The sequence below is a fragment of the Ruminococcus flavefaciens ND2009 genome (assembly GCF_000621785.1).
Lineage (GTDB): Bacteria > Bacillota > Clostridia > Oscillospirales > Ruminococcaceae > Ruminococcus > Ruminococcus flavefaciens_C.
Map to the genome: position 1 here is coordinate 7,494 of NZ_KK211348.1, position 57,671 is coordinate 65,164.

General features: G+C 49.4%; 50 protein-coding genes (1 of these 50 only partly in view). 39 read left to right on the forward strand and 11 right to left on the reverse strand.

The window, feature by feature from the left end:
- Nucleotides 1-801, forward strand: an 801-nt coding sequence (locus tag T488_RS20175; RefSeq protein ID WP_242838348.1) for a dockerin type I domain-containing protein, incomplete at its 5' end; no start/stop codon positions are given.
- A gap of 102 nt (nucleotides 802-903) precedes the next feature.
- Here T488_RS20175 and T488_RS0112930 read toward each other — a convergent pair.
- From T488_RS0112930 to T488_RS0112950, 5 genes are read right to left on the reverse strand one after another with little or no spacing between them, the layout of a single operon-like run.
- Nucleotides 904-1,536 (reverse strand): hypothetical protein, encoded by a 633-nt coding sequence (locus tag T488_RS0112930; protein ID WP_028521157.1) that lies wholly within the window; start codon nucleotides 1,534-1,536, stop codon nucleotides 904-906.
- Complete coding sequence (locus tag T488_RS0112935; RefSeq protein WP_028521158.1) at nucleotides 1,533-2,204, reverse strand: CDP-alcohol phosphatidyltransferase family protein; 672 nt, start codon at nucleotides 2,202-2,204, stop codon at nucleotides 1,533-1,535. Before T488_RS0112935 ends, T488_RS0112930 begins: the two co-directional genes overlap by 4 nt.
- A gap of 2 nt (nucleotides 2,205-2,206) precedes the next feature.
- The gene (locus T488_RS0112940) at nucleotides 2,207-3,544 is read right to left on the reverse strand and encodes a B12-binding domain-containing radical SAM protein (RefSeq protein ID WP_028521159.1); all 1,338 of its coding nucleotides are present in this window, start codon (nucleotides 3,542-3,544) and stop codon (nucleotides 2,207-2,209) included.
- A gap of 5 nt (nucleotides 3,545-3,549) precedes the next feature.
- Nucleotides 3,550-5,178, reverse strand: a complete 1,629-nt coding sequence (locus T488_RS0112945; RefSeq protein ID WP_028521160.1) for a class I adenylate-forming enzyme family protein — start codon at nucleotides 5,176-5,178, stop codon at nucleotides 3,550-3,552.
- Complete coding sequence (locus tag T488_RS0112950; protein WP_028521161.1) at nucleotides 5,175-5,807, reverse strand: lysophospholipid acyltransferase family protein; 633 nt, start codon at nucleotides 5,805-5,807, stop codon at nucleotides 5,175-5,177. Before T488_RS0112950 ends, T488_RS0112945 begins: the two co-directional genes overlap by 4 nt.
- A gap of 534 nt (nucleotides 5,808-6,341) precedes the next feature.
- Between T488_RS0112950 and T488_RS0112955 the strand changes: the two genes are divergently transcribed.
- The 15 genes from T488_RS0112955 (at nucleotide 6,342) to T488_RS18025 (ending at nucleotide 26,974) form a co-directional block, all read left to right on the forward strand.
- Entirely contained in the window at nucleotides 6,342-6,905 is a 564-nt protein-coding gene (locus T488_RS0112955) for a hypothetical protein (protein ID WP_028521162.1), read from the forward strand.
- A gap of 93 nt (nucleotides 6,906-6,998) precedes the next feature.
- Nucleotides 6,999-8,111: a hypothetical protein gene (locus tag T488_RS18975; RefSeq protein WP_028521163.1), complete on the forward strand. Its 1,113-nt coding sequence runs from the start codon at nucleotides 6,999-7,001 to the stop codon at nucleotides 8,109-8,111.
- 11 nt (nucleotides 8,112-8,122) lie between these two features.
- Nucleotides 8,123-8,611: a hypothetical protein gene (locus T488_RS0112965; protein WP_028521164.1), complete on the forward strand. Its 489-nt coding sequence runs from the start codon at nucleotides 8,123-8,125 to the stop codon at nucleotides 8,609-8,611.
- A gap of 107 nt (nucleotides 8,612-8,718) precedes the next feature.
- Nucleotides 8,719-10,233, forward strand: a complete 1,515-nt coding sequence (locus tag T488_RS0112970; protein ID WP_028521165.1) for a tetratricopeptide repeat protein — start codon at nucleotides 8,719-8,721, stop codon at nucleotides 10,231-10,233.
- Nucleotides 10,234-10,236: 3 nt separating this feature from the next.
- Nucleotides 10,237-10,557, forward strand: a complete 321-nt coding sequence (locus T488_RS0112975; protein ID WP_028521166.1) for a hypothetical protein — start codon at nucleotides 10,237-10,239, stop codon at nucleotides 10,555-10,557.
- 15 nt (nucleotides 10,558-10,572) lie between these two features.
- A complete protein-coding gene (locus tag T488_RS0112980) occupies nucleotides 10,573-10,908 on the forward strand; it encodes a WXG100 family type VII secretion target (RefSeq protein WP_028521167.1) in 336 nt (111 codons plus the stop codon).
- A gap of 18 nt (nucleotides 10,909-10,926) precedes the next feature.
- Nucleotides 10,927-11,223 carry a hypothetical protein gene (locus tag T488_RS0112985; RefSeq protein ID WP_028521168.1) on the forward strand — a complete coding sequence of 99 codons (297 nt, stop codon included), beginning with the start codon at nucleotides 10,927-10,929 and terminating at the stop codon, nucleotides 11,221-11,223.
- Between the two features lie 73 nt (nucleotides 11,224-11,296).
- Complete coding sequence (locus T488_RS0112990; protein ID WP_028521169.1) at nucleotides 11,297-12,682, forward strand: hypothetical protein; 1,386 nt, start codon at nucleotides 11,297-11,299, stop codon at nucleotides 12,680-12,682.
- Nucleotides 12,679-15,930 (forward strand): FtsK/SpoIIIE domain-containing protein, encoded by a 3,252-nt coding sequence (locus T488_RS0112995; protein WP_028521170.1) that lies wholly within the window; start codon nucleotides 12,679-12,681, stop codon nucleotides 15,928-15,930. The genes T488_RS0112990 and T488_RS0112995 overlap by 4 nt, the downstream gene beginning before the upstream one ends.
- Entirely contained in the window at nucleotides 15,927-17,669 is a 1,743-nt protein-coding gene (locus T488_RS0113000) for an FtsK/SpoIIIE domain-containing protein (protein WP_028521171.1), read from the forward strand. The genes T488_RS0112995 and T488_RS0113000 overlap by 4 nt, the downstream gene beginning before the upstream one ends.
- 1 nt (nucleotide 17,670) lies before the next feature.
- Nucleotides 17,671-17,985 carry a WXG100 family type VII secretion target gene (locus tag T488_RS0113005; RefSeq protein ID WP_242838349.1) on the forward strand — a complete coding sequence of 105 codons (315 nt, stop codon included), beginning with the start codon at nucleotides 17,671-17,673 and terminating at the stop codon, nucleotides 17,983-17,985.
- Nucleotides 17,986-17,988: 3 nt separating this feature from the next.
- Nucleotides 17,989-18,165: a hypothetical protein gene (locus T488_RS19685; RefSeq protein WP_155267222.1), complete on the forward strand. Its 177-nt coding sequence runs from the start codon at nucleotides 17,989-17,991 to the stop codon at nucleotides 18,163-18,165.
- Complete coding sequence (locus tag T488_RS0113015) at nucleotides 18,140-20,011, forward strand: serine/threonine protein kinase (RefSeq protein ID WP_028521173.1); 1,872 nt, start codon at nucleotides 18,140-18,142, stop codon at nucleotides 20,009-20,011. Before T488_RS19685 ends, T488_RS0113015 begins: the two co-directional genes overlap by 26 nt.
- Before the next feature lie 5 nt (nucleotides 20,012-20,016).
- Complete coding sequence (locus T488_RS0113020; protein WP_028521174.1) at nucleotides 20,017-20,364, forward strand: hypothetical protein; 348 nt, start codon at nucleotides 20,017-20,019, stop codon at nucleotides 20,362-20,364.
- A 46-nt stretch (nucleotides 20,365-20,410) separates the two neighbouring features.
- On the forward strand, nucleotides 20,411-26,974 hold the full coding sequence (locus tag T488_RS18025) for an Ig-like domain repeat protein (RefSeq protein ID WP_037298289.1): 6,564 nt from the start codon (nucleotides 20,411-20,413) through the stop codon (nucleotides 26,972-26,974).
- Between the two features lie 311 nt (nucleotides 26,975-27,285).
- Here T488_RS18025 and T488_RS0113030 read toward each other — a convergent pair whose 3' ends face one another.
- Nucleotides 27,286-28,512 carry a lipoprotein gene (locus tag T488_RS0113030; RefSeq protein ID WP_028521176.1) on the reverse strand — a complete coding sequence of 409 codons (1,227 nt, stop codon included), beginning with the start codon at nucleotides 28,510-28,512 and terminating at the stop codon, nucleotides 27,286-27,288.
- 306 nt (nucleotides 28,513-28,818) lie between these two features.
- Here T488_RS0113030 and T488_RS0113035 point away from each other — a divergent pair, with 306 nt between their 5' ends.
- The 9 genes from T488_RS0113035 (at nucleotide 28,819) to T488_RS0113075 (ending at nucleotide 41,363) form a co-directional block, all read left to right on the forward strand.
- Complete coding sequence (locus tag T488_RS0113035) at nucleotides 28,819-31,236, forward strand: ABC transporter permease (RefSeq protein WP_028521177.1); 2,418 nt, start codon at nucleotides 28,819-28,821, stop codon at nucleotides 31,234-31,236.
- Between the two features lie 13 nt (nucleotides 31,237-31,249).
- On the forward strand, nucleotides 31,250-32,008 hold the full coding sequence (locus T488_RS0113040; RefSeq protein WP_028521178.1) for an ABC transporter ATP-binding protein: 759 nt from the start codon (nucleotides 31,250-31,252) through the stop codon (nucleotides 32,006-32,008).
- Nucleotides 32,009-32,023: 15 nt separating this feature from the next.
- Entirely contained in the window at nucleotides 32,024-33,412 is a 1,389-nt protein-coding gene (locus T488_RS0113045) for a C45 family autoproteolytic acyltransferase/hydolase (protein WP_155267223.1), read from the forward strand.
- A gap of 27 nt (nucleotides 33,413-33,439) precedes the next feature.
- A complete protein-coding gene (locus T488_RS0113050; protein WP_028521180.1) occupies nucleotides 33,440-34,120 on the forward strand; it encodes a response regulator transcription factor in 681 nt (226 codons plus the stop codon).
- Complete coding sequence (locus T488_RS0113055; protein ID WP_028521181.1) at nucleotides 34,117-35,439, forward strand: sensor histidine kinase; 1,323 nt, start codon at nucleotides 34,117-34,119, stop codon at nucleotides 35,437-35,439. Before T488_RS0113050 ends, T488_RS0113055 begins: the two co-directional genes overlap by 4 nt.
- Before the next feature lie 158 nt (nucleotides 35,440-35,597).
- Entirely contained in the window at nucleotides 35,598-36,383 is a 786-nt protein-coding gene (locus T488_RS0113060) for an APH(3') family aminoglycoside O-phosphotransferase (protein ID WP_028521182.1), read from the forward strand.
- Between the two features lie 166 nt (nucleotides 36,384-36,549).
- Nucleotides 36,550-38,484 carry a serpin family protein gene (locus tag T488_RS18980; RefSeq protein WP_051536478.1) on the forward strand — a complete coding sequence of 645 codons (1,935 nt, stop codon included), beginning with the start codon at nucleotides 36,550-36,552 and terminating at the stop codon, nucleotides 38,482-38,484.
- A gap of 202 nt (nucleotides 38,485-38,686) precedes the next feature.
- Complete coding sequence (locus tag T488_RS0113070) at nucleotides 38,687-39,298, forward strand: RNA polymerase sigma factor (protein WP_242838350.1); 612 nt, start codon at nucleotides 38,687-38,689, stop codon at nucleotides 39,296-39,298.
- Between the two features lie 13 nt (nucleotides 39,299-39,311).
- Nucleotides 39,312-41,363, forward strand: coding sequence for a hypothetical protein (locus T488_RS0113075; RefSeq protein WP_028521184.1), 2,052 nt, complete (start codon nucleotides 39,312-39,314; stop codon nucleotides 41,361-41,363).
- 41 nt (nucleotides 41,364-41,404) lie between these two features.
- Here T488_RS0113075 and T488_RS18035 read toward each other — a convergent pair whose 3' ends face one another.
- Entirely contained in the window at nucleotides 41,405-42,226 is an 822-nt protein-coding gene (locus tag T488_RS18035) for a class I SAM-dependent methyltransferase (protein WP_051536479.1), read from the reverse strand.
- Between the two features lie 247 nt (nucleotides 42,227-42,473).
- Here T488_RS18035 and T488_RS0113085 point away from each other — a divergent pair, with 247 nt between their 5' ends.
- The 6 genes from T488_RS0113085 to T488_RS0113110 all read left to right on the forward strand — a co-directional run bounded on the left by T488_RS0113085 (nucleotide 42,474) and on the right by T488_RS0113110 (nucleotide 47,383).
- On the forward strand, nucleotides 42,474-42,932 hold the full coding sequence (locus tag T488_RS0113085; protein WP_028521185.1) for an RNA polymerase sigma factor: 459 nt from the start codon (nucleotides 42,474-42,476) through the stop codon (nucleotides 42,930-42,932).
- Nucleotides 42,933-42,935: 3 nt separating this feature from the next.
- On the forward strand, nucleotides 42,936-45,056 hold the full coding sequence (locus T488_RS0113090; RefSeq protein ID WP_028521186.1) for a hypothetical protein: 2,121 nt from the start codon (nucleotides 42,936-42,938) through the stop codon (nucleotides 45,054-45,056).
- Between the two features lie 272 nt (nucleotides 45,057-45,328).
- Nucleotides 45,329-45,661, forward strand: coding sequence for a PadR family transcriptional regulator (locus T488_RS0113095; protein ID WP_028521187.1), 333 nt, complete (start codon nucleotides 45,329-45,331; stop codon nucleotides 45,659-45,661).
- Nucleotides 45,648-46,307 (forward strand): DUF1700 domain-containing protein, encoded by a 660-nt coding sequence (locus T488_RS0113100; RefSeq protein ID WP_028521188.1) that lies wholly within the window; start codon nucleotides 45,648-45,650, stop codon nucleotides 46,305-46,307. Before T488_RS0113095 ends, T488_RS0113100 begins: the two co-directional genes overlap by 14 nt.
- Nucleotides 46,300-47,178 carry a DUF4097 family beta strand repeat-containing protein gene (locus tag T488_RS0113105; RefSeq protein ID WP_028521189.1) on the forward strand — a complete coding sequence of 293 codons (879 nt, stop codon included), beginning with the start codon at nucleotides 46,300-46,302 and terminating at the stop codon, nucleotides 47,176-47,178. The genes T488_RS0113100 and T488_RS0113105 overlap by 8 nt, the downstream gene beginning before the upstream one ends.
- A 4-nt stretch (nucleotides 47,179-47,182) precedes the next feature.
- Nucleotides 47,183-47,383 carry a hypothetical protein gene (locus T488_RS0113110; protein ID WP_028521190.1) on the forward strand — a complete coding sequence of 67 codons (201 nt, stop codon included), beginning with the start codon at nucleotides 47,183-47,185 and terminating at the stop codon, nucleotides 47,381-47,383.
- A gap of 61 nt (nucleotides 47,384-47,444) precedes the next feature.
- Here the strand turns inward: T488_RS0113110 and T488_RS18985 are convergent, their stop codons facing one another.
- Both T488_RS18985 and T488_RS0113120 read right to left on the reverse strand, forming a co-directional pair.
- Nucleotides 47,445-48,404, reverse strand: coding sequence for a M15 family metallopeptidase (locus tag T488_RS18985; RefSeq protein WP_051536480.1), 960 nt, complete (start codon nucleotides 48,402-48,404; stop codon nucleotides 47,445-47,447).
- A 201-nt stretch (nucleotides 48,405-48,605) separates the two neighbouring features.
- Nucleotides 48,606-48,854: a hypothetical protein gene (locus T488_RS0113120; RefSeq protein WP_028521191.1), complete on the reverse strand. Its 249-nt coding sequence runs from the start codon at nucleotides 48,852-48,854 to the stop codon at nucleotides 48,606-48,608.
- 178 nt (nucleotides 48,855-49,032) lie between these two features.
- On the opposite strand from T488_RS0113120, the gene T488_RS0113125 reads away from it, so the two are divergent.
- From T488_RS0113125 to T488_RS0113135, 3 genes are read left to right on the forward strand one after another with little or no spacing between them, the layout of a single operon-like run.
- Complete coding sequence (locus T488_RS0113125; RefSeq protein ID WP_028521192.1) at nucleotides 49,033-49,455, forward strand: GNAT family N-acetyltransferase; 423 nt, start codon at nucleotides 49,033-49,035, stop codon at nucleotides 49,453-49,455.
- 9 nt (nucleotides 49,456-49,464) lie between these two features.
- On the forward strand, nucleotides 49,465-49,938 hold the full coding sequence (locus tag T488_RS0113130; RefSeq protein WP_028521193.1) for a hypothetical protein: 474 nt from the start codon (nucleotides 49,465-49,467) through the stop codon (nucleotides 49,936-49,938).
- The gene (locus T488_RS0113135; protein ID WP_028521194.1) at nucleotides 49,931-50,404 is read left to right on the forward strand and encodes an AAA family ATPase; all 474 of its coding nucleotides are present in this window, start codon (nucleotides 49,931-49,933) and stop codon (nucleotides 50,402-50,404) included. The genes T488_RS0113130 and T488_RS0113135 overlap by 8 nt, the downstream gene beginning before the upstream one ends.
- 62 nt (nucleotides 50,405-50,466) lie before the next feature.
- Here T488_RS0113135 and T488_RS0113140 read toward each other — a convergent pair whose 3' ends face one another.
- Complete coding sequence (locus T488_RS0113140) at nucleotides 50,467-51,015, reverse strand: GNAT family N-acetyltransferase (RefSeq protein WP_028521195.1); 549 nt, start codon at nucleotides 51,013-51,015, stop codon at nucleotides 50,467-50,469.
- A 13-nt stretch (nucleotides 51,016-51,028) separates the two neighbouring features.
- Nucleotides 51,029-51,661, reverse strand: coding sequence for a GNAT family N-acetyltransferase (locus T488_RS0113145; RefSeq protein ID WP_242838351.1), 633 nt, complete (start codon nucleotides 51,659-51,661; stop codon nucleotides 51,029-51,031).
- Between the two features lie 155 nt (nucleotides 51,662-51,816).
- Here T488_RS0113145 and T488_RS0113150 point away from each other — a divergent pair, with 155 nt between their 5' ends.
- The 5 genes from T488_RS0113150 to T488_RS0113170 form a co-directional block, all read left to right on the forward strand.
- Nucleotides 51,817-52,371 (forward strand): RNA polymerase sigma factor, encoded by a 555-nt coding sequence (locus T488_RS0113150; protein WP_028521197.1) that lies wholly within the window; start codon nucleotides 51,817-51,819, stop codon nucleotides 52,369-52,371.
- Nucleotides 52,358-54,637 (forward strand): YlbF family regulator, encoded by a 2,280-nt coding sequence (locus T488_RS19905; protein ID WP_028521198.1) that lies wholly within the window; start codon nucleotides 52,358-52,360, stop codon nucleotides 54,635-54,637. Before T488_RS0113150 ends, T488_RS19905 begins: the two co-directional genes overlap by 14 nt.
- A gap of 271 nt (nucleotides 54,638-54,908) precedes the next feature.
- The gene (locus tag T488_RS18990) at nucleotides 54,909-56,264 is read left to right on the forward strand and encodes an FHA domain-containing protein (protein ID WP_051536481.1); all 1,356 of its coding nucleotides are present in this window, start codon (nucleotides 54,909-54,911) and stop codon (nucleotides 56,262-56,264) included.
- Nucleotides 56,265-56,276: 12 nt separating this feature from the next.
- On the forward strand, nucleotides 56,277-57,056 hold the full coding sequence (locus T488_RS18050) for a PP2C family protein-serine/threonine phosphatase (RefSeq protein WP_051536482.1): 780 nt from the start codon (nucleotides 56,277-56,279) through the stop codon (nucleotides 57,054-57,056).
- A 16-nt stretch (nucleotides 57,057-57,072) separates the two neighbouring features.
- A protein-coding gene (locus tag T488_RS0113170; protein ID WP_028521199.1) for a serine/threonine-protein kinase crosses the window boundary here: on the forward strand, nucleotides 57,073-57,671 show its beginning. 1,102 nt of this gene lie beyond the right edge of the window; 599 of the gene's 1,701 nt are visible here — the first part of the coding sequence; the start codon lies at nucleotides 57,073-57,075; the stop codon falls past the right edge of the window.

The following is a 57,671-nucleotide window of genomic DNA, read 5'->3' on the forward strand; positions in this document are numbered from 1 at the left end:
ACCTCGACTACGACGACAACTACAAATAAAACTACTACAACATCGACAACCTCCACTACGACGACAACTACAAATAAGCCTACAACAACATCAACAACCTCGACTACAACTACAACAACCACTACTACCACAAATAAAACTACCACAACATCAACAACTTCGACTACGACGACAACTACAAATAAGCCAACAACAACCTCGACTACAACAACCACTACTACAACAAATAAAACTACCACAACATCAACAACCTCGACTACGACGAAAACTACAAATAAAACTACTACAACATCAACAACCTCGACTACGACGACAACTACAAATAAAACTACCACAACATCAACAACCTCGACTACAACAACTACTACAAATAAAACTACTACAACATCAACCACCTCGACTACGACGACCACTACAAACAAGCCTGCCACAACATTGACCACTACTACCACTACAACGACCAAGGATAAAACTACAACAACTGTTACAGACATAAATGAAACCACTACGACTACTACATCACCGGCAACTCAAATTGATTACAACCTCGGAGATGTGGATGGTGATGGCAGGATCAACGCTGTTGACGCTTCAAGTGTTCTTGCATACTATGCCCGCATATCTACCAATAAGGAAGGCGGATACACCGAGGAGCAGAAGCTTGCTGCCGATGTAGACTCTGACGGCAGGATAAATGCAGTCGATGCATCAAATATACTTGCGTACTATGCCTATGTTTCGACTACAAGGGAAAATATCATGTCAATGAAGGAATATATGGATCAGAGAAAGAGGTCATAATCCTGCTGATACATAAACAGAGTATAAAACTGATACAGACAAATAAAAAAGCTGTGAGTTATTCTCACAGCTTTTTTCTGATATGTGGTTTTATTTGTTCGCTCATTTTGCACCGTGACCTGTAAAAAGCCTTTTTGTAAGCTCTGCGAAAAGCTTTATCATTCCCCTCAGGAATCTTATGGGAGTGAAGGGCGTCATATAGCCGTCATCAGGTGCATTACGCCTTCGTATCCTGCCCTCGAACAGCAGGTGCTCCGACAGCAGTTCGTCCATGTCCTTTATGGAATACTTCCAGAAGGGGCGCCTGAGTTCCGCGCAGCCGCTCAGCTCTATACATCTTGCGGTGAATGACATACAGTTTTCGGTGTGCGGTATGCGGAAGCCTCCGATAATCGGCATAGTCGCCATGGAGAAAAGGTTGAAGCGCATATCTCTGTCATTCATGCACTCCGCAATATAGGACAATACAGCTTCATAATGCTCCTTATCCACCGACAGGCGGAATATCTTTGCTCTGAAATCCTTATGCTTCCCGAAGGCGTAGTAATGGCGGTATTCATGTGTTATGCCCGATTCAAAGGGGAAGAAATGATACCTGCGCGAGAAGCTGATGAAATCGGTCATGGAGCGGTCAAGGCTTAATGCAATATGAGTGTAAGGGTAATGAGTTAGCCTGCGGGCGGCTGCTCCCAGTCCAGTGTGTGCCTTTATCAGCACGATATATATATCTTTCACTTGTCGAATTCCTTCAGTCTGCGGAAGAGTGTGAATGCCATTCTGAACATCTCATAGTACATAGGCACAAGACCTATGACCAGTAGTATATCTCCGCCCATAACACCGATACCGAAAATGCTGAACAGTGCCCTACGACCAAAGATCATGGCGATAATACAGAATACAGAGTAGGCGATATGAGCCTCTATGGGTCCGAGACGGGGAAACTGGAATTCGTTGTAGTATATGATGTAGTTCATCATGGTGACGTTCATAACGCCGTAGAGAGGTGCGGCAAATGCCGCAGGAGCAAGGTGGGCATAGGGCGAGAGACCGAATGCCAGCAGCAGAAAGGTGGAGATCATAACATCTGAGATGAGGTCGAAATAGGCTCCTGCTCTTGAGGACATTCCCCGTGATCTTGCCACATAGCCGTCAAGCACATCAGCGGTCATGTGTACGAACAGACCGAAGATAGTGCCTATCAGGAACCAGGGGGAGATATTTGAAAGGGCAGCGCATATAATGGCGAAGATACCGCCGAGAACACCTACCCCTGTCATCTGATTGGGAGTCATGTTTTTCGGGATATGCTTGCCCAGCAGCTTGTACATGAGCTGCTGATAGCCCGTCTCCAGCTTGCTGGGGATCAGCTTTTTTACGGGATTTTTATAGATCTCTGACATTTTTATCCTCCGAATCTGAACAGGTTCTTCACCATTGAGCTGATAAAGAATCTGTAGTCGATAAAATCGTAGATACCCTGTCTCCATGCACGCAGGAACAGGCGTATCAGCAGTATGTGATAGTGGAAATAGTATCTTCTCACGGACATTTTTGAAGGCTTTGCCACAACATGGAGATAGTCCCAGTGAGACGGGTCACGGGTAATGAGCCTTGCCCTGTATTCCCTGATAAGCTCCGTATCCATCTCGGGAGTGAATATGGATACAGCCGCGTGTTTAAGTTTGTTTCTGACCGTCCATTTCCATATGCTGCGGAAATCAGCGGCAGTGAAGTCAAGATCCACTATGAACATACCCATCATGTTCACACCCAGTGAGTTGAGGAGCTTAACGGCTTTCTCGTTTATCTCATTATTGCAGCGCTTGCTGTAGGAGGCAAGGTGTCTGTCGTCTGCGGCTTCAATGCCGGTGAGCACATAGTAAAGCCCTATATCAGCCAGCTTTTTCATAAGCCCGGGGTGAGCCGCAACAAAATCGGCTCTGCCGTAGCATACATAGCGCTTGCGGATATTCCTATCCTTTACCAGTGAAACGAACTTCTCAAGGCGCTTTTCGTCAAAGAGAAAATCATCGTCTATGATGTAGATGTTTTCGCAGCGTATCTCTGCTATCTCATCGACAACGTCGGCTATATCACGCTGAGCGTACACTCCGCAGTTCAGCCTGTTCCTGATACAGAAGCTGCATCTGTAGGGACAGCTGTAGGCGGTGCGCACATGAGCCGCAGGCAGCAGTTCAAGGTAGCGGTAGCGGTCCTGATGCTCATAGAAGTATGTACGGTCGGGACGCGGAAGAGTGCGTATATCGTGGGGAACAGCATTGTTCACGTTCCATCTGCCCTCCTTTTTATAGCAAAGGGAGCTGACAGAAGCAGGCTCCTTCCCGCCCAGCACATCAGCGATTAGCTGCGGACCGTAGCCGATGAATATGAAGTCTGTGTAGTCTTTGAAGAAGCGCTTATAGCAGCGCTGAGCGTGCTGACCGCCTATCATGGTAATTGCGCCGCTTTTCTTTGATGCACGGGCGTACTCCTTCATAAAGCTTTCCTGTCTTGTCCTGCCACAGATATATACCGCAGCGGGCTGAAGCTCATGCAGTTTACTGATAAAAGGCACCTTCTCCACCTGACCGTCCCAGATATGCGGCTCAAATCCTGCATTTTCAAGAGCAGTACAGATGTACTCCAGTTCAAGGGGCTCATTGTCGATTATGCCTGCAAAATTATACTTGGTGCGTGAGATCTCGGGGTGGACCAGCAGTACGGTATTGTTCTTCATCATACCACTCACCCCGCATTTTTCAGCTCATTATATGCGATCTTTCCCACAAGTGTTTTTGGAAGGGAATCGTAGAACAGTATCTCACGGGGGAGGGCATAGGCTGCAACTTCCTTTTTGAGCATAGTCATGAGCTCTGCCCTGAGCTTCTCCTCGTCGGCGCCTTCTGTGTGGACCACGCAGGCTCTGACCTTTTCGCCCCTCAGCTTATCGGGTACGCCTACCACAGCGCACATGACCACTTCACTGTGTGAGCTGATGACCTCCTCAAGGTTCTGGGGGTAGATGTTGTAGCCGCTTGATACTATCATTCTTTTCAGGCGCTGGCGGAAGTAAACATATCCGTTTTCTCCGATACAGCCGATGTCTCCCGTATGGAGCCATGTATATCCGTCGCTGTGCTTCCTGAGAGTCGCGGCTGTCTCTTCGGGTTCCTTGTAATATCCCTTCATTACCGTGGGACCGCGGAGTATTATCTCGCCTTCCTCGCCGTAAGGCAGCTCATTGCCGTCCTTGTCCATTACCTTGTAGAAGGTATCGGGGTAGGGAAGTCCCACGCTGTTAAGGTCGCTGTACCCATCGGGCATAAGGCAGCTTCCCGTAACACATTCCGTGAGACCGTAGCCCTCTCTCACCCTGACCTTGCAGCCGTGTTCTGCGAGCATGGCGTTGAGCTTCTTCTTGGTCGAGGGCGCAAGTGAATCTCCGCCCGAGACTATACACCTGAGGAAATCCAGCTTCTTGCCGTCAAAGCTTTTGTTGACAATCATAGCTTCGTATATGGCGGGAACTCCCGCGATAATATCGGGCTTGTAGCGGAAAAGCAGCTTATGGAACTCTGCTGCCGAGAACTTGGGCTGAAGGACTGCCGTGCCTCCCAGCACCATCATGGTGTGTATGCAGACGCCGAGACCGAAGCCGTGAAAAACAGGCATAACGGACAGCATCTTCATACCCGCCTTTAGTCCGCCGCAAGCCTCTATGCTCTGGAGAGCAAGAGCGTTGAAGTTCAGATTTGTGAGCATTATGCCCTTGGGACGGCCTGTGGTGCCGCCGCTGTAGAGGATAGCTGCCGTATCGTCGGGAGCGCTGTGGTGTACCTCTGCGGTAACGCCTTTGCCACCGCCGATGAAGCTGTTCCAGTCGCGGATACTGCTCTTCGGCGGCTTTTTCTTGCTGGTGAGCGCATAGCCTGCCTTTATATGGAGAGGCATACTTTCGCTGACGCTGACTTTAACGGCGCTGAGCCCTTCACACTGCTCCATGACCCTTTCGATCTTGTCGCTGATAAGGTCAACTGCGAATATGATACGGCTCTCGGTCAGCTTTACAAAGCGGACTATCTCATTCTCGGCGGACATGGGGTGTATCATATTTGCAACGGCGCCTGTCATGCTGACAGCATAGAACAGGTAGACAGCCTCGGGAGTATTGGGCATACATACAGATACCGAATCTCCGCTCTTTACGCCTGCCGCTTTCAGTGCAGCAGCACATTTCCGTATCTCTGCCATAAATCTCTGATAGGAGATCTTCTTTCCGAAGTAGTTGATAGCGCAGTACCCGGGGTACTTCTCCGCCGTTTTTTCCACAAGCTCATATATAGTGCATTCAGGATACTCAAGATGTCTTTTCATATTTTTTCCCAGCTTTCATAAGAGGTAAAGTGTTTATGCTTCAGCTCGTCCTCAGACATAGCCTTTCTGAGAAGACCGGCTATCTCATCATACAGTCTTCTGTTGGTATCCCCGGGACTTCCGCCTGCTTCCAGCGGTCTGCCGAATATCACGGTAAGTCTGTGCTTCGGGAAAAGCGAGTAATCACCTGCGATGGCATAGGGGACTATTGGAGCTCCTGTGCGCGCCGACATGACTGCCGCCCCGAATTTGAAGGGCAGGAGCAGCTCTTTGGTGTAGTTGCGCTTTGCCTCGGGGGATACATTCACAAGCTCTCCCTTTTCCAGAGCAGCCACCGCAGCCTCAAGGGCGGCAGGATTGTGCTTCGCATGGAGGTCCACGGGAATGGTCCCTGCACTTCTGAAAAGGAAGCCGAACCTTGAATCATGAAGGTCTTTTTTGGCAAGGGCCCTGACGACGCGTTTGGTTGAAATATCTATAAGGATCGGATCAAAAGCGTGTTTATGGTTCCCTGCGATGACGGCGGGACCGTCGGAGGGGATATTCTCCCTGCCTATGATAACAGGTCTGTACATGAGCCTGAACACAGGTCCGAGGATAAAACGTGCTGTCTTGTAAAAAGTATACATTCTCTTACTCCTTGCATCTTCTGAATTGCCATTAACAATTATATTACGGTTTCACGGCGTTGTCAATGATCCGTCCGCAGAAGCCCGGGCTGAAGCTGTCGTAACTATATATTACCGCAAAATGCGGCTGATTTACAGATGATAGCTGTAACATTTCCGGTGACAAATGTAACGATCTCAGTGACATTTGTAACTTTATTTTACTTTGAGCAGCCGTGCCCGAAGAGCAGGATCGACGGTATGAAGGCGATCATCTCTTTTAAGTCACTCAGCCTCCGAGTTAAATACCGCAAGAAATGGCAGGCGAAATATATTTATTGACTTGACTATTGAGGTGAAATATGGTAAAATGACACATATATAATTTATTGATATGCTCAAAAATCACTGATAATTATCGTCATTTTTGGGAATGATTTGTCGGATTGACCTGATATAGGTATAAAACGGCATTATGATCAGACGGATATTTCCGAAGCTCCCTTTCGCAGGGGGACAGGATATGCAATACAAGCTTTATCGGGAGGTAAGCGCATGGACAACGAATATTACTACAATCAGGCACGTAATCGCTATTACGACGCCTGTTCGGGAATAAACAGCTGCGAGAACCGTGTCAATGACCTTGCACGGGAAAAAAATCAGGTGCTTGCGGACCTCAACGACCTTAACGCTCAGCTTCGCAGGCATCAAAGGGCTTCATTCGAGCTGGAGGGACTTGTCCTGTGTGAGGACGATCTGACAGACAGCCTCAGTACCGTGGCAAACGATATGGAGGATGCTACCGATAATTTCCGCGGTATGGCAGCGGCGTCAGATACGCCCTCGGTAAACCTTAACATCGTTTTCAGCGACGAGATGACCAGGACAAGGAGCACTCTCACTGCCTCAATGAATGAGTTCAGGTCACAGAAGACCAATGTGGACAACAGGATAACCCAGCTTGAGGGGGCTATCAGGGACGCAGAGCGCAGGATAGTCGATCTGGAGCAGGCGATCCGCATAACCAACTCTGAGGCTGACTCATGGCGCAGCACAAAGTACAATGCCTCTCTTGATATGGAGTATTACAGGCGCAGAATGGACGAGGAAGACTGAGCCTGAAAGAATACGGGAATTATTTTTCAACATGATATAAAGTCCTGCGGCAATGACCGCAGATGATCAAAAAGTAAAAAAGGGGTGAGCGATATGGCAACGATAGCTTTATATTCGGGCAAGGCGAACATGATGCCGTGGATCCTGAGAGACCTGAAATCATCGGTCAGGGATTACAGAGACGACGTCGAAGACCTTGGACGCCGTGCAGCTGCCATAGACAGCGGTATATGTGACCTTTCTCAGGTCATTGATTCACTGAGATCCTCCTCGGATACTCAGGAGGCAAAGGCGGATCTTCTCAGCGAGGCTGCTGACATGACGGAGCAGTTCCTCGATGATGTCGAGGAAATAGACGAGGACGCCGCCGAAGCCATAACCGACAGCAAGAATGATTTTTACGATACATACGAATACCTCAGACCGGAGTGTGAAAAGGAAAAGACATTCTGGGACAAGGTGGGCGACGGACTCAAGAAGGTGGGCGAATGGTGCAAGGATCACTGGAAAGCCATCGCCACGGTAATTCTGGTCGCAGTTGCCATCGTTGTGATCGTTGTCAGCGGCGGAACGGCTCTGGGACCTCTGGCAGCTCTGGCTGTAACTCTTGCGAAGGGAGTGCTGATAGGCACCGTCGTGGGAGGATTAATGGGAGGCATAGTCGGCGCCGTGTCGCCTAACAGTACCTTCTGGGAGGGACTTGAGAACGGCGCCTTCGGCGGAGCTCTCGGCGGTCTCATCACAGGCGGTCTCGGAAGCGCAGTATCTGCGATCTCCGGCGTAGCTGAGCTGTCACTGGTACAGACCATGCTGGTAAGCGGCGCAGGCGACACCATCACCTCGATACTTACAAATCTGGGTGACCAATTCATCAAGGGAGACAATATCTCCATCGGACAATATATTTCCGACGCACTGTTCTCCTTCGGAACAGGTGTGCTCTTCGCAGGTCTTGGCGATTATCTCGGCAAGCACATACCGCCTCTCAAGATCAACGGTCTCAACAAGGGCAGAGGCAGCTGGAAGTTTGATTGGATGTACGGAAAGGCAAATGTTGGAAGGAGCGGAAATCCCATTACCATAAGGACGATACTGAAGGGCATGGGAGCCGACTTCATAGACGGCGTGATCGACCACGGAATAGAGCTGCTGAAGGGCGCAACAGGCGAGGGCTATGACGCCTACAAGGACGCAGTCTCAGCATAAAATGAACAGATATGAATGATAAGATCACGGTAAGATACGGCGCAGGGGACCTTGCAGTGCCACTGCTCATACTTGCCTTCTTTGCGGCACTGAACGTGTTCACGCTCATATTCACCAATATGAAGGCGCTTTCAATACTCGTGCTGGTACTGCTGGCGGCTTATGCAGCCGCAGTCATCTGCCCCACGGTACTGTTCTTTCTCAGGGCAGAGGGCGACAGGTTTTATTCGTCATCAAGAACAGGCAGGAAATACGATTTCAGACTAAGCGATATAAAGAGCATTACCTGCACCGAGCGCAGGAACTATAAGTACGGAGTCAAATACTTTGTGGAGATAAGAACGGCTGACGGCAGCGTGATCCTCCACCACAGCATGAAGGGCTTCGGCGAACTTGCTGCTTTTCTCCTGGAAAAGCACAGCTCAGGGGAGCTCAGCTCCTCGGTGCTCTCAAAAAAGTGCAGAGAATATCTTGAACAGTATGCCTCTCAGTCAAAGTGAGAGGATCCGCTGAACTTCACAGCAGACCGGTGTCATATACGGAAAACTGATATAAAACAGCTTATAATGACATAAATGGATATTTTAAACCGAAAGGAGTCGAATAAATGACATCAAATCAGGAAAGAGCCCGGCAGCTCATGGCGGATTCACGCTTTGCATTCATGAACGGCCAGTACCGCGAGGCTCTCAATTTAGCAAAGGAAGCAATACAGCTGGCTTCAAAGGAGGCTGACGCCTACCAGTGCGCAGGAAACGCCTGTATGTCGCTGGAGGACTATGATAATGCCATCGACTACTATAAAAAAGCACTGAAGCTTGAGCCAAATAACGGCAACAGATACTTCAATCTGGGCTATGCCTATGCCTCCGCAGAGAAGGCGGGAGAGTCCGTCAAGAACCTTGCCAAGGCTGAGGAACTGGGATGCACTCCCGAAAATACGGTACAGCTCTATAACCTTCTCGGTATCATCTGCTTCGATATAGGCAGATACAACGACGCTCTGGTGAACCTGAGCAAGGCTGAGGCGATAATCGGCATTGATATGGACATAATGCGCCGCAAGGCTATTATCTACGGCATGAAGAATGACGTCAGAAAGGGACTTGAGGTCTGCAATCAGATGAAGCTCATAGCTCCCTCGGAATACACAGGTTATCAGTACGCCTTCAGACTGCTCTGTCAGGCGGGAAGGCTTGAGGCAGCAAAGCGTGAGCTTAGCATAGCCGCAAGATACGCTGCTCCCTCCATGGATTACTATATGGACTGCGTTTCCTTAGAGCTTAGGACCTACGAGCAGGACAAGGACAATGAGCACATGAAGAAGTCTCTGGCACTTCTCGTGAAGGCTCTTGATACTCTCAGACCTTCCGTGAAGGAGGTCGCTGAGACATACATAAGCGCCGCGGAGCTCTGGCTCCAGCTGGAGGACGCTGACAGGACGATTGAGTGCCTGAATGCGGCGCTGAACCCCGTATCCTCATTCAACCATGGATTTGAGATAGTCCCCAAGGACTACAGCGAGATCAGACTCACGGAATACGACGTTGAGGAAATGATCGAGAACGACAGGATACGCATCGAAAACGAGCTGGGTGAATACGGCCTTGAGGAGCTGGCTGACAGCATCGACCCCGATGAGGAGGGCAGCAGAGACTTCCTTACCGTCATCGGCAGCGAAGAGGAGGCTCCCGAGGAGGAGTACAAGCTGGACGGAAACAGCAGCTATGAGCTCACTCCCGACAACACAGACCAGGTCAACAGGCTCTATGTGGGAGCATATACCCTTAAAAGTGACTTTGCGAAGGTCATTGACTATGCACGGAAATTACAGAGCAGCGAAAGCGCTCATAACAGATATATCGGAATCTACAGCGAGGCAAATGCCTGCATGAAGCTTGGCACCGAGGACTATAAGCAGAAGTATGAGGAGACTATAAAGTTCTTCAGAAATGCTATGATCAAGGATCCAAGCGATATTACCGCTGTGACGTTCCGTATACAGTGCTGTACCGATATAGGGGAGTACGGGGAGGCAGAGCAGCTTTGTAATTTGCTTACACCTGAAATAAGAAAGAGCTTCCTTGAAAAGGTAAAGGAAGCGAAAGGCGGAGGTGAGTAATTATTGGGCCTGGATCAGGATATAAAACTGGACAGTGCGGCTTTTGAAAAGGCGGCTTCAGATATGGCTGCACTTAAAAAAAGGGCGGAAGATCTCAGAGACAAGCTGAAACAGATGTATAAGGACATCACGGAAGCTCTTGATACTCCCGCAGGACACGCTATCGAGATCACGGCAGAAGATATGCTCCTGAAGCCCGTCGAAGACCTTATCCTCGTTATCGGACAGATGTCCGCTACCCTTGATGAGATAGTCAAGACGCCGTATTATCAGAGTGTATTCGACAAGTATGATGAGCTTGTACAAAGCATCAAATTTAATTAACAGGAGGAAACAATTATGCCAATGGGAAGTACGGGTACAGTTAATATCACACCCGAAATGATCAGTGCTGCACTGAGTGCAGTAGAGGAGTATGAGTCGACCACAAACTCTCTTTACACAAGACTGGACGGAGTGGTAAGCAGTCTTATCCCCGGAAGCTTCAGCGGAAGCGCTGCACAGGGATTCCAGACATTCTACACAAACAAGATAGAGCCTGCAACAGGTCAGGCTGTAAAGGATATTATCGAACTGCTCAGAAATATCCTTAACGGTATTAACGACGCTATCCCGAAGGACGGCGACGGCCTTGATGACCAGCTCGGTTCACAGAACAGCAGCGATGGTAACTAAAAAGGGAGGTAATTGAAAATGGCAGGTTGCAGAATCGTAAATGAATCAGTTGTAAGTGCAGTTCAGGAGATGAACAATATCTCACAGGCTTATCAGCAGGCAGGTGAAACTCTTATCAGTGCGCTCACAAGTGCTATCGCTGATATGGAGGGCGAGGCTAAGGACGCTTTCCAGGCACTTATCGACGGCGACATCAGGACCTTTGTGGAAGAGAGCCTTCCCGAGGCTGTCAAGGGTATGTCCGACCTTCTCGAGCAGAACAGACAGCAGTTCGAGAGCATGGACGCTCAGTTAGGAGCAAGCATCAGCGGCTAAGTTTTCCGTATGTGCAGTCCCGTACCATATACGGATAACGGGGCTGCACTTATTACGTTTTCGGAGGTATAACATGGCTTTCAGGATACTGAGTGAAGAAGAAAAGCTTTTCATGACACAGGAGCAGCTTGATATATACGAAAGGGAACTTAAGCTCTATAAGGAGCGTCTTGCCTTTGTTGAAAAGGTGGAACAGATAGAAAAAGCGGACATAAAGAAGTTCACTCCCTCTCTCCGTCCCATCAGCGTCATAAGCTCTCCCAGACTTGTACCCTTTGAAAATAAGGGAACAGGCAGGATAGAACTTAAAAAGGCCCCGGTAAAGACGCCCGATATGTCAGTTTATGCAGCAAAAAGGATCTCGGAGAATGACATCTCTGCTTTCATAAACTCATCAGCCTCTGTGAGAGCCCGCACAGGCATCAGCAGAGAGCTCATGGACAGTATATCAGGCAAAGCAGCTTCCGCCGCAGTACCACTCAAAAAAAATATCAGTATTTCAAAGACAGCAGCCCCCTCATTCAGGCAGAGAGGCTTTGAGAGCCCTGCCGCTGACATGAGAGTACAGCTGGCAAAAAAGCCTTTGGCAGACTTCGACATCAGGAGCTTCAGTGCCCCTGAAAGGAAGTCTCCCGAGCTGAGAAAGACAGGCCTGGCTGCCATGACGGCAAGAGAATTCGCAAAGCCGGAGTTCTCGGCAGTGAAGCTGGATATGCCGCCAAAGGCAGGAGTATTGTCCGCAGCCTTTACAGCTCCCGAAAGGCAGCAGGTAAGGCTGAACGTGCCCGCAAAGGCAGCAGTTCCCTCAGCGGAATTCAGGCTGGCAGCCCTCAGTGCTCCCAGGGTGGAGCGCCGCCCGGTCAAGAAGTTCGAGGCAAAGCACTTTGCAATGCCCTCACTGAGCCGTCCGCAGCTCAAGGCAGTATCTGCGGCAGTACCTAAGCTCCATAGCTTTGAGGCTCAGCAGGTAAAGGCGGAGGTGAAGCGCCCCGAGACTATGCCCGCGCTAAAGCTTGCAGACTTCCGCAAGCCCGAGGTAAGCGCAAAGGTGAACGTAAAGGCTGTCCCGAAGATAAAGCACACAGAGTTCGGTATGCCCGAGATAAAGGCTCCGAAGCTCAGTAAACCCGATCGTCCCGAGGTAAAGGCGGGAAGCTTTAATGCTCCCGAAATGCCCGAGATAAGGCTCAGCGTGAACGTAAGCCCTGTGAAGCCTAAGTTCAGCGTAAAGTCAATGCCCGAGGCAAAGGCTGAGATAAGAAAGCCTCAGGTCATAGACAGCAGCAAGCTGGATCTCAGCAGGCTCAACTTCATGGCAGGACGTGAAAAAAAGGACCTTTCTGCCCTGGAGAAGGATATAATCTCAAAGACGGAGAAGATAAGGTCGCTGGACACAGACAGTATCCGTGACAATATCCTTTCCGCATTCAAAAATGATGTCAAAGGAACAGAAGTATGAAAAACAATGAGATAATGATCTCCGCAAGGTTTGAATTCGGTGACGGCAACAGCAGAGAGCTCTCTTTCCTCGTGCTGAAGGACATAACCCTCAAGGCCTTTCTGGAATCATTATACTACGGACTGAAAAAGACTCAGGGGCTGGAGAAGTGCTTTCAGCTCTTCGAGAGTTACATAAAGACCCGCAAGGAGATACAGGTGCTCTATACCGCAAAGGGAAAGCACAGTGTCATCGACCTCAACGACAGGGTGGGGAAGGGCGATGAGCAGAAGAGGATATACGATTTGGGTATAGACTCTCTGGGCTTCGTCACCTCAAGCTGTATCCTCATAACCATGGACAGGACTGTCAGGGCTGACGGTCTTTTCGGCGATGAGGAAAGCAGCTATATCCTCAGGGAGAACGACTCTCTTGAATACAATATCAGTACCCGAAGGCTCAATGTTATAGAATCCTCTGTCATAGATATAATCCCCCCTAACGAGATGCCCACAAAGGACAAGTCGTCCATACTTGACGTCATTATCCCTACGGTGCTCTCTACGGGAGGTATGGTGGGTGCACGCTTCCTCATTATGAAGTTCGCAAAGGGCTCGGCAGCCATGGGAAATACCATGCTCCTTATGTCGGCAGCAATGGGTATCGTCTCACTGGTGACCACCCTCTACAACTACCTGAAGAAGCGCAGCGAATACAAGAAGAGCATTGCGGAGTGGAAGGAGAACTACGAGAACTACATCTCCCGTATAATCCACACCATCAAAGAGTGGCAGGAGAGCGACATCGTATATCTCAACAGCGTATACCCCTCAATGGACAAGCTCTTCCACAACACTGCCGAGATAAACGGCATGATATTCGCACGCTCACAGAACGATAACGACTTCATGAAAATATCTCTCGGAACCTCCGACGAGGTAAAGCCCCTGTTCGAGATAAAGTCCGAGAAGACGGACAATATCTACTATGACATCTACTACAAGATGAAGAAGGACAGCGACGGCATCGACATTTTCCTGCCCTCTGCTAAGAAGAACAGAAAGCTGAAGAAGATGTCTCCCGAGGAGATAGTGGAGCAGGACAGGAACAAGTTCCTTCTCACCGACCTTGCCTACAACTTCGCCAACAAGGGCGTTGACAACAAGAACGGCGGCGAGGTCATAGGCTTCAACTACCTCAGGAGCGATACGGGCAGAAAGCCACCCCTCCTCATAGACCTGAAGGACTGCGGCGCTCTGGGCGTTATTTCCGACAATGCCGAGACCTCTCACAGCTTCATTCAGCATGTGGTATTTGAGCTGGCTTACTACCATTCTCCCGAGGACCTTCAGTTCGTGTTCTTCTTCGACAAGGAGAGCGACCCGGAGAAGCAGAACGAGGTGCTCAGGAACTACAAGTACCTGCCTCACACCAATGAGCTTTTCGATGGTATTTCCCAGTTCGTCTTTGACAAGGAGAGCTCGGGCGTGGTTTTCGGACAGCTCCTCAGCCTCATGAACGAGCGCAGCCGCAGCAACGCTGACAGCGACGAGTCGGCTCCCGAGCCTTCCAAGCTTACACAGGTGGTATGTGTGGTTTTCTATGACTATGACATCAAGGAGACAGGCTTCTCAAAGTTCCTCCCCGAAGTTCCTAAGGAGGGCGAGCCCTATGTGAACTCACTGGGACTTACCTTCATATTCATACAGTCCGTAAAGGACAAGCTGCCCAAATACTGCGGCAACATCATCAATATCGACCATGACAACGAGGGCGAGAGAAAGGTCAGCCTGCGCTACAACGTGCTGAGCCGTGAGACCCTCAACGTCCTCAGCGAGGACAAGAACGACCGCAACAAGGTCAAGGATACCGATAACCTTATCGAGTACAAATACTTCAGCAACAAGTTCATTTTCGGTCCCGACAGCTACGATGACAGGTTCGCCCTGGCATACAAGCAGCTCAGCGCTATCTACTACACCCGTATCGCCGAAAACGGCAAGGTGCCTTCAATGGTAACACTGTTCGAGCTCTATGGCTTCAACTCCGAGAAGGTGGAGAACGGCGATGTGAAGGACAGCATCAGAGAGAGCTGGCAGAACGTGGACAGAAATGACGTCACCAGGAACCTGAGAGTGCCCATCGGCAAGAACGAGCACGGCGCAATGTGCCTTGATCTCTACGAAAAGGCAGACGGTCCCCATATGCTGGTTGCGGGAACTACAGGCTCCGGTAAGTCAGAGACTATCATCACCTACCTCATAGGTCTGTGCATGAAGTATTCACCTATGGATCTGAATCTCATGCTTGTGGACATGAAGGGCGGCGGCTTCTCCGACCGTCTGGGCGGGCTCCCTCACTGTGTGGGCGTAGTCACCGATACCGCAGGCGAGGACGAGGGTACATCGGCAGCATATATGCTCAAGCGCTTCCTTGAGACCCTCAACGCGGAGATAAAGAAGCGTAAGCTCCTGCTCTCAAGCTTCGGCGTCGATACTGCCGATGCTTATATAAGAGCCCTCCGTATCATGAGAAAGATAAAGGCTCTGGAGAATGACCCCGAGCACAGCGGAGAGGCTGAGAGCCTCATGAAGAAGCTCAACGACAAGCAGAAGGAAATGCTGAAAAAGGACGTTTCCGAGCTGCCCTCACTGTCACACCTTGTGCTGGTAGTAGACGAGTTCACAGAGCTGAAGCGTTTCTCCAGCGAGAGCGACGACGTTGACTTTATTGCCGAGATAACAACTATCGCCCGTGTAGGACGTACACTGGGCTTCCATATCATACTTGTATCACAGAATATCGAGGGCGCTATCACAGACGATATACGTGTAAACTCCAAGGCGAGGATATGTCTGAAGGTAGCCACAAAGCAGGCTTCAAAGGAAATGCTGGGAAGCCCTGCTGCTGCGGCTCCCACCATGCCCCTGAACGGCCGTGCTTACCTGCTGGTAGGTACGGGAAGCAGGTTCGAGTACTTCCAGTCCGCCTATACGGGCGCCAACAAGAACCTGAACATCGAGCCTGCGGTAAACGTTACCCAGGTGCCCAATTCGGGACGCTTCAACAAGGATTTCTACTCGTCCAAGAAGGACAATATCATCGAGAAGAAAAAGAGCGCCAACGTCAGCGAGCATGATACCCAGCTGGCATTCATCGTAAATACTATCATCGACATCGGAAAGAATATGGAGAAGCCCAGGCAGATCTTCCTGCCGCCGCTTCCCAGCGTCATCATGGACAGCTCTGAATGGGAGGGAACTGAGTGAGCAGGAAGAAAATAGTTTGCACTCTTGGCAAATTCGATATACCCATAATACAGCTCCAGCCCGACTTCAATGTAGACCTTCTGGACTCAAACATCATGGTCTTCGGAGCCTCCATGAGCGGCAAGACCACCTTCCTCAAGACCCTTGTGAACATACTCCACAAGCGTATGAACGAGAAGGAGGAAAGGATATTCATTCTGGACTTCGGCGGCGCTCTCTCGGACTACCGCGATATGCCGCTTGTGTCGGCGTACTTCGACAACTCCAACGAGGAGTACGTCAAGAGAGTGTTCAAGATAATGGACAATATCCTCAAGGAGAACATAAAGCTTCTGGGCGGCATGAACTACCGCGAGGTTGCAGAGGGACAGCCCGTCCATACCACATTCATCATCGACAATCTCAACGCCTTTACCGAGGAGTCCCGCTATACAGCCTATCAGGAGAAGCTGGCAAAGTTGTGCAGAGACGGTCTCTCAAAGGGCATAACCGTAGTTGTCACCGCAGGCGATACAAAGGGGCTTAACTCCTACATGGCAAGCTTCCGCCAGAAGATAGCCTTTGAGATGCCTGCCGACAAGTACCTTGACATATTCAATGACAAGGCAGGCTCCGTGGGCAACAACCCCGGACACGGCTTTGCCAATGTTACCGTCAAGCCCGAGGGCATCACAGGTACATTCAAGATGAACCTGCCCTATGAGGTGCAGTGCTTCAAGGCACAGACCTCCGCAGACCCCGACGGCAAAAATGTCACATTCGCTCAGGGAATGGCAAAGAAATATGACTTCGACAGTGAGGCGGGAGAGTACAGAAAACACGTAAGACGCTATCTGACCTTCCCCAAGGAGCTTACCCGTGAGGAGTACGAAAAGCTGGCACAGAAGCCATCTTCCGAAACAGAGCGTATCTGTCCCGTCAGCGTTGGACTTGACTATGTTGACTTCTGCCCCGTGACCATTGACCTTGCAAGGACAGGCACCGTGGCGATATACGGCAAGAAGGAGTTCGGCAAGACCAATCTCCTCAGTCTTCTCCTTGAGGGACTTGCGCAGCAGAAAAAGGACCTGAGAATGGTTTTCTTCGACGACGGACGAAATCAGCTCAAGCCCCTTTACGATAAATACAGCAGTCAGTGCGGCTGTGTGCTCATAAACGGCTTTGAAAAGCGGGACCTTCCCATGAAGGACGGAAGCGTCGTTCAGGACAAGAAGCTCTCGCCCATACAGCAGTTCTATCTCTATCTCAACGAGAATTACATCGAGCTGGACAAGAGGTTCCTGGCAGGCATTTACGGAGTCAGCGACGCTCTCAGGAAGGAATATGAGAATATCCCCGACTGCGCCGCCGAGGAGACGCCCTTCACTGTATTCATCATACAGAGCAAGCTGGTCTATCTTAATACCCCCGAGGGAAAGAGGTTCATCAACTCCATTCTTCCTCAGCTTACGGCTGTGGCAGAGGAGAGAGGCTTCCTGTTCATATTCTCCGACGTTCAGAAGATAAGCGACGGCGAGCAGAATTCCTTCTTCAACAACAATATCTCCTATGCCTTCCTCCTGGACAATATTGCAGAGTTCGCAGGGGAGAGAGGTCAGAAGACCGTCTTCGGAAACATGGACGTGAAGACGCTCAAGGAGGACTATGCAAGATGTGAGCTGGGCGACGGCTACAGCTATGATATAGAGGCTGACAGACTGGTCAAGCTCAAATTCATAAAGTACGGAAAGGATGATTGATATGTCAGGATTCATATCAGCGAATATAGATAAATTTGTGCAGTTCGAGACCCAGGCTCAGGAAGCGATAACCGAGTTCCAGTCCATAAAGGACGATTTTGACGATATAAATTCCACCCTCCTCGGCAAGTGGGAGGGGGCTGGAAAGGACGCATATAAGCAGGAGTCCGACCACATAATGGAGAATGTACAGGGTATAGAGACCATACTCAATACCATATGCGACACTGTCATCAAGAGCGTCAAGGACTCATATCTCAATCTCGATGAAGAGCTTGGAGAGCTCAACAAGAATCCTTCGGGAGGGGAACAGTAAGCAATGGGAAAACCGAGTGTCGGTGAGATAAATACCGACAGCATAGAGAAAAAGACGGAGAAGATAAGCAAGCTCACGGAGCTTCCCGAGGAAGCCCCCGGAACTATATTCGACCTTCTCTTCTCAGAGGGCAGAAACAAGGAAATGGTGAAGAATGAGCCGAGAGATAAGAGGAACTGATTTCAAATTCACAGTTGATACCTCCCACGGCCTCAACAAGGACGGCTTCATCGCCATAGGTACGGAGAGTATAGTTTACAAAGGACTGAAGACCGCCAGCGAGGGAGGTCTCCAGTTTTCCTGCGTACTGAAGTTCAAGCCCAAATTCGTAAGGTCGGGCGACGAGATAGTGGACAGGCTTAAGAAATTCAAGGATGAGGAGCTCACCATCTTTGACGACCTTCAGGAGTGCCGTTCCATCGTCCGCATATTTGATGTTATCGAGGACCTGGGGGACTTCAGTATGCCCTGCGAGCACGTTGCGGGCAAGGTCATCAACAGCGACGGCTACTTCTGCGTTGTCGAGGAGTACATCGACGGCTGGTCCCTTGAGGAGTACTGCCGCGAGGAGAGCTGGAAGCTCCGCAAGGCAGAGCAGCTGGAAAACGGGCTTTCAAGAGTCATCAACTATCACGACTATCCCGAGGATGAGCGTCAGCGTATCGACCTGAGCTACAGGAACTATGAGAACATCATAAAATATCAGGGCGAGATAATACAGTTCATGATAAACCTCTGCGAGATACTTGAGTTCGTGACGGAGAAGAAGAATATCCTTCATCTGGACATAAAGCCCGAAAACGTCATGGTGACCAAGTACGGCAGGGAGCTGGTGCTCATCGACTTCGGACGGGCAAAGCGCATTACAAAGGCGGACAGGTTCGCAAGGGCTGAAATGGCTCCTGCGGATTACAAGGGCAGGGAGACCATAGACAGGATGTTCCAGTACGGCACCCTGGGCTATGCAGCCCCCGAGTGCTATGCGGAAGCCGCCGAGGGCTCCGAGTTTCCCTTCAAACAGCCCCTTGAAAAGGGAAAGATGTCCATAGAGAGCGATATATTCTCCTTCGGCGCCACATTCTGGGAGTGCCTTAACATCTTCGAGCTGGTAACGGGGAACAAGTGGTTCTCTGAGGACAGCCATGACTTCTACAAGGAGCATTTCCTCCGCGACGAAGCCTACTGCGGCAGAGACCTGAGCCTTACCTCCATACACTACCACAAGAAGCTGGAGAATATTATCCGCACCTGCACCAAGGCAAGGACAGCCCACTATCTTGAGGAGGACAACAGAGAGTTCTACCACTCCTACTCAGAGCTGAAAAAGGACATAGAGGACGCAAGAAATTCCGCCCCGACTATCGTCCGCGCAGAGAATATCAAGGTAAGGAACGCCTTCGGAATGTTCGGCGTAACGATGGCTGTTGCCACAGCCTTTCTGCTGATGATATCCCTGTACCGTCTGGTGGGCTACAGAGTAGCTATGGACAAGTGGAACAGCCTTGTTTCGGGATATAACGTTACCCGCTTCTACAAGCTGGACACCCTGTCCATGGATCTGATAAAGACCTCATCGGGAAGCAGACAGGAAAACACATACAGAATGATCTCGGAGTTCACCTATCAGGACGGTGACATCGACGATAAGGAAGCCGCTATGCTGGTGAAGCTGCTGAAGAAAATGAGCAGCACCGAGCATCTGGGCGAGCATATCGACGAGCTGATGATGCACGGCAACCAGAAGAACTTCAGGGAGATAAGCTCCGAGATAATGACCATAGAGACAGAGACGGACAGCGACGGCTATCGCATAGCCAGAGCCATATACAACGCCGAGGTGGGCAGGACAGGCTACACCGAGGCATTCGAGGTGCTGGACAGCTACAAGGACGACGGCAGGTTCAGGAACGCAGTCATAAAGCTGAGGAACGTTCTTGACAATGACGAGACCATTCGTCTCCTTGCTGAGTATAAGGGCACCGAAAGAGCCGAGATACAGCAGTATCTGGCAGAGATAGGAGGCTGATGACAATGAGCAGAAGAAACTCGGGCGGATTCAGCCGCTTTATGGAAAAACACCTGCTGCTCCAGTATATACTCAACTCCTTCGGGAAGGTGCTCCTGGGGATAGTTCTGGGTACAGCCCTTATCTTCGGCATACTCAATGCAACGGGAAAGTATTCCGTTCTGGAGAGCAGACTTGATCTGAAATACGACTCGCCATGGTTGACAGTACCCATGGCAGCAGCTCTCGCACTCGCCCTCATAGCCCTTGTAATAGGGCTTATCCTGTACTTCTACAAGTACAAGCGCAGCAGGGTGAAGAGCAGCTTTTACAGCGCCCTTGCGGACGTTGTCAATGAAAAGAAAAAAGGCTGACAGCCTTAAGGGGAAAGATCCAAAATAAGAGATTGGAGTGTTATCAGTGAAAAAGAAGCTACTTTCAATAATACTGGTGGCGATGCTGTCGACCAACGCCATACCCTATGCCGCAGTTGCGGCTGAGGAGGGCACCACGGCAGCTTCCGAGGAGGCGGCTGAGGACGGAAAGACCTCGGTACCTCAGATCACCGACATCAATATGGAACACAGGAAGTATGAGCTCGAAGCTGAGGTCGTTGAGGAAAACGGTGATTACAGCGTCAGAGAGCTTGTATGCAATATATCGGATTTCAGGGGTAAGGACGTACAGTTTGAAGCCGAAGCCAGTGCCGAAAAGGTGAGCGAAGGTCATTACAAAGTATACCTTCGGAACTGCCGCCTTACAGGCAGTGATGCAGGGCTTTTCACTCTCAGCAACACCGAGCAGGAGAGGACCGACGCTGTCGTTCTTGACGTTTACAGTGTTACCCATATCGTTCATGTCAAGCCCGAAATAACAGATCTGTACGTGGACGATGATATTCCCGACAAAATACCCTGTACCTGCGTTGACGAAAATGCCGACATCGGCAATGTTTCGTTTTACTGCAAGGTCTCGGGAGCTTCGGGAAAGGCGCGAGTGGGAACATATGCCTTCACTGATCCTGCCGCCGACAGCAGCGGCTATGAGGTCAGCTTTGACGGCGAATACAGCCTGAAGGTGACCAATCCTCCTCTTGATGAAGATACGGCAAATATGCTGCCGTGGGACGTGCAGCATCTGAGAGGCGTCACCAAGAGCACCATAAAGTGCCCTCAGGGGTTTGAGCTTACCTCGGATTTCAGAAGCTTCAACAGCACCCTGACACTGTCCCTGGATACTTCTTCATACGGCAAGGAGAAGAGTATCCGCTACTTTATGCGCAATAAGCATGACGGAAGTGTCTATCAGCTTGAATACAGATATATACTGGAGGAGAGCACGGGTATCCGCACTGCATGGGCATCCGCAGGTACTGTGGGTGCTGTCCGCAGCGGCGAGCTGGACGTAAAGGAAAACGCCGTTATAAAGGTGCTTCTCAGGCGAAATGACGCAGCTGAACTGGAGAGCCTGAAGCTCACCTCCAATGCAGACAAAAAGGGCAGGGAATATACGGCAAGTACGCCCGAAATAACCACAGAGGAGCTTGACGCGCTGATAAAGAAGGCGGCAGGTGTAAGCGGCGATGAGGCTGCGGATATACCAGCTCCCAAGGCAGAGGGCGGAGCTCTCAGGGTGAATTACAACGGCGTGAACTATTTCTATGCGGAGTTCCCTCTTGATGAGGTTAGCAGCGGAAACTCATGCAGATTTACCGACTTCAAGCTTGTCATAAAGAACAAGGGTGAGTCACGCAATGAGAACCCGGCGCTGACCCTTGCAGCCGGTATGGGCGGAAATGCTTCTGTTTCTCAGCTGCTTGTGGATAAAAAGCTGCCTGTTATCGCAAACAGTGAAGCTAAGAAGGCTGTTGATGTTGATTTCAGCAACCTGAACAAGTCTGTCAATGGAACTATAAATGTCTCTGACGGTGAGAGCGGTATAAAGGAAGTAAAGTACAAATGGGACTTTGAAGATGACTATACAACTATAAAGAATGTTGATTCCGCAGCAGGCAGACAGCAGAAGCTGGAGTTCAGCGCTCCCTATTCGGAAATGGACGAAGCCGAAGCCTCACAGGACAGCTTTGTTATCAATATCTCTGTTACGGATAATGCAGGCAATGTCACCGAATATGAGCAGGAATGCAAGTCCGAATGGGATCAGCAGCCTCCTGCGGTAAAATTTGCCGGATTTGTCAATGAGAGCTACGATCTTACAAAGCTCCATCACTATGACTACGGAAACTATACCAATACCCGCAAGAAGCTCTTCATGATCGTTGAGGACGAGACCGACAGAAAGTTCATATCGGGCTTCGGCGGAGTTACCGTGAACGGAAAAGACGGAGTAAAGCCTCAGATCTATTCGCTGGCAGGCGTTCAGGGAATTGAGGATATACTTACGGCTGCTCAGCCCGAAAGCGGCTCGAAATACAGCAACGCCAATATTTCCGCTTCGGACTGGAATAAGATAAAGCAGGCTGTCACCGAGCAGAAAAACAAGGGACAGTCCTACAAGAGCGGTGATGTGGGCAGCGGTCCGTACATATGTATATTTGAGATCAGCGAGCTGTCGGGACTTACTCCCATTACCCTGAGCTTTGCCGATAACGGCGGCATAGTGAACCAGGTCATCGCAAGCTCTGTTATCGGAGATATGAAGACAGGCGGCTGTGTTTATGATGACAAGGCACCCGAATGCAGCTTCACCTTCAGCGATACCGACGGTACCGCACACAGGGAGGGCAGCGGCCTTACGGACTATAAGCCCGATAAGGACGGAAGGATCTGGCTCAACGAGTTTGATACCTCCCTCAATATAAACCTTTCCGACCATACAAGCGGAATCAGAAAGGTAGTTGTGGAGAAGCTTGACGAGAAGGGTGAACTCATAGAGACCGGCGAGGTACAGGTCAGCGATGACTCTGCCAAGAATACACATACTATCGCTATCCCTCTTCATAATGATACCGAAGAAGAGACCGCAGGGTATGCAAAGGCACTTACCGACGGAAAGTACGGCTTCAACATCGTCGTATATGACAACGCAGGCAATGTAAGCGGACATCTTATGGCTGACAGCGAAAGCAAAGCCGAGCCCATAAGGGTTGACGTAGGCGTCTACACGGGAAGCGTTACCGCCGAGTCGCAAAGCGTTCCGGGTACATCAAAGTACGTAGGAAAGCAGCTCTGGATGACGGATACCGAAAAGCCGAAGCTGAGCATAAAGCTTGACAATAATTATGCAGGCATAGGAACGCTGACCATGACTGTAAATAACAAGCAGGTCAAGTGGGACTATAATGAGAAGACAGGAATGCTCACCTCCGATCTCAGGTCTGAAAATGACAACTCGGTGGTAAGCTGCGGAAGCAGACAGCAGTATGAGGTCTCGGTCAGCGGAAGCGACAATGCAAGACACATGATAAAGCTCTCCCAGACTGTCAACGCGGATACAAAGGCTCCTGAGGTATACAAGGTCGAGGCGGTGAAGAAGAGTGACAATATCGCTCTCCAGACACTGAATTTCTTCACCTTCGGTGCCTTCTCAAATGACGCTGTTGAGGTAAAGGCTTATATAAGAGAGCCGGAGTTCGACAGCGGACTGTCAACGGTGATCCTTGATTACTATAAAGCCGACGGCACTCCTGCCGAGGGCGTTGTTATGAGCGAGTCGGTCAGCAGCGGCGGTGAACACATCTATTCCGCACTGCTCCCCGTTGAGGATCAGGTATTCTACAACGACATCAGTATTTATGCTGAGGATAACGTAGGCAAGAAGAACGGCAGGTCAGTATTCGACATCAGCGGCGGTGAGACCGAGAGCAGGAACTTCCTCGTTATCGAGAAGAACGAGCCTGTTATCGGCATTGACTTCCCGGGCAGTGATATAACAGCTTCCGCCATTGAGGCTGACGGGGAGAATGCTGAGAACGAGAGCGGATATGCTCATCACATCAGCAACTACAGCGAGGAAAAGGTGCCTGATGACCTCTGGTACTCCGAGCACAAGAAGTTCGCAGTTACTGTTCAGGACGCTCAGGCAGGCATAAACAGCATAAAGATGACTCTCAACGGCGTTGAGATAGAGAACCCCGACAGGTTCAGGGCAGATGCTTCGGAGAAGGCGGAGGGCACAGAGCCTGAGTCGGAGACCGAAAAGTCCGGGAAGGCAGAAACAGGGGAGTTCAGGTATGAATTCGATACCGAGGAGCTCCACAAAATACTTGAAAAGCAGCCCAGACACGGCGATTACATATTCACGGTGGAGGCTGTTGACAACGCAGGCAACGCCACGAAGCCCCTGGAGTTCGCATATAATCTGGACGACATAGATCCCGAGATAGAGAAGTTCATCTTCTCGCCCGCATCATCAGACAACGTGGGCGATACCGAGGACTGGGTGATCTCCGAGGACGTTCCCGCCTACACATATTTCTTCGGCGGAAAGTTCTGGGCAGTATTCCGCGTCTCCGACGCATATCCCACTTCGGGACTTGACAGGGTGGACTACAGGATACTTCCCTTCGAGAACGGCAATGCCAACTATGACAAGGTACAGAACGGCAGCCTTGCAATCCGCTCGGATACGAGTGGCATGGACGAGGGCTCAGAGGAGTACGGTCTTCTCGGATCCCTGCTGAAGGCAGATGAGGAAAGCGGAAGAAATGACGATGAAAGCGGTATATACGGCTATTCGTGGCTTGAGATACCCGTTGACTTCAAGGGACAGATCTTTGCGGGAGTCTTCGATAACGTAGGACGCCATTCCGAAAACAAGACAACTCACGGATATGTCACCGATAATGCCGCTCCCACAGTTGAGATAACAGGCATAAACGATACAAGGCATTCCGACGGTGAGGGCAATAAGCTCTATTCCTCCGAGAAGGAAGTGACCGTAGTCATCAGGGATACTCAGTCGGGAATAAGAGACGTGAGGTATTCCGTTGACTCAGAAAAGCGTCACGGCGACGGCGGAAGCTTCGACATCAGAGACTTCGACCTGAACGGCACAGACGAGATCACTGACGGCTGGGTAGTCTCAGCAAGGGACAGCAATCTCATCACCGAGATCAGGAAGACCTTCAGGTTTGACAGCGACGACAACGGAATTACCGTAACCGCTTCTGCGGGTGACAACTCGGGTAATCATTCAGATGATTCAGTCAGCGAGAAGTTCACCGTTGACCTTACAGATCCCGTTATCGACGTGGATATAAACGGAGGTATCGACGGCACCAACTACTACAGTGCTCAGCATAAGCCTGAGATCACCATTAAGGTCACCGAGCGCAACTTTGACCCCGAGCTCATAAACACCACCTTACAGAACAGCTTCGGCAGCAAGGTCCCCACAGTCAGCTTCACAGATGTATCGGATACAGAGCACACCGCTCACCTGGTATTCGATGAGGGTGACTTCACCTTCGACATCAGGGGCACAGACAGGGCAGGTCACAGCGCAAAGGTGAATATGGACCGTTCAAAGATAGGCAAGTTCTACATGGACAATACCGCACCTGTGGTATCGAACAACTTCACGGACTTTGCCGACAGCAAGAACGGAAACTATCTCAGCAGCGCAAAGAATATCGAAATAACCGTTGTGGAGCACAACTTTGATCCCGAGAGGTCGGGACTGAAGATCTGGCACAAGGATCCCGGCTCCGAGCACGACAGCACAGGCTTTACAGATGTAACGAACAGCGTTATATCCCGTGCGGACTGGAAGACCGAGAACGATACCCACACTCTTTCGGCACAGCTCAAGCAGGACGGCGTCTACAGGATAGAGGTAGCTCCGTCTGATCCTTCGGGCAACAACGGCGGTTCATCAAGCTCAGGCATATTCGAGCTGGATACCACAAAGCCTGTGGTAACGGAGAAGAACGGCAAGCGTGTTGACAAGAGCAATGCGGACAAGTTCCTGGACATCTACAACGCATCGAGAAAGGACGAGGCGGTACCCACAGTTGAGTTCTCCGACGCCAACTTCGACCACCTGAAATACGTGCTGACGGTATATGCTCCCCAGTACAAGAACGGCAAGGAGCTTGCAGTCATCAGACCCAAGAATATGTTCCTTCCCGAGGACAAGAATGAGACAGGAACACTAAGGAACACCAGGTTCGCGCTTCCCGAGTTCGACAAGGACGGCGTTTATGCCCTTGAGCTCATAGCTGTGGACAAGGCAGGCAACGAGAGCTATCTCAACTCCAACACATATATGAGGTTGGTAGACAACGATGTTCTGGCTTATATCCCCAACAGCAACTCTGTGAAGAAGACGGGCTGGTACTCATTCCAGTACGATAACGGCGAGCCCATAAGCAAGCGCCCCGATAACTTCAGCGACATTGAGATAGTGGTATTCTCAGAGAAAAACTCCGATGTAGACGTAGTTCTGAGAGACTATAACGGCGATGAGAAGAAGACAAATCTGACATCCGATACAGACCCGAGTCTCTACGGAGTAAATATCTCAAGATTTACACTGGGTTCGGACTACTTCAAGGATAATTTCCGTGATGATACTGATACAGAGCTCTATCTGTCGGTAAAGAACAACGACGCGAGAATAGATCTCGGAAGGCTCCATATCGACAATATCGAGCCAAAGTGTGATCTTCCCAAGTCTTTGAAGTCCTGGAAGTGGTTTGCAGGAAACAAGTCCCGCACCATTACAGTGAGCAATATCGATGAGCAGCTGGACATGAACAACTGCAAGGTCTATGACAACGGCAAGGAGATAGACTTTGAGTATTCTCCCGACAGCAAGAGCCTTTCGTTCAAGCTTGACAAGGGCTGGCACAGAGTCGGCGTAAAGCTTGAGGACGAAGCAGGAAACGTCTACAGCATACAGGAGATAGACAACCTCTATATCGGTTACTTCTGGCTGTGGGTGATACTTGGTTCCGTAGCAGCTATCGGCGGACTTGCAGCATTCATCATAGCAAAGATAAGAAAGAAGAGACTCTACTGATAAAAAACAAAGCCCCGAAGCGAACATCATCGCTTCGGGGCAGTTTTTATATATTTTCTGATAATATAAATCATAATTTACATTTGTAGGGGACGCCGCCCTCGGCGTCCCGCGAGATATATTACACGCCCAACGGGACGTCGAGGACGCCGTCCCCTACATTATGCTAACGGCTAAAGGCTCAAATCATAATTTAGCTCCGCTAAATTATGATTTAAATTAGAAAAAATTACTGCGTTGATGAAATTTCAACAGAAAAGCCACAGCATTCTGACTGTGCATCAGAAATGCTATGGCTCAATGCTTCTGTATCAGCTTGCCTTCAGTGAAGGTGCTGTGAACTTTCCTTCCTTGAAAAGCTTGATGCTCTCCTCAGAGACTTCGTTGTCCTCACCAAGCGAGTAAGAATCACCTGATGTGTGCTCGTCCATGATCTTGTGATACTCATCAGGGTCTTTAGGCTCAGCGTTGATGTTGTAGATCTTCTCTGCGTTGTCGCTTACCTCTGTATCGCCGAAGCTGAAAAGCTCCTCAAACCTGAACTTCTCGTTGAACTTATAGAAGCAGCCTGCGGTATAGCTGGGAGCGTGATACTCGCCCTGGAGCTCACCGCTTTCGGGGTAGTAATACATAGCTCCGTCTGTTCCGAAGGTGCCGACGGGAACTACACAGCCGTTCCATGAGAAGACGTCAACGCTGGGAGAAAAGGCGATTCCCTCTGAAACGAAGAGCTCGGGGACATCATCGCCGTTTACGTCCATGATAGAGAAGGAACTCTTCATGTTTTCGTTTCCGTTCATTTTTGTCAGGTAATCGTTGAGGACAGCTGCATAGCCCTCCTCCATTGTGGATTTATTGCCGAGAGCTGCGTCGATAGAGTCGTCGTCAAAGGCAAAGTCAGTTCCCATATCCTTGATGACGCCGCTGAGGAGCAGGTTGTACTCGTCCATGTATTCCTTCTCGGTACATTCTTCGCCGTTCATCTTGTAGCTCTCGCCGGACATCTCAAATGTGTAAACATTGGCAAGCTTGGAGTTCTTGAGACGATAGAGCTGAGCGGTCTGCGTCTGAGACTCAAAGTTATAGAAGAAGATGACAAGCAGGCTGCGGTTCATGCTGAAATACATCTCGCCGCCGTCGCTGATGGGGTCATATTCCGTATAGATATTCTCGTTGCTGAGACTTCTCACAAGGTAGGTCTTGTCATCTTCATTGCCGTAGGAGATAAAGAGCTCGGGGATCATATCATCGTTTATGTCATAGATGGTGAAGCGTGCAGTCTCATCGCAGTTCTCGGTCTTCCTGAATTCGCTGATAGCATCGCGGTAGATAAGGCTCCAGTCCACATTTGCAACATCGGACATATCTGTATCGGTTCCCGTAACGGGGTATTCATAGTCGAAATTGATAGAAGGAGCAGCGGTAGTGGCAGGGATCTCGGGTGTTCCGCCGGAAACCGCTCCTGTTGAGCTTTTGTTATTGCTTGAGCAGCCGCTGAGAAGTGCAGCCGCACAGAGTACAGCCAGATATTTTTTCACGGGTAGTACCTCCATAAAATATTATTTATCAATACTATTATAGCACATTTATTTTTGATTGTCATCACACTTTTTGCGATTTTCGTAATTTTTTCACTTTTCTTACGCCTTGATAACATATAGGAACTATGGTAAAATTAAAAAAAGTGATATTTTTTAAAGACTTTTTAAACTTCAGTGTGTTATCATATTGATGTGGTAATTAAATCCTGAAGTTCAGACGAAGGCAATTTTGTCAAGTATAAGATCCGGGATTTAGTTGGTGCATCAATAATATCAGCGAAATGAACATCGGAGGTAAAAGATATGTTCTTCAAGATGCTGAAAAACGACCTTAAATACAAAAAGGGACTAAACATCATCATATTCATCTTTATAGTCATAGCCTCTGTGCTTGTATTTGTGGGCTCTGTGCAGATATACTCCACCCTGTCAAAGGACAGGACCACCGAGGAGGTGTGCAGACCTTCCAATGTAATAATGGGGGTTGTCAAGCAATACTCCACAGAGAGTGACGGATACAAGAAGATAGAGCCTGTGCTTGATAAGAGCTCCTGGGTAGCCAGCTGGCACAAAACAAGGATGAACCGTGTGGGATACACCAGTATGGACTTCCCGGGCTATGACGAGAATGAGGGCAATCTTCAGAACCGCATCCAGTTCCTCACCACTATCCCGCTGGAGGGCGACTATGTCTACGGACTTGACGATCAGCCCTTCTATGTTGAAAACGGCCATGTGGCAGTATCGGTAACTGTAAGGGACAAGACAGGCGTTAAGGTAGGCGACAAGGTGAAGCTTACCACCGTTACGGGCAATGTCTATGAGCTGGAGATAAGCAACTTCTTCAAGGACAACAGCATGAGCTACATTGAAAGGTACATAGTTTCCGATGCGGATTATGAGGTCCTTTCAGCGGACGCAGTAAGATGTGATACTGTTTACTGCATAAAGCTGAAGGAAAACACCTTTACCGCACAGGACGCCCTTTACAGGGAGCTTGACAACAGTGAGCTGGACGCAGGATATTATACCATATCCCACAATATAGGCCCCACAAATGAAGATTCCATGATGGAGGTCATCTCCATATTTGCAATGGTGGCTTGTGTATTTCTTATACTTATAATTTTCATGACCATACGCTTTACCATGGTAGCGGAGATGAAAACCGAGGAGAAGGAAATAGGCATGATGAAGGCTCTGGGAGTCGACTCTCTCAGCTTCCGCTGGCTGTTTGCTGCGAAGTATATCGCCTTTGCCATTGTGGGCGGAGTCATAGGTATCATCGCAGGTCTGCCGTTATCTGGCATATTCATCAATATGTTCGGACCCGACTGCATACTGCCGCCGAGGTGGCAGATGATACTCATCGGAGTAATAGCGGTAATCGCTACAATAGCGGTCATGATACTGTTCTCGCTGCTGGTAATGCGGAGGATAAACAAAATATCGGTAATAGATGCAATTCACGGCGAGAACCGCGGAGAGCGCTTCACCAAGGGCTTCCCCATGTTCCTTCACAGGAGAAAGCACATGAAGATACCCTTCTTCCTGGGACTTACCGACGTCCTGGGCAGACTCAAGAGGTACCTTTTCCTCATAATCGCCTATGCTCTCGGAGCAGCCATAATCCTTGTAGTATTCAATGTCCGCAACAGCTGTATCTCTGCGGAGTATATGAAGAACTGGATGTATCATACACTTGATTTCAATACCGATTTCAACAGTGACACAAGAAACGAGATAAACAAGGAAGCGCAGAGGACAGGTGTCTACTTCTACGATGTCGTGAATAAAAGGATCGGGGAAGCAGGTATACCTGCCCGTATCGAGTATATGCATGTAGGTTCTGCTGATGTTGAGCGCAACGGCATCATCAAGAACTATGATCTGTTCTGGGGCAATGATCAGGCTGAGAAATTTGAATACCATGAGGGCGGAAAGGCTCCCGTGCTGGCAAATGAAGCGGCAATGAGTGCATATACCGCAAAAAGTATGGGTATCAGCGAGGGCGACGTTCTGAAGGTGACCCTTTACGAGAACAACGAGGATAAAACAGGCAGCGTCGAAAACGAGAAAGAGATAGTCATAACAGGACTGTTCGATACCATGGAGGACGGTGTGCCCGCTCTTATCATGGGTAAGGAGTATGACAGCGGCTATAAGATGGGATATAGCATTACAGGCTTTGTGATAGACGCTCCCGAGGAGGATAAGCCTGCTGTAATAGAACAGCTCCGCGGAGTATTCGGCAAGGACGCCATACTGACTCCAAAGGAGGCAGCAAGGAGCGCCATGGAGGAATTTGACAGGCTGTTCGCACTTCTTGAAAAGGTCATGACCGTAGTTGTCATACTTGTACTGGTGCTGATAACCTATCTCTATGTGAACATATTCATAACCGAGGAGTCCTCCGAGACAGCCCTTATGAAGAGCATGGGCTTCCGCGGCTCCACTGTAAAGCTGGGCTATATTTTCAGGATTGCCATGCTTCTGGTCATAGGCATAGCCATCGGCGAGATCATCAACTGGACAGGCGGCTCGGCACTTTACGGAGGCTACTTCAAACAGTGGGACGCAACGGGCATGAAGTTCCTTCCCGAGTTTCCCGTAAGCTTTATAGCAGTACCGCTGCTGGTGGCAGGTTCGACCCTGCTGACCACATGGCTCACCGCAGGGGGAGTACGCCACATCGATATATGGAAAATATCCGAAGAATAAGGGAGAGCATAAAATGAGTACAGTTTTATCCGTAAAGGAGCTTTGCAAGACATATATTATCAAAAAGCTCAGCAACAACGTGCTGAGAAACATAAGCTTTCAGCTGGAGGACGGCGAGTTCGTATCCGTCATGGGACCCAGCGGAAGCGGCAAATCCACACTTCTCTACACCGTCAGCGGCATGGACAGAATGACCTCGGGCAAGGTGGAGTTCGCAGGAAAGGACATCAGCTCCCTCGGCAAAAAGGAGCTTTCAAAGCTGAGACTTACCGAGATGGGCTTTATTTTCCAGCAGATGTACATGATGAAGAAGCTCTGCATCTTCGATAACATCGTGCTTCCAGCCTATCAGGCAGGAGTTTCACGCAAGGAAGCCAACAAGCGCGCCGAGGAGCTCATGCGCAGCCTTGACATCATCGACGTCGCTGAGCACAACATCAACGAGGTCTCGGGAGGACAGCTCCAGCGTGCCTGCCTGTGCAGGGCGCTTATAAACAAACCCAAGGTGATTTTTGCCGACGAGCCCACGGGCGCCCTGAACTCAAAGGCTGCCGCAGACGTTATGAAGGAGCTCATAAAGGCAAACAGAAACGGTACAGGCATAATGATGGTAACTCACAGCGTCAGGGTGGCTGCCATGAGCGACAAGGTCATCTATCTCATGGACGGCGATATACAGGGCGAGATAGAGCTTGGCAGACTTGCAGACGACGGTGAGCTCTCCGCAAGGGAGCGCAGGCTGAGCAGCTGGCTCATGGAGCGCGGCTGGTAAGGAGCGGATATGGATATGAAAAGGATAGTATCGGCAGCTGCCGCACTTCTCCTGGCAGCAGGAGCAGCAGGCTGCGGACGAAAGAACGGCTATGTGGGCTTTACAGTGCCCGAGCAGGGGGACAGCACCCTTCAGCCCGTGGATACCATATACATGGAGAACAACTACACGGGAATTGCTCCCACAAAGGAAAAGGTGCTGAACACTGTGTCCTCAGAGGACGGTCTGTGCAGGATCGACATCATGGAGAGCTATTTCGATGTTACTCTGGATTACACCGCAGGCAGCTATCACGATGTTGGAGCAGCCTACGGCAGAACCATACAGAAAGCCTTCCCCGATTACGGTGAGTTCTGCGAGCCCTACATCTATCAGAACATCAAGGAGGCGTTCAGCGACCTTGAGGGGGACTATACTCCCATAGAGAACAGAATGAAGGCGTTTTACAGCAAGCTTGACAAGGACTACAGGGACGAGCTGGACGGCTTTGCCGACGGCATAAAAGGGGACTCCGATGGCTTTAAGGAGGACGGTATACTCAGCCGTGACGAGGCGATGCTCATGCAGTTCGTGCCGGATGCACTGAGAGGAACTGCCTGCAGCGCACTGTCAGCCGACGGCGAGGTCACCGCAACAGGAGAGCGTATAACCTGCCGTGTGCTGGAATGGATGCTGGGCAGCGATAATCAGATATGCAGCTGCCATGCGGTAGTCCATATGAAAAACGGTGACAAGAGCTTCGTTTCCGTGACGCCTCTGGGCTTTATGACTATACTCACCGCAGTCAACGATGACGGACTTATGCTGGGAGAGCTTGACGTAGGCAGTAAAAAAATGGTAGAATATACCTGTGAAGACAGAAAGAGCTACACCTACGGTATGCGATACGCTCTGGAGAACTGCACCACAGCTAAGGAAGCGGCGGAGTACCTGGCGGAAAACGCCTCTCAGTACCCCTACTGCGTGAACGTTCTGGCTACGGACAGCAAGGAAGCCTATGTGGCAGAGCTCTGCGTCACAGAGGAGGACGGCGCAACGGTCATCCGCGACAGCTCCACCGAGCTGACAGATGGAGTGGAGTGGGACGATCCCCACTATCTCTGTGCGGTGAATTCATTTGCGGCAAAGGGCAATTCGGATATGCTCACCAATGATGAGGGAAATATCGTAAGGTGGAACAGATACAATGAGCTTTTCGGGGGACAGCGCGGACTTACCATTGACCGCTTCAAGGAGCTTATGACCTGTGAGAAGACTGACAATTACCTTGTCCGTATGAGGGGCGAAGGCATGGTCCATATGGTCATCGCAGACTATTCAACGGGCAGGCTCCAGGCTATACTCACAGGAGAGGACGGAGTGGAGCCTAGTCCCGAATTCATCGACCTGGGAAGCTGGAAATAAAGCGGTTTCGCACCACAGGAGATACCTATGACCGATATACTGATAATAGAGGACGACCCCGAAATGGGGCAGATTATAAGGGATTTTATGATAAAAGAGGGCTTCTCGGCAAGGCTTTGTCCCACCGCCGAGGAAGCCCTTGAGCTGCTTGAGAGGGAGAGCTTCGGCATAGTGCTGCTGGACGTTATGCTCCCGAAAATGAACGGCTATGAGACCTGCACGGAGATAAGAAAAAAGGGAGATGTTCCCATACTCATGATGAGCGCCATGACCGACGAGGGCAGCAAGCTCCTGGGCTATGAGACAGGCGCCGATGACTTCATAGATAAGCCATTTTCCATAAAAGTGCTGACCGCCAAGGTCAGGGCTCTTATGAAGCGCAGCGGCGGCGGGGAGCCCTCGGGCAGGCTCAGCGGCTGCGGCATAGAGCTTGATCCCTCCTCCCGTATGGCGGTGAAGGACGGCAGGGAGCTGAAACTCAACGCCAAGGAGTTCGACCTGCTCAGCTATCTTATGGAGCACAGCGGCGAGGCTGTGGGCAAGGAGGAGCTTTTCAACGCAGTATGGGGCTGCGACTGCTTTACCGAGCCAAGCACGGTCTCGGTGCATATCCGCTGGCTCAGGGAGAAGATAGAGCGAGACCCCAATTCTCCCGAGATAATAAAGACAGTCTGGAAGGTCGGCTACAGGTTCGGTGAGCAGAAATGAAGAGAGCGATTTCATTTTTTCTGCTGTTTACAGCAGTTTTCGCGGCAGCTGTGATGTGCTTCGATATTGCTTGTATAAGGGCTTCAAAAAGCAGGGTGACCTCACGAAATATAGCCGTAAACAGGATAAACACGGAGCTCATAGGTCTGACAGCGGAGACAGGTTCCTCTCCCGAGGAAGTTATCGCAGAGCATACCGATGAATGGAAGGCACGTTTCGGCAAGAATATGCCCGAGGAGATAGTGTTCGTGCCTGTTGAGGGCGAGGGAGAGAGCTTCATCACCACTGCCGACAAGAACTGCGCTGTGTGCCGTGTCTATGACAGCGAAGGCAGGCTCACGGGCATAACAGAGTACGTCTACAGCAGCGTTGCGGCAAGGCGGATAATGATAGTGGGAAATGTATTCTTCGCGGTGGTGTTCCTCATTACCGCAGGAGTGTTCATATACATCTGCGCAGCCATACTCATACCCTTCCGAAAGCTTTCCGACTATCCCGAGAGGCTGGCAAGGCTCAGGGATATACAGAAGCTGCCCGAGAGCAGGAGCAGGTTCTTCGGAAAGTACGTCTGGGGAATGAATATGCTCTCCGATGTACTGGCTTCCGAGAGCAGGAAGATACATATGCTTGAGGGTGAGCGCCAGAAGCTGGTTTCCACCATAGCTCACGGCGTAAAGACTCCTATTGCCAACATAAAGCTGTACACCGAGGCTGTACGCGAGGGACTATATTCCGACGGCGGCATGACAGAGGATATTGTGGACAAGATGGAGCGCAACGCAGCCAAGGTGGAGAAGCTTGCGGCGGAGCTCCTGGCATCATCGGACGCTTCCCTTGACGGCTTTGATACCGAGATAAGCCGTTTCCCCGTAACGGAGCTGGCAGAGCTCATACGCAGCGAGTATGCGGACAGAATGGCTATAAAGCGTATCCCCTTCACGGTGGAGTGCAATACGGACACGGTAATGGAAAGCGACAAATACGCTCTTTACCGCGCAGTCAGCCAGATACTTGAGAATGCGGTGAAGTACGGTGACGGCAGCGGCATAAAGGTGGAGATAATGCGCTATGACGAAGGCTTCGGCATATCCGTAAGGGACAGGGGAGGTCTGCTCCCCGAAAACGAGATACCCTATGTTTTCAGAAGCTACTGGCGCGGTTCAAACGCCGCAAATGCAGAGGGCAGCGGTATCGGACTCTATTCCGTACATGAGACTGTGCGGGCTCTGGGCGGAAATGTTCTGGCGAGAAGGCTTGAGGAAACTAACGAGATGGAGTTCTTCATCTATATCGAAGACAGCACAATACAGGGACGCTGAGCTGGCGTCCCGTTTTTTTTGAAATTTTTTTCTGTTTAGGTGAGATTTTTTTGATTTTTTTACGTCTAATATTATATAAGGTATTTATAAGCGCCGGAATTCACCTTGCTGTTTTTGATATTCTATGCTATAATTATGGTTAAAAAGGAGGCGCATATATGTATTTACCGCATAAAATAGCAGAGCTTGTGAAAGACCGCAGCTTTGATGAAAATACAGTGGGAATGTCCGATTCAAGGGTGTTCACCTTTGATGATATGGTGTTGAAAGTGGAAAAGCACAGCCCCGAATCGGAGCAGGTGCACACAATGATGAAATGGCTTCAGGGGAAGCTTCCCGTGCCGAAGGTCCTTGCTTCCGAAAGCGAAAACGGCACAGACTATCTTCTCATGTCAAGGGCTGAGGGACAGATGTCATGCAGCGAGGAGTATATGCTGCGCCCCGACCTGCTGACGGATATTATGGCTGAGTCTCTCAGGCTTCTGTGGAGCGTTGACGTCTCAGACTGCCCCTGCTCAAACAGTGCACAGAGAAGGCTTGAGCTTGCGGAGTACCGCGTGGATCACGGACTTGTGGACGTGACTGAGTGCGATCCCGAAACCTTCGGCAGCAACGGATTCAGAGATCCACGCCAGCTTCTTGACTGGCTCAGGGACAATATCCCGGAGGAGGAGGCCGTCCTCTCCCACGGAGACCTGTGTCTGCCCAATATTTTTGTGAAGGACGGCAGGCTCAGCTGCTTCATTGATCTGGGACGCTGCGGAGTCGGCGACAAGTGGAACGACATCGCAATACTCTGCCGCAGTCTCAGGAGCAATTTCCGCGGAGAATACGGCGGAAAGGTATACAGCGGCTACAGAGAGGATATGCTCTTTGAGCGCCTCGGCATAGCTCCCGACAGGAAGAAAATGGAGTATTTCCGCCTTCTTGATGAGCTTTTCTGAGGAATAATATTCGTCATTATGACCAAGGTCAATGCACTATCGACACTTTTTGCCCATTTTGTGCATGAAATGAAGATGCTTTGTTGACACTGCACAGAAACAGCGCTATACTGTTAATATGGATAACTGTCCATCAAACTATTTTACTACGAAAGGAGTAATCACTATGGAAAACATGAAGAAACTCACCAAGGTGACCGCTGGCGTAATGAGCTTTGCACTGGCTCTCAGCGCTGTAGGCACCGCACCATTCAGCACACCGCAAGGCAGTGCGGCTGCCGAGGACACACCGCATTTGTTCGAATACGAGGTAAAGGACCTGCTGATCTGGGACAAAGATGATTATAAGATCGAAGCTCTTGTAAAGCCGCCTGAGTCTAACTGGTACGTTTATGATTATGCGTTCAGGAAAGAGTTTGAATACGGTTACTACGATCACTGGGATTACTGGGATCCTCAGTGGGGAGATCCCCATGCTGTACGCGAGAATAATATCGCGCTGATGGATCAGGTGGAAGACAACTCGGTAGTCACTCTTAAGTTCACCTCATTTGAGTATTATCCCGAATTAATGTCCGGAAACTCTGAGAACAATGGCTACAGAACGGATTATTACAGCATCTATGAGATAACAGGGATCAAGTCCGCAAATATCCACTATTATGGCGATATAAACGATGACGGCGTTATCGACAGCTTCGATGTCATCACATACAGAAAGGCTCTCACAGACAAGCTGGCTGAACCCCTTTCGGAGGCTCAGTTCACCAACGCCGATATCAACAAAAATCTGGAGATAGACGAGGAAGACCTCCAGCAGGTCATTGACTTCACTATCGGCAAGACCACAGAGTTCAACGGCGCTGCTGCTATCGGAAGCGTGCGTCTTGACAATACAGTGGATATACTTGCTTCCGAGGGTCAGGCTATCGACGAGGATTTCGCAAAGGCTGAGATGAACCTTGGCGTGAATATACTGAAGAAGTCCTTCAATCCCACAAAGCCTGACAAGGAGAATCTCCTTATCTCTCCCGTTTCCATCTCGACTGCCCTTGCCATGACAGCAAACGGCGCTGACGGCAATACCCGCGATCAGATGGAGCAGCTTCTGGGAAGCGGTCTCACTCTTGACCAGCTCAACGAGTACATGGCTTACTACAAGAACAATCTTCCCGATACGGAAAAGGAGAAGCTCTATTTAGCAAACTCTATCTGGTTCAGAGACGATCCCACACTCAAGGTCCGGGACAGCTTCCTTGAGACCAACAAGAAGTTCTATGACTCAGAGATATACAAGACACCCTTTGATAACACCACTGTTGACGATATAAACAGCTGGGTAAACAAAAACACAAAAAGCATGATACCCAAGCTCCTGAACCACGGCGACCTTGACGAAAAGAATGATGTAAAGCCAATGATGACGCTTATCAACACTCTCTATTTCGAGGCTGAGTGGGAAAGTATATATGAGGAGCAGCAGGTCGCCGATGCAAAGTTCACAAACTTCAATGGCGATAAGAATGACATCAAGCTCATGAGTAGCCGTGAGAAGTACTACTATGACCTGGGCGACGCTGACGCATTCAGAAAGTACTACAAGAACAGGGATTACAGCTTCGTAGGTATCCTTCCCAAGGATAATGACATAGTGAGCTACGTTGAAAACCTTGACACCGACAAGCTTCTGGAGAGCCTCAAGGAGTACGAGGATCCCGACAGCGTTGAGCTTTACGTTAAGATCCCCAAGTTCAAGTACAACTATGAGTCAAAGCTCAAGGACGTACTCAGCGAACTGGGTATGGGAGATGCCTTTGACCGTTTAAATGCTGACTTCTCGAAGATCAACGATCTCTCTGTAGATGACGCAGCAAAGCTCTATATCGGCGATGTCCTTCACAAGACCAGGATAGAGATGGGAGAAAAGGGCACAAAGGCAGCCGCAGTTACTGCTGTTATGATGATAGCAGCTTCTGCCGCACAGCCTCAGCCGAAGAAAGAAGTACACATCGACCTTGACAGACCCTTCATCTATATGATACTTGACAAGAACGATGTTCCCGTATTCATCGGTGCAGCAACAGACCTTAAAGCAAACTGAGTAAACACAATGCCGTCGGTACAACATATACCGGCGGCATTTTTTACATAATGAGATAACGCAGCCCCTACTAAGCGCTATGCACTAACAACTGATTGCTTTTTTTACTTGCATTGCAGGGTGAAAAGCTGTATAATATAATTAAAATAAAAAAATAATTCGGGGACTGTTACGGTTCCGGTATAAGTACAGAATAGATACTATGAAAGCCGATGACGCGTCGGACGCTTTGAAAGAAGGTGAGATCATGACACAGAAGGAATTCCGTAAGGCTGCGGCTCTGTCCGAGGAGAACGCTCAGCGCTCCCTGTTCGATGAATATTTCAATTACGTTTACACTATCGTTTTCAGCCGCCTGCGCAGCTGCGCAAGCCGCGAGGATATAGAGGAATGTGTGGGGGACGTCTTTGCGGACGTATATATGCAGTTTGATGAACGTAAGGCATTCAATGGGGATCCTACGGGCTTTGTGGGGACTGTTGCAAGGCGCAAGGCTGCCGATATATACAACAGGCTCACAAAGAAAAGGCAGGGAATGGTGTCCATCGACGATGAGGAAGCCGCTGAGATAGAGGCTCCCGAAGATACAGAAGATACCGTTGAGAAAAAAGAGCTGAGGAGCTCGCTGATAAAATGTGTGGAGCAGCTTGGCGAACCCGATTCTACAATAATCCTGCAAAAATTCTTTTTCATGCGCAGTTCCGCAGAAATATCAAAGCTTGTGTCAATGACTCCCGAAGCTGTCCGCGTCCGATGCAGCCGCGCGCTTAAAAAGCTCAGGGAAACGCTCACCGCTATGAACATTTCACTTTAAAGGAGGTACAGTTATGAACGATAAGGAATTGAACCTTGACGCTCTCGAAAACGCCGACGAAGATACAATAAAGATAATTGCGGCGGACTGTCCTGCTTCCGATGAAGAGAAGGAGAGAATGTTTGCAATGAGCAGAAAGATATACAAAGAAAGAACCAAGGAAAGCGAATATAAAAATGAAGTGGAGGTCTCGGGCGTTGACGTCTATAAGAGACCCGTATGGCTCAAGTTTGCGGCAGCGGCTGCTGCCATTGCCATCGCAGCAGGTGCAATAACAGGAGGCAGCATACTTCTGAAAAGACACCGCACTCCGCATATTGTTGAGAGCTCAGAGCCGTCAGCCTTTGCCATGTCTCCCTTCGGAGATCTTAGCAATTGCATGGTAAGGCTAAGCAATGCAGGCATAGCTCCTGCGGTATTTGAGCCCCGGGAGGAGAAAAGGACAGCTCTCCTCACCGCTCTCAATGAGGGCGACTGGAACAAGATCTCAGATGATACTCCTCTCCCTGACGGAGAAACTGAGCACATTTACCTTAAGGACGGCGACAGAAAATTCCTGCTCACCCTGTACGGCGACAACACTATCACATACTCCGACAGTGATACCCCAAATGATCCAAGGTATGAGATAGACCTTGATACCATAAACGCTGTCCGCGAGGCTATAAAGTACGATCCCGAAGCAGGCGACAAGCTCATTTATTCCACAATGTACCTGTATGATCCGATAAATTCCGTATGGGACGAGGAGGTACCCGAGGATCCAAGCGCAGTTGATGTATTCTTCCCGATAACACAGGAACATCTCAGCGTATCTGCAAAGAACTGTTATTACTGCTACGGTAAGGAGTGGGATCCGGAAGCGGCTGTGTCCTGCGAGCGCATACCCGGGCTGGTATGGTATTTCGGTGAAGCTGATTGGAAAGAGGCTGACAGCGAGCCCGATCTGATCGCCGATGATAACACGATCCACTTCCGCTGCACCGATAATGATGCTCTGGTCACATATTATTACACTCTTTATCCATCAGGATATGTCAATGTAAGATATGAGAATGTTGAAAAAAGCGAGAAGAAGTCCTGCCTGTATAAGCTTGACGATTTCAACATAAATATGATCGAGACCGGATTCAGAAATGAGATCACAAACGCTACAAGCAGTATGACACCAGACATGGCACTCAGATACGATCCCGCAATATCTGCTTTGATTAGCCGTAACGACGATCCTTTAAAGCTGACCGATGTGAACGAAGAGGATATGAAGTCCATTGTGAAAGCTATCAAGGCACATCCGTGGGAGTCTCTCCCCGATGACGCAGAATGCGGAAAGCCCGTCAGCCGTTTAACGGTTACTGCTCGCATAAACATATATGACTATATGTTTGAATTCTATGATAACAATGTTGTATATGAAATAAGCAGCTCAAAGAAATACAGCGTATCACCTGATCTTATCGGGACACTGCGATCCATTTCCAACAGGGTATGGGGTGAAGAAGCCGTGCCTGCGGAGAAGCCCACTGAGAAAGCTGCTGACAACGAGACCACTGACAACGTGGACAGCAGCGATGACGCAGAGATCCTTGAAAGAGCCCGTGCTCTGTATAAGGATGCCATCGTAAGATACAAAGAATATACAGAGGGCGGAGTACCTCCCGGGATGGAGATGGACTGGGGCAATGCTCCGAATGAATGGATCGGCAACATGATCTATTATGTACTGCCCGGATTCAGCAGCAAAGACGAGATCGTGGAAATGTTCCTCAGTGAGTTCAGCGAACGCTATCACGCCAATGATCTGGACGGTGACTTCCCCTATCTGGAGCGCGACGGAAAGGTGTATACTACCAGCGCTAACAAGGGAACCAATATCTCTTACCGCGATACAGAGCTTACAGAGATAAAGAGAAAGACCGATGACGAGATATTCTTCACTGTTATCAACTATTACGGTGATAATGGTATAGATACGAGTGCTCCGTGGACAGAACAGAGAGAATTTTCCGTTGTGATACAGCCCGACGGCTCGTGGAAGGTGGGCAAGCTCACCATTCCATATTAATAAAACAGAAAAACCGCAGAGGAAAGCCCTCTGCGGTTTTTTTACCTGAACGATATTTCCACGAACTGCATTGTTCTCATTTTTACGCCCATTTTCAGTATGAACTTGGTCATCAGTGATATGCTCTTTGACTTGTGAAATACCTCGGGCAGCCTGTGATTTACCACGCTCTCAAATCTGTCAGACCAGGGGAGAAGCTCCTTTTCGGCGTCCTCAATGGGGAATACCAGCATGGAATCGGTGTTGCCGCTCTTTTTTACCACGCTGTTGGACCTCTTCATGCCCATACTGTTCACGGCGTCAAAGCATATGCCTCCCTTAGGGAAGCGCTCTGCCATAGCTGTCAGCAGCTCCCGGTTCTTTTTCTCGTCGAAATAGTAGAGCACACCGCCGCATATTGCGAAAAGGCCGTCCTCAGGAGAGGTCTCTGCCTCATCGAACCACCTTTGGTCAAAGGCACTCATAGCCACGTTCTTCTCCCTGTCGCGGAGAGTGAAAAGCTTCTCGCGGGCAGCGATAATATCAGGCAGGTCAAGGTTTATCCACCTGCATTTGCCGTTGTCGACCTCGGGGAAGCTGTCGTCCGCACCGCAGCCAAGATTGATGATAGTAGCATTTGGGTGCTTTTTCAGATACTTCCTTGCAAGGCGGCAGAAAACATACTTCCTCAGCGCCCATGAAAGGGTGGTTATGTCAGCATAATGGAGCTTGCTGAAATCGTAGTCTATCTTGCCTATGATCTCCTCGGCGACCTTGTCGGTAAAGGCATCGGGGAACTTCTTTGAGCAGGTCGCTCTGCCGTAAAGAGGCATGACCAGAGTCTCCATGACAGTGTTTGCTTCGATATGTATTTTATCAGCCATAGTTTATTCTCCTTTTGCGTTAGTACACGATAACATTATGATTATATCATGTTTTTTCCTTTATGCAAGGAATATTGCACTGAGTTTACAAGGCGGATATGTATTTCCGCTTGGAAATAAAGGTGAAAATATGGTATAATTTTATGGTATAGCTGTAGGGCAGTGATTTGTTCACAGAATGTTTACAATTTTTTCTGCACATCGGCACTGACTTTTCAGTTAATCATTAGTGAAGGGAGGTTTGAATGTGTCAGTTGATATCAATGACCAATACGACAAAATATTCCGCTATTGCTATTACAAGATCCATGATCGAGATATTGCAGAAGACCTGACACAGGAGACCTTCCTTCGGTTCCTCGAAAGTCCGCATTATCGCGATATGGGCAAGGAACTGCGATACCTCTACACCATCGCAGCCAACCTATGCAGGGACGCTTTCCACCGCAGACAGACTGAGGAGCTTGATGAAAACCTCGCTGACGATAAGGATTATGAGGACTTTATCCTCACCAATGTCGCCCTGGGAAGTGTGATAAAAAAGCTTCCCGAGGAAGACAAGGAGATCGTGATCCTGCGATACATAAACGATGTTCCCATAGGTGTTCTGGGAGACCTTTTCGGTATGTCAAGGTTCAGAATGAGCAGGCGTATCAGAAGTATCCTCCAGCACCTCAAAAAAGGCCTTGACAGAGAGGAGGGCTGAGGCTTGAATAAAAAAATGAAACAAGAGATCAGGGATTCCTTCAATTTCCCTGATGCAAAGCACAAGTATGAATTTCTTATGCAGGCTGAGGTCGCTTCTGCTCAGGACAAAAAGCGGAAAATCCCCGTACCCGTGGTGTTCAGAGTTACTGCCTTAGCTGCGGCGGCTGCGATCGCCATAGGACTGTGGACCAACCTCAGAACAAGACCCGACCCGGGCGGCAAGGACTTCCGCGGCGGCTCTGTTATAGTGACCACCGCTGAAAATACCGTATCTGCCGTGACCACAACTGCTGACGGAAGCGCCGCAAAACCCGTCACCACCGTTACTGCACATGATAATGAAACGGCTGTGACTACATTTACTGCTGCCACAAACGCTCAGGGCGCAGTAATAACAAGCGCTTCTCCTGCACTGGGAGCGCACACGCTGACTTCCGCAGTTCGTCATTCGGGTACAGGCAGGACTACTGCCGCGGTCCCGGGAAAAAACACAACTACTACAACAGTTAATAAAGAAATCGAAAGGAGTTTTGAAATGAAAAAATTAGCTGCATTTTTATCGGCACTGAGTATTTCAGTTTCCGCACTTCCTGTGAATGCAGGCGCTTTGGGCAATGACTATATGTTAAACCCTGATTTTGATGCTTCAGAGTATTATACAACGCCACCTTATGGTGATTCCAATGTTGGTATATTCAAAAAGTTCGATAACGGACAGCTTATCTATGATGTTGACGGAAACGGCGTTTTTGACAGAATGGATCCGTATTGGGTTTACAGATGTGTTACCGATGGTGAATATGACAGTAATGTAGAGCTTTCTTATGAACTCGGTACTTTTATCAGAGAGAACTGCGATTATGACGGTGACGGTGACCTCGATCAGTGGGATGCCTGGGTCATCATAGCCTACTATATTATAAACAACAAACCCACAGCGGCAGATATTGACTGGAATACTTATGATCCTACATATGTTCCGGAACGTTATGATTCCACCAAATATTTTAATGTCACTAATATATCCTGTGAGCTGATGTATGTAGACAAGTTCGATCAGTGTTTAGAAACTTACGGACTGGCAAGATCATATATTACAGCAGGATTGATCGAGAATGGAACGCTTGACTTAGATGTAAACGAGGATGGTGTGGTCGATATAAAAGACATAGCTTATATCGCAGTATACTATAAGAATTTAGATCCGCTCTGGGAAGAGCGAGTTGACGATGGTATACGTCTGCATTACAGCTATACAAAGCGTGTTGATCTTCCTGAAAAAGTGAAAAATAACATAAAAAAGCTCTGCGATGATGCTATGCCAGAGAAAAATCCAAAAAACTTTTCTACTTCAGGTAAAGAGGCAAGATGTCTTGAAATGATCGAATATTTCCTGATGCACTATCCTGTACAGGAATGCTATTTTGATAACAAGTACTATGACACTATCTTGTCAACAGATACCTCCCAGTATACATTGGGAGATGTGCTCGGTATCCAGGCTTTAAACAGAAACGTAATTATTCCGCGTGAGGATGATGGGCGCTTCGATTTCTATCAGGACGTTTTTAATGAGCAGTTCACAGCGTACTATCAGAACGTTCTTGACGGAAAACAGTCCATTCCCGACATCAACGGTGACGGAGTTGCAGATACCGAGGATTATCAGGCTGCCGACGAGTACATGACGGCATTCTTCAGAAATGAGACTATTGAGACTACCTCCATGCCCAAGGACATATTTGAGAAGTTCATCACGGACTGTGACTTCAATCAGAATGGCGTCAGCGGAGACATCTACGACATAATGATAGCCGAGATATATATCATGTATATCGACGCATATCATCCTGAGGAAGAAACAGTGACCACAAGTGAGTTCAGCTATCAGAGCAATCTTTCTCTGCTCAGCACTCTGGAGATAGACCGCAGCGGCGATGCAAACTGCGACGGCGGTACAGACCTTGCAGACGCTATCTTCATTATGCAGTCCATGGCTAACCCCGACAAGTATCAGCTCTCGCAAAGAGGCAGATTCAATGCCGACATCAGCGAGCCGGGTCACGGCGTTACCGCAGACGATGCACTTGAGATACAGAACCGTCTCTTACATAACAATTGAGGAAACATGATTTTAAATAGATAACGGAAAAGGCTTCCCGACAGCTCTCGGGGAGCTTTTTTCATGCCCTTCGATCGGAAAAGAGGGGAGCGCTTTGTGAAATACTGACAATGAAGCTGCTGCAAATATGGTGAGCTGATGTGAAAAGTCACGATATTTTATAAAACTTGCAATATTGTATTGACAAGTAATATTATACGGCGTATAATATTATCAGAAACCAGATATTACAGTTCGCAAAATACTATATGGTTTCAGAAAGGAGCTACACTATGGGATTTTCTATAAACGCAGGTCTGCTGGACGCCATGGTGCTTTCCATCGTTCAGAATAATGACACCTACGGATATGAGATCACTCAGTATCTGCGGAAGGCTGTGGATATTTCCGAATCCACCCTCTACCCCGTGCTGAGACGATTGCAGAAGGGCGAAATGCTCGAGACCTATGACAAGGAATTTATGGGCAGGAACCGAAGGTATTACCGCATTACCACCAAGGGTAACGATTCCCTTGAGGAGTACAGAGAAGAGTGGCGCAGCCATAAGAAAAAAATCGACAGTATTTTATTGAATGAGGGAGCTGAATACAATGAACAAACTTGAATTCCTTACAAGGCTGAGAAATAACCTCGAAAGAGGCGGTCTGCCTTCAGATGATATCAATGATGCGCTTTCGTATTACGAGGAGGTATTCCTCGATGCAGGCTTCGGCAAGGAAGAGGAGACTGCTGCTTCCATGGGCTCTCCCGAGGACGTGGCTGTGAACATACTCCGTGAGAGTGGTATCCACGTCGGCGGAGCTCCCGTGATGCCTCCCCAGAGAATGGGCGGTCCTCAGGGACAGCAGCAGGGACCCGCGATGGGCGGATATGTTCCGCCTAAGAAAAAGGCTTCGGGCGGCGCTATCGCTCTCGGCATAATACTTGGCATTATCACATTCCCCATCTGGCTGCCTGTTGTCTGTGTAGTCGTTTCACTTTTATTCGCACTCATCGTGGTTCTCATCTCACTGGTCATCGCATTCTTCGCAGCAGCTATCGGACTTCTTTTCGGCGGCGTGGTAGCACTCACAGAGTTCCCCGCAGTAGGAATGATGTTCCTGGGCGCAGGACTCATACTCACAGGTATCGCAATACTGGTCTGCAAGCCTGCATTCAGCGCAGCTATCCCTGCTATCGGCAGAGGTATAAAGGGCTTTTGCGGCTGGGTAGTTGGTCTTTTCAAAAAAGGAGGAAAAGAAAATGTCTGAAAACAACATCAATGTACAGGAGCAGCAGACTGCTCCCGTTAACAAGAAAAAAGGCAGCGGTGCTCTCTGGGCAGCTGTTATCGCTATAGCCCTCGGACTTATCCTTCTCATCACAGGATATATCCTTTACATAAACAGCGACAAGGACAAGTATTATAAAGTAAAGGACTACAATGAGGTCTTCGACGGCGCAAATGTGACAGAGCTTGAGCTGGATCTGGACTGGGGCGACCTCATCATCGAAAAGAGCAGCGATGATAGTATCCATGTGGACGCTACTGATGTTTCCGAGCATTTTGAGGCAAAGGTATCGGGAAGCAGGTTCACTATGGGTTACGATTCAAAGAAGGATCGCACTATCCCCTTTGGACTTGTTTTCCACCCCATGGATTATAAACCGGTCGTAAAGGTCATGCTCCCCGATAATGAATATGACCGCTTTATACTTGATATGGGCGCAGGAGATGCTAAGATAAACTCTGTAAAGTGCTCTTTCCTTGACGTTGACTGCGGTGCAGGTGATGTGAACTTCAGCGGCATCGAATGCAGCAAGGCAGAAATAGACTGCGGTGCAGGCGACCTGAATATAACAGGAATAGACTGCTCGGGTATTATGGACATCGACGGCGGTGCAGGCGATATTACCATCAGGGACGCTGTTGCAGGCGGTATGGATCTGGATCAGGGCGTAGGAGACTTCGACTATACAGGAACCATGAACGGCAACGTTGATGCTGACGGCGGCGTGGGCGACATTACCTTCCGTCTGACAAATCCTGCTTCTGATTTCTACAAGGGAAGCGGAAAGTACAGCCTCACTATCGAAAGCGGTGTAGGCTCAGAAAACGTTATCTATAACTCAGGACAGTAAAGCCATGCTGGACCACAGGCTCATCAGAAAGGGCGACAGGCTCCGTCATCGTCTTTTCGGGACAGGCACCGTCACGGACACCCTTCCCTTAGGTGACGATACTGTCGTTACCATAGAATTTGACAGCGGCTCCACAAAAAAGCTGTGCGCCGTTATCTCGGCACTGGAATATGCTGAGGAGACCAAGGAACAAAAGGATAAATAAAAAGCTCCCCGAATCGTCTTTCACGGTTCGGGGAGTTTCTGTTATTACAGTTTTTATATCATCAATGATAGTATGAGTCGATACCGAAGTATTCCTCAAGAGTGAGTCCGCTGTCATGGATAGGATAGGACATATCCGTGCCCACATAGCGGATGTGCCATGACTCGTACTTGTAGCCTGTGATGTCCTGCTTGCCCTGAGGATAGCGGAGGATAAAGCCGTATTCGTGGCAGTGGTTCTCAAGCCAGATAGCCTCGGGAGTTCCGATGAATGAGTCGTCTATCTGGTTTACGTCGATAGCCAGACCCGACTGGTGCTCGGAGTAACCGGGACGTGCGGAGTATGTATCAGCCGCAGCCTGTCCGTCGCGGGCAACGTAGTTGTTGTATATCTGGTTCTGGTAGTCATATGAGCGGAAGCCCGATGAGAGCCAGATGTTCAGACCCTGTGCCGCTGCATCGCTCTGGAGCTTGTTGAACTGGCTCTGACAGGTGGGGTCAAGTCCGGGATTGAAGTCAGCAGGGAGACTGTAGCTCTTGTTGGCGATGAGTACGCCCTGTATATAGGTGAGACCGTCATTGCTGTACTGTGCGGGAGCAGGTCCGTAGTTGTAGTCCTCGGGGGAGGGAGCATAGTCGCGGTTTGCAGGTGCTGCCTCCTGTGCGGTGCTTCCTGAATTTCCTGAGCCGCCTGCATTGCCTGAGCTTGCGTTATTGCCTGAGCTTCCGGAATTGCTCTGTCCGCTGCCGCCTGCTGCGGAGCCCTGGTCTGCTGAAGCAGCGGGTGTATCGGTATTTGCGGCAGTCTCCGTGGTGGTAGTCTCCTCAGACTCGCCGTCGGCAGTAGTGGTAACGGCAGTTGTTGCCTTTGCGGTTGTGGTAGTCTCGGGTGATCCTGTCGAAGCAGCTGTTGTAGCAGGAGTCAGGGGGGACTCGTCGCTCTTGCCCACTATGTCCTTTCCGCAGGCTGTACAGGATAATACTGCTGCAAGTGCAGCTGCGATGATGATATTCCTTTTCATTTTTATTCTCCTTTTTTTCTTAGAGGTGTTGCCTTCAATTAAGTAATCGTACTCAGAGGTGACGGTGTCACATGATGTCATATATTTTTTTATTTTAACGAACAATATCCTTTATGTTAGTATTATATCACTTTTTGTCGATTATTGCAACAGATATTTTGTTAATAAAAAAAGCCGCAAAAAGCGGCTTTTTCGGTGATATCAGTCAAAATAGTCTCCCACGGGAGCGCTTGCGTTATACTCCTTGCGGACGCGGAGTATTATGGCGCCGTCAGGCTGTTCCGCCTCGGAGTCTATCCTGTGGCGGGTGCGGCTTTTCTCAAGCTGAGTCTTGTAGCGTGTGACCTCGTCCCTGTTCATACGGAGCAGAGCTTCCCTGGGAAGACCTGTGCCGTCCTTCTGCTGAAACCTGAGTGTCTGCATGATGCAGGCTGACTGTATTCTTTTCATGTGTATCATCTCCGTTATTATTCAGCAATGCTGTGATATAATTATAGCATTTTTTTACGGATATTTTCAAAGCCATTTTTGCACAAAAACAGTGGGTGAATTATTTGTACAAAAAGCTCAGTCCGTATTGAAAAGGCGAGTTTTATGTGGTATACTTTAGAAAAAGGAGATGAGTGACATGGGATACCGAATAATTCACGACAAACTCAGCGCAGATGATTATATAAAGCTTTTCAGCTCAGCAGGCTGGGGCGAGCCCGACCGCGGACTGGTGGAGAAGTCACTGAAAAACAGCTACGTTACATTTTCCGTTACGGAGGGGGATAAGGTCATAGCAATGGCGAGACTTATCGGTGACGGGGGAATGGCGTTCTTCCTCAAGGACCTCATAGTCGCTCCCGAATATCAGGGAAAGGGCGTGGGCAGGGAGCTCATGTGCCATATCGAGGACTATATCCGCGGAGAGCTGGAGGAGGGCTGGGAGTGTCGTTTCCAGCTTATCAGTGCCAGGGATAAGGAGGAGTTTTACCGCAAGTGCGGCTATATCGCCCATCCTCATGAGCACAGCGGTCCGGGATTTACCAAGATGATACGGAAGTGAGGTAATGTTATGGCTAAGTTTATGAACGGAGATTCCTCAACGCAGCAGGAGATAGAGGAGTATCTCTTTAATAAGATTTCTGAAGAATTAGGCGTAAAATTTGAACATAATCCTACTATTTATTTGAATGAAGAAAAGACGGTTTACATAAAGCCCGATTTCTACTCCGAAGAGAAAAGAATTGTCGGCGAGATACACACCCACAAGGGCAGGCTGAAGCCTGCACAGCGGCACAAGGTAGCAGGGGACATACTGAAAATGCTGCTCCTTGATAAGGTTCATGACATGACATACACGAAGTACATAGTTGTTTGCAGCGATGAGGAGAAAAAACAGCTGAAAGGAGACTCTCATCTTGCCTTTACGCTCAAAACTTTCGAAATTGAGGTCGAAAAGATAACGCTTTCCGAGGAGCTTGATAAAAAGCTTGAGGAGACTATGAAAAATCAGGATATGTACGGAAAGGGAACGGAAAATGGCTAAAGTCATAATGACCTGCGGCAGGATATGCTCAGGAAAGAGCACCTATGCGCAGAAACTGAAAGACCAACTGGGAGCGGTCATTCTCTCCATAGACGAGCTCATGCTGGACATTCTCGGCAGCGATACGGGAGACCGCCACGATGAATACGTCCGCCGCACCGAGCAGTATTTGTATAAAAAGTCGGCGGAGATAGTCTCCGCAGGCACCGACGTTATCCTCGACTGGGGCTTCTGGACCCGTCAGGGCAGGGACTTCGCAAGGGAGTTCTATCGTTCACGGGGCATTGCAAACGAGATACACCTCATCACTGTTGATGATGAGGAGTGGCAGCGCCGTGTGGACAAGCGCAATGCTGAGGTAGCCGCAGGCAGGAGCGACGCCTACTTCATCGACGAGGGGCTGGCAAAAAAGTTCGCAAATGTATTTGAAGTCCCCGATAGCAGCGAGATAGACCTTTATGTATAAAGATACGCCCCTGAGCGGTCGCGGTAACACTCAGGGGCGTTTGATTTACATTGAATGAACGGTCAGTCCACGAATTCCATGGTGAAAAGCTTTGACAGGATACTGCCTGCGTAGCTGTTCATGAGGGCTTTGTACTCCGATGCCTTTACATCGCCGCCTACGCCGAGTATATCGTATATGACACTGCCCTCGCGTAGCTTTCTTCTCAGCTCCTCAAAGCCGCTGCGGAGATAGAAGTCCCTGCGGCTGACGCGCTGGCTGTAGTTCTCGGCGTTCTCGTCAAGCTCCTCAATGGCGAGGAACAGCCTGCGGTCCTTGTATATCTCCTGTGCGGACCTGAGTATGGCGCTGCCGATGCCTCTGCCTCTCAGTTCCTCTGAGACAGCAAGGTAGAACACATAGGAAAGGTCGCGGTAGTTGACGATATAGAGCATACCTGCCCACTGTCCGTCGCAGCTTATGCTCCAGAAGTCCACTCCCTTTTTCTTGGCTTTGAGAACCAGCATGAGGAATGGGGCTCTCTCGTCGTCGGGGAAGGCTCTCATGTAGAGTTGCTTAATTTTGCGGAAATCGGGGGAGCTTGGTTTGAGCTTGGTGAAGCTGAGTTTCATGGCGTTCCTCCTTTCAGCTTCTCTCTATGCAGTAGCACACCTCTCCCTCGGGGAGAATGCCCTGCTGTCGGAAGCGTTCAACGTTATCTGTTATATACATTGCGGACTTTTCAAGCACCCGTCCCGATCTGGTATTCTCGGCGCGGTGATAGGCTTCAAGCCGCTGAAAATCCGTGTTTGTGAAGATGTGACCGATGACTGCGGATAGAGCCTCTCCTGCATAGCCCCTGCCCTGAAAGACGGTGCCGATGCAGTATTCTATCTCGGCGGTGCGGAGCTCCTCATATACGCGGCAGAAGGCTATCTGACCGATGTTGCGTCCGCTTTCCTTTTCGATGACTGCCCAGCGGTAGAAGCTGTCTGAGCTGTAGCCGCTGATGTACTTGTTGAGAAGTCCCTCCGCCTCCTGAACGGTGGAGTACACCGGCTCGCCGTATTCTATTTGTACGGCAGGGTCGGAAGCCCAGTTTTCCAGCATATTCCTGAGGTCGCCTGCTTCAAATCTGCGAAGCAGCAGACGGGGAGTATCAATGGTACGGGTGCCGCAGTGGTGCATGGTCATCTCTCCTTTGGTTTCGTTGATAATATTATACCATGTAAATGTGAACAAAGCAACTATGGTTGTTAGCAGGGAACGCCATACCATGCATTTATAATGTCAGGTGCAGGCGGATAATATCTGCCCCTGCTATGCACTACGCACTGACCACTGAAAACTTTTTTCAGAATTTACTAAGATAATCGAAAAAAACTTCCGTCTAATATATTGAAAGGCAAAATTTCCGGAAAGGAGCCTTGTCTATGGATAATGGTTCAAGTAGCTACAGCCGTTATCTTGCCGGTGATGACTCGGCTATGGGTGATCTCGTCCGAGAATACAAGGACGGCCTTACCCTGTTTCTCAATAGTTTTACCAATGATCTTTTTGATGCGGAAGAGCTCATGGAAGAGACCTTCCTCAGACTGGCGTACAAAAAACCTAAATACTCAGGCAAAAGCTCCTTCAGGACATGGCTTTACGCTATCGCGAGAAATCTGGCGATAGACTATCTGAGGAAAAGAAAACGTGCGTCGGCTGTCTCAACTGAGGGGATGTATGATATACCATCCGGGCAGAATGTCGAGGAGGATTACTTGCTGGAGGAACGAAAGGCTATCATTCATAAGCTGATGCAGAAGCTGAAGGACGAATACCGACAGGTGATATGTCTCATATACATCGAGGGCTTTTCAAATTCAGAAACTGCACAGATAATGCACAAGAACAACCGGCAGATAACGAATCTGCTGTATCAGGCTAAAAAAGCTCTGAGGTCAGAGCTGGAAAAGGAGGGAATAACGTATGCGGGATTATGACGAAGTTACTCAGGCCGTACTGAGGCGTCGGGACGAACTGATCGCAAGAGACAGAAGACGTGCGCTCATACTGAAAAGAAGCGGTGTGGCAGCACTGTCGGTATGTGCTGCGGCGGTGGTCGGTATCGGAGTTTTCAGAATGAACAGCAAGGATATCGAACTTCCCGATGACGGCGGTATCATCGTTGCGGAAACTACTGCTCCACCCGTAAGTACGTACGTTACTGCCTCCGCAGTCACCACCCACGGGACCGCTGCTGCAAGGACGACGGCCGCGTCGGTGAAGGATACGGTAACATCTGCACACGTATCGGTAACGGCGGCAGCAACGACAGCTGCTGCAAATACAGTCAATACAGTTGTCCATAGTACGAAATCACAAAACGGAACTGCGGCGGCTGCGGTATCGTCGTCTATCCCTCAGACGGCGGCTGCTGCTCCTGCTGTAGTCACGACCGTTACAACGACCATGATAAATCCCGAAAGGAGTGTTGACATGAAAAGGCTTATGCCGTTTACGGCTTCGCTTGTAATGATGGCTAATGCGGCTGCACCCTCCGCTGCGGCGGCTGCTGAGACCTATAATGATTATACTATAATGACGGAGATGGATAACGGGGATCTTGATATAGATATTGATAAAGACGGTGAGTTCACTGTAAAGGACTGCTTCTATCTCATGGCTTACGATTACAGACATGAGCCGGACGAAGCTGTCAGGAACAATATCCTCGAAATAGCCGATTATGACAGAGACGGCAAGGTAGGACACAACGATGCCGATGTGCTGCTGAAGTATTTTATCGGCGAGAGAAAGGTGAAGAAGGAACACCTCTTTACCGATTATTATGCGGACTTCGATATAGTTTACAATGAGAACGGCAAGCCCATATACGGACCTGCCGACCCGGAGCTGAAGGAGAAGATAGATGCCCTTGAGCTGGAATATGACAAGTCAAAGCATACCTACGAAGAGCTTGAGGAGATCAAGGCTGAGTACGATGAGCTCATGGAGAAGTACAATGAGCAGATGAATGATCCTGTCATCGTGGGCTATGAACAGGTGGAGAACAGATTTTCCGACATCTTTGTCTCCAATCTCAGATCCTATATGGGCGATGTTTTCGGCGGCTCCGGTCTCTTCCGCAACTGCCTTGAGGACGGCGACATGGACATGGACATCGACGGCGACGGTAGCTTCACATTCGATGATCTGGCGAGATACCACCTTTATGAGCATCAGAGATACAACACTAACCGTTACAGATCAGATGATCCTTTTTTTGACTTCAGTGCCTTTACAGATCAGTCAGAGGATGAACCGCTTGAAGAAAAAATACTGCAAAACGTTACTTCTCTCACTGAGGCACAGTGGGACAAGTGCGCTGAAAATTACAGCTTGTTTACTGAAACTCTTGGCATAAATAATACAGTAGGGATCGCTATGTATTATCTCTTTGAGAGAGATGGTGAGCCTGATGCGAAATATTTTGACAACGAGCATTATGACGCGCTGTTCCCGCTGGGCGAAAGGTTCCGCTTCGGAGAGCGTGTAAGAATGAGCTACAGCCAGATATATCAGGTGGATGAAAGACTGACATACGATGAACTCAATATCCACTGTACCATGAACGAGTATCTTGAGGACATAGCAGCAGGCAGAAAAGAGCCTGTTGACATAAACGAAGACGGCTCCATTGATTACAAGGATGTTCTTGTCTCGGATATTTTCCTCTATGATTACAAGAACAAGATACCGCATGAAGAGTCATGTATTCCTTCCGATGTCTGGACCCGTTTTATGTATGAACTTGACCTTAACGAGAACGGCATATACGGAGACCTTAACGATGTGACTATGTATCAGTTCTCCGTGTACGTCTACAGAGAGTCCGTGCTGGGCGAAGAGGCCCCTCTCTTCGGCGAGGACAAGGACTATTATGATTATATAGCGGATTACCGCATGGAGCTCGCAGAGCAGAAGGCGGGCCGCAAGGTCGATGTGCAGCCTGCTCCCGTGATGGTCGAGAGCAACGTAAGCAAGGCTTTACAGGACACTACAATAGAGCGCAGCGGCGACTCAAACTGCGACGGCAATACAGATCTTGCAGACGCTATCTTCATCATGCAGAGTATTGCTAATCCCGATAAGTACAGGCTGGGGACCGCAGGCAGGTTCAACGGCGATGTATGCGAAACAGGCGGCGGCATTACCTCAAACGACGCTCTGACCATTCAGAACGGTCTTCTCACAGGCAAATACTGATACGCTTTACCCGATCATTTTTACCCTCTTATGATCATATAAAAACTGGCTTCTCACAGCGGCACTCTGTGGGAAGCATTTTTTTGTAAAAATCTATTTGTTTTGTTGTAAACTTATTCAAATTATTGACAAAAGTAGTGAAAAGTGCTATAATAACTATATATGTATATTTTGGGCGTTTTTGAGATAACAATATAAAGATATTTATTTTTTTTAAGTTAGCCGAAGTACGGTGTTACGGCGTTTTCGGCGGGTATCAAGGGGTGAGTATATGGCAGGCAGCGTCAATACCAAGCTTCTCTATCAGAACTGCGATACTTTTATGCAGGCAGGTCTGAAAAAGAAGGACAGGATAGACGAGGATCAGCTTCAGCTGATAAACAGCAGGAGAGATGTGGGATTTCTCGGTATAAGGTGGGAAAAGACCGCCACGAGAAATGTATTTAAATATAACGTCAGCAATATGACAGCGCTTTCCGAGTACATCAAACAGACAATGTCTCAGGAAAAGTATTTCAGTATCATAAATCAGTTCCAGAAAATATATGAGTTCTGCGCAAGGACAGAGGGACTTTCCGCAGACAATCTTCTCCTCAGCGACCTGAAGAACGTGTATTACGATGTGGAGAGACAGAGAGTGTTCGTGGCTTATCTGCCCCTTTCCGAGAACATCTACAAGTGCGCGAATGTAGTGAAGTTCCTAACTAAGCTGAACAAGAATGCGAGCATTACCATAACTAACGGAACGGTCATGCAGAAGTACAGCTTCTTCCTGGAGGACCTTATGGGCAAGCAGAACAGCAAGACTCCGAAGAACGGCGGTCTTTCCTATGCTCAGCTCTATACGCTCCTTCACGATGTGCTGTCCATACCTGTGGAGGATCCCGTCCCTGCGGCTGATACGGCGGCGGAGTCTCCTTCACCTGCGGCAGGTGCCGCCGACGCTCCGATAGATGATGACGGTGACCATACTATCCTCGTAAGCAGAAGAAGCTCGGACTGCCTTGCCTTCCTCAAGGACGAGAACAACAGGGAATTCCCCATAGACCATGTGCCATTCACCATCGGCAGACGTCCCGACAATGACCTGTCCCTTACAGACAAGGGCACTGTGTCAAAGGTACACGCGGTAGTGGGCTTTGAGGACGGAGAGTGGTTCGTGGAGGACAAGGGCTCAGCCAACGGTACATTCCTCAATGACTTTGCGGAGAATGCCCGCAGGATAACAAGAGAGCCCCTTAACAGCGGCGATGTCATCTATATCTATGACGTGCCCTTCGTGTTCACCGTGAACGCAGGGGACGCAGCTACTGTTATCGTGGGTGCGGCAGGCGCCAAGCAGCAGCCTCCGAAGAACAAGGTGAAGAAGATAGCCTACTTCATAAACGGCTCAAGCAACGAGAGGATACCCGTTTTCGTGTATCCCTTTACCTGTGCGGAGCTCTCGGGCGTGGTCATTGACCGTGAGAGCAACGGAAGCAGGCATAATATCTGCATCGAGAATATCTCCTGCAACTCCCTCAGCGTGGAGGGAAGCGATGTTCCCGCAGGAGAGAAGACCGTGATATTCTCAGGCTGTAATTTCCTGTATCACGGCATATCATATACATTCTACGAAGAGAACTGACGGTGAACGTGAATGAAATATATGTTTTCTTATGTGACTACCGAGGGCGCGGTGAGAAAGGTCAATCAGGACTCTCTCTTTGCTGCTGAGGCAGAGTTCAGGGGCGAGAACATCTTCTTCGCCGCTGTCTGCGACGGTGTAGGCGGTCTCTCCTCAGGTGAGAGAGCCAGCGGCTATGTCTGCAAGCGAATGAACGAATGGTTCGCTGAGGACTTCGCCGACCTCATGAGAAGGGGAGCCTCCATACTGAAGATAAGGGAGTCTGTCGACGACAGGCTCCATGAGCTCAATGACAGGATAAACGCCTATGCGGAAAAGCACGCTTCCGATATGGCGACTACCTTCACGGGGATACTCATTATCCCTCAGCTGAATCGTATGCTCACCGCCCACGTAGGCGACTCACGTCTGTATAAGATAACAGACGAGGAGATAAAGGTGCTGACCTCCGACCATTCGGTAGTGGGACAGGAAGTCAGGGAGGGCGTCATCACAGCGGAGATGGCTGAGACCGACCCCCGACAGAACCAGCTCACCAACTGTATCGGAGCAGGTCTCGACGATACCTCCTACGATTACAGCATAGGAGCCTACGGTGAGAATGAGTGCTATATGCTCTGCACCGACGGCTTCAGGAAAAAGATCACGGCTGACGAGATGCAGTTCCTGCTGAAGCCCTCTATAAACGAGAACGAGAAGATAATGTCGGGACATCTCGAAAAGCTGAAAAACAAGGTCATCAAGGGCGGCGAGAAGGATAACATAACCGCTCTTATGGTCAAGCTCTGCTGAAAGCGAGGAGATCTATTTGCTCAATAAAGGTTTCGTCCTTGAAAACAGATACAAGATCCTTAATATTGCGGGAAAGGGCGGTACTTCCGTTGTTTACAGAGCTGTTGACCTGAAAGCCAACAACGCTCAGCGTGCGGTGAAGGAGGTCATGAAGACCAACGGCGCCGACGCCTATAACGCCAGACAGGAGTCGCTCCTCATCAAGGAATTCTGCGAGAAGGACGTAAAGAACTCCTTCTTCCCCAATATAATCGAGATAATCGACAACAAGCCCGAGGCTCTGTATATAGTTCAGGACTATATCGACGGTGTATCCATGGAGAAGCTTCTTGCATACGATCCATTCCGCCACAAGACGGTTCTCAGGTATGCCAGGGATATATGCTCGGTAATGTCATTCATACATAAGTGCGGAATGATCCACAGCGATATGAAGCCAGATAACATCATGGTGGTAAGAAGCTACGATGACTTTGAGAATATGAAGCGCCCCGACAAGTACGGGAAGCTCAAATTCATCGACTTCGGCTCAGTTATCGAAAGAAGACAGGGTACCTTTGCCTATACCCCTGCCTACGCTGCCCCCGAACAGTTCAACAAGGAGGAACTGGACGA

Coding starts and splice junctions, on each gene's coding strand:
- T488_RS0112935 (WP_028521158.1), bottom strand. CDS start 2,204: ATGTCAGAGATCTATAAAAATCCCGTAAAAAAGCTGATCCCCAGCAAG.
- T488_RS0112940 (WP_028521159.1), bottom strand. CDS start 3,544: ATGATGAAGAACAATACCGTACTGCTGGTCCACCCCGAGATCTCACGC.
- T488_RS0112945 (WP_028521160.1), bottom strand. CDS start 5,178: ATGAAAAGACATCTTGAGTATCCTGAATGCACTATATATGAGCTTGTG.
- T488_RS0112950 (WP_028521161.1), bottom strand. CDS start 5,807: ATGTATACTTTTTACAAGACAGCACGTTTTATCCTCGGACCTGTGTTC.
- T488_RS0112955 (WP_028521162.1), top strand. CDS start 6,342: ATGGACAACGAATATTACTACAATCAGGCACGTAATCGCTATTACGAC.
- T488_RS18975 (WP_028521163.1), top strand. CDS start 6,999: ATGGCAACGATAGCTTTATATTCGGGCAAGGCGAACATGATGCCGTGG.
- T488_RS0112965 (WP_028521164.1), top strand. CDS start 8,123: ATGAATGATAAGATCACGGTAAGATACGGCGCAGGGGACCTTGCAGTG.
- T488_RS0112970 (WP_028521165.1), top strand. CDS start 8,719: ATGACATCAAATCAGGAAAGAGCCCGGCAGCTCATGGCGGATTCACGC.
- T488_RS0112980 (WP_028521167.1), top strand. CDS start 10,573: ATGCCAATGGGAAGTACGGGTACAGTTAATATCACACCCGAAATGATC.
- T488_RS0112985 (WP_028521168.1), top strand. CDS start 10,927: ATGGCAGGTTGCAGAATCGTAAATGAATCAGTTGTAAGTGCAGTTCAG.
- T488_RS0112990 (WP_028521169.1), top strand. CDS start 11,297: ATGGCTTTCAGGATACTGAGTGAAGAAGAAAAGCTTTTCATGACACAG.
- T488_RS0112995 (WP_028521170.1), top strand. CDS start 12,679: ATGAAAAACAATGAGATAATGATCTCCGCAAGGTTTGAATTCGGTGAC.
- T488_RS0113005 (WP_242838349.1), top strand. CDS start 17,671: ATGTCAGGATTCATATCAGCGAATATAGATAAATTTGTGCAGTTCGAG.
- T488_RS19685 (WP_155267222.1), top strand. CDS start 17,989: ATGGGAAAACCGAGTGTCGGTGAGATAAATACCGACAGCATAGAGAAA.
- T488_RS0113015 (WP_028521173.1), top strand. CDS start 18,140: ATGAGCCGAGAGATAAGAGGAACTGATTTCAAATTCACAGTTGATACC.
- T488_RS0113020 (WP_028521174.1), top strand. CDS start 20,017: ATGAGCAGAAGAAACTCGGGCGGATTCAGCCGCTTTATGGAAAAACAC.
- T488_RS0113035 (WP_028521177.1), top strand. CDS start 28,819: ATGTTCTTCAAGATGCTGAAAAACGACCTTAAATACAAAAAGGGACTA.
- T488_RS0113040 (WP_028521178.1), top strand. CDS start 31,250: ATGAGTACAGTTTTATCCGTAAAGGAGCTTTGCAAGACATATATTATC.
- T488_RS0113045 (WP_155267223.1), top strand. CDS start 32,024: ATGAAAAGGATAGTATCGGCAGCTGCCGCACTTCTCCTGGCAGCAGGA.
- T488_RS0113050 (WP_028521180.1), top strand. CDS start 33,440: ATGACCGATATACTGATAATAGAGGACGACCCCGAAATGGGGCAGATT.
- T488_RS0113055 (WP_028521181.1), top strand. CDS start 34,117: ATGAAGAGAGCGATTTCATTTTTTCTGCTGTTTACAGCAGTTTTCGCG.
- T488_RS0113060 (WP_028521182.1), top strand. CDS start 35,598: ATGTATTTACCGCATAAAATAGCAGAGCTTGTGAAAGACCGCAGCTTT.
- T488_RS18980 (WP_051536478.1), top strand. CDS start 36,550: ATGGAAAACATGAAGAAACTCACCAAGGTGACCGCTGGCGTAATGAGC.
- T488_RS0113070 (WP_242838350.1), top strand. CDS start 38,687: ATGAAAGCCGATGACGCGTCGGACGCTTTGAAAGAAGGTGAGATCATG.
- T488_RS0113075 (WP_028521184.1), top strand. CDS start 39,312: ATGAACGATAAGGAATTGAACCTTGACGCTCTCGAAAACGCCGACGAA.
- T488_RS18035 (WP_051536479.1), bottom strand. CDS start 42,226: ATGGCTGATAAAATACATATCGAAGCAAACACTGTCATGGAGACTCTG.
- T488_RS0113095 (WP_028521187.1), top strand. CDS start 45,329: ATGGGATTTTCTATAAACGCAGGTCTGCTGGACGCCATGGTGCTTTCC.
- T488_RS0113100 (WP_028521188.1), top strand. CDS start 45,648: ATGAACAAACTTGAATTCCTTACAAGGCTGAGAAATAACCTCGAAAGA.
- T488_RS0113105 (WP_028521189.1), top strand. CDS start 46,300: ATGTCTGAAAACAACATCAATGTACAGGAGCAGCAGACTGCTCCCGTT.
- T488_RS0113110 (WP_028521190.1), top strand. CDS start 47,183: ATGCTGGACCACAGGCTCATCAGAAAGGGCGACAGGCTCCGTCATCGT.
- T488_RS18985 (WP_051536480.1), bottom strand. CDS start 48,404: ATGAAAAGGAATATCATCATCGCAGCTGCACTTGCAGCAGTATTATCC.
- T488_RS0113120 (WP_028521191.1), bottom strand. CDS start 48,854: ATGAAAAGAATACAGTCAGCCTGCATCATGCAGACACTCAGGTTTCAG.
- T488_RS0113125 (WP_028521192.1), top strand. CDS start 49,033: ATGGGATACCGAATAATTCACGACAAACTCAGCGCAGATGATTATATA.
- T488_RS0113130 (WP_028521193.1), top strand. CDS start 49,465: ATGGCTAAGTTTATGAACGGAGATTCCTCAACGCAGCAGGAGATAGAG.
- T488_RS0113135 (WP_028521194.1), top strand. CDS start 49,931: ATGGCTAAAGTCATAATGACCTGCGGCAGGATATGCTCAGGAAAGAGC.
- T488_RS0113140 (WP_028521195.1), bottom strand. CDS start 51,015: ATGAAACTCAGCTTCACCAAGCTCAAACCAAGCTCCCCCGATTTCCGC.
- T488_RS0113145 (WP_242838351.1), bottom strand. CDS start 51,661: ATGGTATGGCGTTCCCTGCTAACAACCATAGTTGCTTTGTTCACATTT.
- T488_RS0113150 (WP_028521197.1), top strand. CDS start 51,817: ATGGATAATGGTTCAAGTAGCTACAGCCGTTATCTTGCCGGTGATGAC.
- T488_RS19905 (WP_028521198.1), top strand. CDS start 52,358: ATGCGGGATTATGACGAAGTTACTCAGGCCGTACTGAGGCGTCGGGAC.
- T488_RS18990 (WP_051536481.1), top strand. CDS start 54,909: ATGGCAGGCAGCGTCAATACCAAGCTTCTCTATCAGAACTGCGATACT.
- T488_RS18050 (WP_051536482.1), top strand. CDS start 56,277: ATGAAATATATGTTTTCTTATGTGACTACCGAGGGCGCGGTGAGAAAG.